The sequence below is a fragment of the Sinorhizobium sp. RAC02 genome (assembly GCF_001713395.1).
GTDB lineage: Bacteria > Pseudomonadota > Alphaproteobacteria > Rhizobiales > Rhizobiaceae > Shinella.
This window is the reverse complement of sequence record NZ_CP016452.1, coordinates 1,370,930-1,427,372: the sequence shown is the minus strand read 5'-3', so window position 1 is coordinate 1,427,372 and position 56,443 is coordinate 1,370,930. Positions and strand designations below refer to the sequence as shown.

Here is a 56,443-nt window from a genome sequence, read left to right as displayed (position 1 = left end):
CGTGCCGCCGAGCAGGCCCTGGATAACGCCGTCATAGTCGGCAGCCGGGAAGAACGAGACCTTCTCGAAGCCGAGTTCGGCCTTCAGGTGATCGCCGAGGCACTGGTAGTTGCGCAGGCGGTCGGCTTCGTTTTCGCCGCCGATGATTCCGACGCGGAATTCCTTGAGGTCTTCAGCCTGGACGTGGCCGGCGAGCGCGATGAGCGCGACGGCGCCGAGAAGTACTTTCTTCAGCATGGTCTCTCTCCTGTTTGACCGGCTTTGCCGGACTGGAAGTTGTCTGACCCTTTACGCGGGTCGTTCGATCCCGGCGGGGCTCAGAGCCCGGCCAGTGCCAGCGGTGTCGGGCTGGCGGATTCCTTGATATTGTCCTGACGGGCCGGGTTGCGGATCGCCGTGGAGGTGAGGCTCTCGTCGATCTCCGCGCCATCGGCGCCTGTGCCGTAGATCGTGCGCACCGCTTCGCTGTCGAGCTCGCGTGCCGACCCGTCGAACACGACGCGACCGTGCGCCATGCCGATGATGCGTTCGCAATAGGCGCGTGCCGTGTCGAGCGTGTGAAGGTTGGTGATCACAGTGATGCCTTCGCGCTCGTTGATGTCGCGCAGCGCGTCCATCACGATCTTGGCGTTCAGCGGGTCGAGCGAGGCGATCGGCTCGTCGGCGAGCAGCATCTTCGGGTTCTGCATCAAGGCACGGGCAATCGCCACGCGCTGCTGCTGGCCGCCGGACAGCGTGCCGGCCGGCTGGAGCGCCGTCTGCTCGATGCCGAGGCGCTCGAGGGCGGCAATCGCCATGATGCGCTCTTCGCGGGTGAAGAGATTGAGGATGCTGAGCGTCGTCGAACGGTGGTTGAGGCGGCCGAGCAGCACGTTGGTCAAGACGTCGAGGCGCGGCACAAGGTTGAACTGCTGGAAGATCATCGCACAGTCGCGCTGCCAGTTGCGCAGTGCCGAACCGCGCAACGACGAAACCAAGACGTCGTTGAAATGGATCGAGCCTTCACTCGGATCGGCAAGACGGTTGATCATGCGCAGCATGGTGGACTTGCCGGCACCCGAGCGGCCGATGACGCCGACCATCTGGCCCTGCGGGATGTCGAAGGTCACAGCGTCGACCGCAACGCGCTCGCCAAAACGGCGGGTGACATTCTTCAGTCGGAACATGGCGGATCCCTCTTAATTTCCAGTAACGAGCCCATGGTGGGGCGATGTCGTTTTCGGGATTGGCTGTAAACGCTGTTGATGAAGCGGCGATGTCAGTTTCATGTCGGAAAAATTACAGTCCACAGGCCTGAATTTCCGGCATTGCACATGCCCGCTCAACCGTCGTGACGGGCAAGAAAGGCTTCTGCGTCAAGTTTGCGAAAGTCGTCCAAAGCGGCACGCAACCGGGCATGATCCCAGTCCCACCAGGCGAGTTTTTCCATGCGTTCGGCGATGCTTCGCGGGAAGCGTTCGCGGATGACTTTCGCTGCCACGCCGCCGACGATCATGTAGGGTTCGACGTCTTTTGTGACGACCGCGCCGGACCCTATGACAGCCCCGTTGCCGATTGTGACACCCGGCAAAATCGTCGAGCCATGGCCGATCCACACGTCATGGCCGACGGTGACGCGATGCTCGCGCCGCCAGGCAAAGAAATCCGGTTCCTGCTCCGCATCGGGCCAGTAATCGTTGGCCCGATAGGTGAAGTGGTGCAGCGTCGCGCGCCACATCGGGTGGTTGGTGGCGTTGAGGCGGACCGACGAGGCGATATTGGCGAACTTGCCGATCGTTGCGCACCAGACCGAGCCGCCATCCATGATGTAGGAATAGTCGCCGATCTCGGCTTCGCTGATGCGGCAGTTCTCGGCGATTTCGGTGTAGCGGCCGAGCACCGTATCGGAGACGACGGCTGTCGGGTGGATCAGCGGTGTTTCGGACAGCTTGGTCATGCGGCGGCCTTTCGCGGCGAAAAGGCAGAGACGTCGACGATGCGGTCGGCGACCTTTTCGCGCACGTCCTCGTCGTGGAAGATGCCGAGCAGCGCGACGCCGGCCGCCTTCTTCTCCTCGATCATGCCGACGACGACGGCGCGGTTCTTCGCATCGAGCGAGGCGGTCGGCTCATCGAGCAGCAGGATGCGGTGATCGGTGATGAAGCCGCGGGCAATATTGACGCGTTGCTGTTCGCCGCCGGAGAAGGTGGCGGGCGGCAGCTGCCACAGTTCGCGCGGCAGGTTGAGACGGGCCAGCATGGCCTCTGCCGTCGCCTTCGCCTCGGCTGCATCGACGCCACGGGCGGTGAGTGGTTCGGCCACGACATCGACGGCTGCAACGCGCGGCACGGTGCGCAGGAACTGGCTGACGTAACCGAGCGTCGCCCGGCGAACCGACAGGATCGTGCGTGGATCGGCGGTCGCGAGATCGAGCAGCTTACCATCGTGATCGACCAGGATCTGGCCGTTATCGACGGCGTAGTTGCCGTAGACCATCTTGAGCAGCGAACTCTTGCCGATACCGGACGGTCCGCCCAGCACGACGCATTCGCCTGACTTCACGGAGAAGGTGACATTCGACATGACAGGCAGTCGGATGCCGTCGCGAAGATGCATGGTAAAGCTCTTCGCCACTTCGGAGACAACGAGGGGTGTGGGCATGTCACTTTTCCTTTTGACGCATGGTCTCGTCCGAAAACCGGATTCCACTTTTCGGGACCATGCTTTCAGACCTGAAGGATCGAGGAGACGAGGAGCTGGGTATAGGCTTCGCGCGGATCGTCGAGCACGCGGTCGGTCAGGCCCTGCTCGATGACGAGACCGTCCTTCATCACCATCATGCGATGCGAGAGGAGACGCGCCACGGCGAGATCGTGCGTGACGATGATCGCCGAGAGACCGAGGTCCTGGACGAGGCCGCGCAGCAGGTCGAGCAGGCGTGCCTGCACCGAAACATCGAGGCCGCCCGTCGGCTCGTCCATGAAGATGAGGCGCGGCGATGTGACGAGATTGCGGGCGATCTGCAGGCGCTGCCGCATGCCGCCGGAAAAGTCGCGCGGCTGGTCATCGATGCGATCGACGCTGATCTCGACGCGGCCGAGCCAGGATCCGGCCGTCTCACGGATGTTGCCGTAGTGCCGCTCGCCGACGGCCATCAGCCGCTCGCCGACATTGGCGCCGGCCGACACGGCCATGCGCAGGCCATCCGCCGGGTTCTGGTGCACGAAGCCCCAGTCGGTGCGCATCAGGAAACGGCGCTCCGCCTCGCTCATGCGGGAGAGATCGCGCATCTGGCCGTCGCGCATGCGGTATTCGACGGCGCCGGAGCTCGGCATCAACCGCGTTGCGAGGCAATTCAGCAGCGTCGTCTTGCCGGAGCCGGATTCGCCGACGATCGCCAGCACTTCACCGGGCCAGAGGTCGAAGGAGACGTTCTTACAGCCGATGCGCGCGCCGTAGAATTTCGAGATGTCGCGGACTTTGAGAAGCGGCATGTCGGTCATTCGGCAGCCTCCTTGTTATAGGCGAGAGGACCGCGGTGGCCGTGGGCGCAGCGGTCTTCGCAGTGGTCGGTATCCGAGCAGACGAACATCCGCCCGCCCCTGTCGTCGAGCACCACCTCGTCGAGATAGACATTCTCCGCGCCGCACAGCGCGCAGGGCTTGTCGAAGGTCTGGATCTCGAAGGGATGGTCCTCGAAATCGAGGCTGACGACTTCGGTATAGGGCGGCACGGCATAGATGCGCTTTTCGCGACCCGCGCCAAAAAGCTGGAGCGCCTCCGAGCGGTGCATCTTCGGATTGTCGAATTTCGGGGTCGGCGACGGGTCCATGACGTAGCGTCCCTCGACCTTCACCGGATAGGCATAGGTCGTGGCAATATGGCCGTTCTTGGCGATGTCTTCGTACAGCTTGACATGCATCAGGCCATACTCTTCCAGCGCATGCATCTTGCGCGTCTCGGTCTCGCGCGGCTCGAGGAAGCGAAGCGGTTCCGGGATCGGCACCTGGTAGACCAGCGTCTGCCCGGCCGTCAGCTTTTCTTCCGGAATGCGGTGGCGCGTCTGGATGATCGTCGCCTCGCGGGTCTTCGTCGTCACCGCGACATTGGCCACCTTCTGGAAGAAGGCGCGGATGGAGACGGCGTTCGTCGTGTCGTCGGCGCCCTGGTCGATGACTTTCAGCACATCGTCCGGTCCGAGGATCGCCGCCGTCACCTGCACGCCACCGGTACCCCAACCATAGGGCATGGGCATTTCGCGCGACGCGAAGGGCACCTGATAGCCCGGAATGGCGATCGCCTTCAGGATCGCCCGGCGGATCATGCGTTTTGTCTGTTCGTCGAGATAGGCGAAATTGTAGGTCGCCAGGTCGGTCGTATTCATTCTGCGGCCTCCGGAAGATCGATGTTCTGCGCGGCCTCGTATTCCCGCCGCATGCGGCGTACGAGATCGAGTTCGGCCTGGAAATCCACGTAGTGCGGCAGTTTCAGGTGCTCGACGAAGCCGGTTGCCTGGACGTTGTCCGAATGGGAAATGACGAACTCCTCATCCTGCGCAGGCGCCACGATGTCCTCGCCGAACTCTTCCGCGCGCAGAGCCCGGTCGACCAGCGACATCGCCATGGCCTTGCGCTCGCTCTGGCCGAAAACGAGGCCATAGCCGCGGGTGAACTGCGGCGGGTTTTTCGCCGAGCCCTTGAACTGCGCGATCATCTGGCACTCGGTCACCTGGACGCGGCCGAGCGAGACGGAAAAGCCGAGTTCCGGCATATCCAGCTCCACCTCGACCTCGCCGATGCGCACTTCGCCGACGAAGGGATGGGTGCGGGCGTAGCCGCGCTGGGTGGAATAACCGAGCGCCAGCAGGAAACCCTCGTCGCCGCGGGCGAGCGCTTGCAGACGCAGGTCACGGGCCATCGGGAACTCCAGCGGCTCGCGTGTGATGTCGCCGGCGACATGGCCGTCCGGCAGAGTGCCATCATCCTCGACCAGGCCTTCATCGGCCAGGATGTCGGAGACGCGCATGACCGGCTCGCCGGGCTCTTCCCGCTCCAGGCCCGCTTCGACAGCCTCGTCACCCAGAAGCGACGGGTCGAGAAGGCGGTGGGTATAGTCGAAGGTGGGGCCGAGAAGCTGGCCGCCCGGCAGGTCCTTGTAGGTCGCCGAGACGCGGCGCTCGATCAGCATGGCGCCCGTCTCGACCGGCTTGGAATAGCCGAAGCGCGGCAATGTCGTGCGATAGGCACGCAGGATGAAGATCGCCTCGATCATGTCGCCGCGCGACTGCCGGATGGCGAGCGCAGCCAGCGCACGATCGTAAAGCGAGGCTTCCGCCATCACGCGGTCGACGGCGAGGCCAAGCTGGGCGACGATCTGCTCGATGCCGATTGCCGGCAGCGAGCGGTCACCGCGGCGGCGGTCGGCGAGAAGGCGATGGGCGTTGGAGATGGCGGCTTCGCCACCCTTGACGGCAACGTACATGGTTCAGGCCTCCCCTGCGGCGGATTTGACGCGAAGAACGGTGGTGCGCGGCAGGCAGAGGATGCCGTCACCGGCAACGAGGATCAGGTCCACGCCACGCGGAAAACCCTGCCGGTTTTCCGACCAGAAATGCGGGAACATGTCCGGCAGGCCGAGCGGCGCGATCTCTTCTTCCGTGCGGATGCCCGGGCCGGTCAACACCAGCGGCCGACCACCCTCGAAGGCCTCGATCTCGACGACGAGCGTCGTCGAACGATCCGGATATTCCTGCGTGCCCTGGGCGAACAGGCAGAGATTGGGCAGCATCGCGCCCTTTTCCACGAAGGCGAAACGGGCGTCCTGCCGCTCTTCCGTCACGGTCGCGCCGGCATTGAAGGCGAGCCAGCCGGGCAGTGCCGACTTGGCAAGCACCGGCGTCAGCCAGACCGACGTGTCGTGATCGCAGAGCGTGAGTGCCACGGCACCAGCGGTAGCGTTGAGCGGTGCGGGCGGCGTCACGGCCGCGGCAACGCGGCCGATCGTGCCGGGACGGGCCATGCAATCCATCAGCGTGCGGAAGACGGCCTGCGCCTCGAACACCGGCTTCTGAAAACCACCGGCAAAGGCGAGCGTATCGAGTGACATCAGTCCTCTCCCCGAACCATGGTGAAGAAATCGACGCGGGTGGCCGCCGTCTGGCGGGCCTTTTCGGCGTCCTCTTTGGCAACGCGGGCAGCAATGGCGTCGAGCAGCGTCTCGACCTCGGCCTTGCGGGCCGGCTGCTGGAACAACGCGTCGAAGGTCGCCGCAAGGCGCGCCTTTGCGCCATCGGTGCCAAGCGCCTGGCCGTGACCGACCGTGCCGTCGTCGAGGCGGATGCTGGCGCGGCTCACCGTCGCCTCACCGAGGTTGAACGGCGCACCGCCGCCACCGATACGGCCACGTACCATGACGAGGCCGGTTTCCGGTCCGCGCACCGGCTGGACGACCGGCTTTTCGCCGAGCGCATCCCAGGCTGCCTGCAACTCTGTCCGGCTTGCCTTCGCAAGCAGGCCCATCGCCCTCTGCCGCTCGCCGCCCGCGCTCTTGGCGGCGGCCTCGGCAGATTTCTGTAGTGATGCCATTGTCATTTCTCCAAATGTCTATTAATCTAGACAACCGAACATCTAAGTCTTGTCTTAACGGGGGCGCGTGACAAGGGTATGACAGGCACAAAATGGTAGAGCGGCAATCGGGCGTCGCCCTCTGGCGGCAGATCGCGGACCGCATGCGGCTGGCGATCAACAACGGGGATTTCGACGAAACTAACATGATGCCGCCGGAAGTGGTGCTGGCGAGCCGCTTCGGCGTGAACCGGCACACGGTGCGCAGTGCGCTTGCAGCACTGGCGGAAGAAGGCATCGTTCGACCGATCCAGGGTATCGGCACGCGCATCGAGCGGCGCGACCGCCTGCGCTTCCCGATCTCGCGGCGCACCCGCTTTTCGCAGGGACTCGGCAATCAGACACGCGATATCGAAGGTAGATTGCTGGAGGCGATCACGGAGGTCGCACCCGCTGTCGTCGCGGAAGCGTTGGGATTGCCGGCAGGCACGCTGTGCGTGCGAATGGAAACCGTCAACAGCGCCGACAAACGGCCGATCTCGCGCGGGACGCATTATTTCCCGGCCGACCGCTTCGCCGAGATTGGCGGGATCTACGAGCGGACACGCTCCGTCACCGCTGCCTTCCGCGAACTCGGTGTGCCGGATTACGTGCGTCGTTCAACGGAAATATCCGCCATCCATGCGGAGGGCGACGACATGCGGCACCTGAAACTCTCGCCTGGCGCGATCATCCTGGTGGCGACGGCCGTCAATACGGACCTCGACGGCACGCCGATCCAGTTCTCCCGCACGCGCTTTGCCGCCGACCGGGTCAAGCTCACGGTGGAGCCGGAGCCCGATGCTACTTCCGGCAGCAAAGGATGAAGCGGCGGTAGAGCAGCGTGCGCAGCCTGTTGCGCAGGTTAGCCGTACGGCGTTGTGCCGCCGCAATCGGCGCGTGGGAGCCGATCGTCATATCCCGAAAACCGACCGCTTCGAGCAGTGGCAAAACGCGTTCGACGCGCAGGCCGTCACCAAACGGCAGACGCTCCATGATGCTGGAGTGCCGGTCGCTCATCGCGCCGTCATAGAACGGATCGACACCAGCGAACCTGTCGATGATGGCAATGGCGCGGCTCGCCAGACGGCCGACGCGGGTAGGCGCTGCCCAGTCGCCATCGAAGAACAGCAACATGCCGCCGGGTTTCAGCATGCGGTACCATTCGGCAAAGGCCTGTTCCGGCGTGGTCAAAGTCCAGACAAGATGGCGGCAGACGATCGCGTCATAGCTCTCGTCCGGCTCCATCGGGTTTTCCGCATCGGCAAGCAGGAAGCGAAGGTTTTTCGCGCCGGCATGTTTTTCCCGCGCAACCGCCAGCATCGCCTCGGAAAAATCGAGCGCCGTCACCTCATGGCCGAGCGAGAGCAGCAGGCGCGTCACCTCGCCAGTGCCGCAGGCAAGCTCCAGCACGCGACGCGGCTCCGGGCCGAGCCGTTCACGGATTGCCGCAGCCCAGGCGTCGAATTCCGGCCCTTGCGGAATGCGGTGGCCGAACGCGAAGTCGAAGGTCTCCGAGCGGCGAGACCAGTAGTCCCGGATGTCTTCCTTGAGATTGCTGTTGGAAAGCGCGCCGTGCATCACTTCCCCTCGCCCGCATCCACGCGGGCAAAAAGGTCGTCGAAGCGCGGCCGGGCGCGGGCCGGTACCTCGACCGTGCGGATCGCATCGGTCAACTCCGCCTCGCCGACCTTCACGAGCATGACCATGCCCATGCCGAAATGCGGCGAGCACTTGATGCCGTAAAAGCCCGGCTGGTCGAAGGTGACCTCGATCTCCTCATTGATCTTGCCCTTGAAGCCGGCATAGCCCTCCGGAACCATGCCGTCGATGCTCGCGGCATTGTGGCTCTTGTGGGTGGCGATGAACTTGATGCTGTCGCCCGGCTTGATCGCCAGGAAATCCGGCTCGAACACCATCGAGCCCTTTTCGCCACGGTTGCGCATCTCGACCTTGAACGTCTCGGCAGCGGCCGGAAGGGAATGGAAAAGAACGGCCATCACGGCCGCGGCGAGAAGGAGCCGGATTTTCATCTTGCCTCTGCAACGAGCTTGAGTTTGGCCGGTCGCGGATTGGGCCGGCGGTAACGGATGAAGCAGCCACCAGCGCTGTCGCGCTCGATATCGACGGTGACGCGGAACACGTCGTGCAGACGCTGCGGCTCCAGCACCTTGGCGGGGGCGCCGAGGGCCACGATGCGTCCTGCCTGCATCACGGCGATGCGGTCACAGAACATGGCGGCATGGTTGAGGTCGTGAAGCGCTGCGACCACGGTCAGGTCCTGTTCACGCACGAGCTGGAGCAGGCCGATCTGGTGGCCGATGTCGAGATGGTTGGTCGGCTCGTCGAGCAGAAGGATCGGCGATTGCTGGGCAAGCGCGCGGGCAATATGCAGCCGCTGGCGCTCGCCGCCGGACAGCGTGTGCCAGAGACGGTTGGCGAAATGCGCCATGTCCACCTCCTCCAGCGCCCGGTCGACGACGGCATCATCCGCCTTCGACCAGGGTGTTAGCGCGCCCAGATGGGGCGTGCGGCCGAGTTCGACGGCCTGGCGCGCCGTGATGCGTTCCGTCGTTTCCGCTTGCTGCTCGACGAAGGCAATGCGCCGCGCGATCGCCTGCCGCCCGTGCGCCAAAAGCAGTTTGCCGTCCAGCGTCACCTCGCCCCGCTGCGGTTTGCGGATGCCGGCGATGAGCGCCATCAAACTGGTCTTGCCCGACCCGTTCGGGCCGATGATTCCGAGGAATTCGCCGGGGCGCACGTCGAGTGAGACATCCGACAGGATTTTTGTGCCACCCGCCGACCAGGAAAGTCCGTTTGCAACCAGTGTCATAGCGCCGATCTCCTCTGACTTAAGATGAGCGCAAAGGCTGGTGCGCCGAACAACGCCGTGATGACGCCGATAGGCAGCACCTGGCCGGGGATGATGACGCGCGACAGCACGTCGGCGGCGATCATGAAAATGGCGCCGATCAGCGCCGAGGCCGGCAGCAGCAAGCCGTGGCGCACGCCGACGACCATGCGGGCGGCATGGGGAATGACGAGACCGACGAAGCCGATCGAGCCGACGATCGAGACCATGACGGCCGTCATCAACGCGGAAATGGCAATCAGCACGACGTAAACACGGCGCACCGGAATGCCGAGGGAGGCGGCCGATTCGGTTCCGAAGGTGAAGGCGTCCAGCGCGCGGGCATGCCACAGGCAGACGAGCAGGCCGGCAAGCGCGACCGGCAGCGCCAGCCAGACATCCGGCCAGCGCACGCCGGAAAGATTGCCAAGCAGCCAGAACATGATGCCGCGCGCCTGCTCGGCATTGGCCGCTTTGGTGACGATGAAGGAGGTGAGCGCGTTGAAGAGCTGTGAGCCAGCGACGCCTGCCAGAATGATCGCGCTGGTGCCGCGCCCGGCGCGCACGGCCAGAACGCTGACCAGAGCGAAGGCGACAAGCGCGCCGATGAAAGCGCCGATCGGCAGCGTCAGCATGCCGGCACCGATGCCGAGGATCGCGACGGCGACGGCGCCGGTCGAGGCACCAGCCGAAATGCCGAGAATATAAGGATCGGCAAGCGCATTGCGCAGCAGCGATTGCAGGATCACGCCGGAAAGCGCCAATGCCGAGCCGCAGCAGGCGGCGACCACGGCGCGGCTCAGTCGGTAGTTCCAGATGATGCCCTCGTCGATCGGCTCCAGCGCATAACCCGCCTGCCAAAGACGGTTCGCCACGGTCTTCCCCACGACATCGAGCGGGATTGCCGTCTCGCCAACCGCCGCGCCCACACCGAGTGCGGCAAGCAGGAGCACGAGCGCCGCGAAAGCGGCGCCCGTCCGGAGCAAGAGGGGGCGATCTGCCATCACTTGGCGAGGCCAGCCTTTTCGACCGCGTCGGCGAGCACTTCGATGCCCTCGATGGTGCGGATCGTCGGGTTCATCGCCTGGGCGTCCATGTCGACCACATAGCCGTTCTTGACCGCCGGCATCAGGCTGGCGACCGGATCTTCCTTCAAGAACTTGTGCTTGACGGCAACGTCATCGGCCGGGAAGCGGCGGCGTTCCATCTTGCCGGCGACGATGATGGTCGGATCGGCCTTGGCAACGGTTTCCCAGCCAACCGTCGGCCATTCCTCGTCGCTCTCGATAACGTTCTTGATGCCAAGCGCAGACAGGATGTAGCCCGGCGCGCCGTTGCGGCCGGCGACATAGGGGTCGATGTCGAGTTCGGCGCTGGAGAACCAGAAGACGGCGGACAGCTTGCCATCGGCAGAGGCGATCTTCTTGCGGGCCGCGGCCTCGCGGGCCTTGAGCTCGGCGATCACCTTCTCACCCTGATCCTGTACATTGAAAATCTGCGACAGTTCGCTGATTTCCTTGTAGATAAGGTCCATGGTGAAGACCGTCTTGCGCACACCGTCGCCGCCGCCGGTATTGTCCTTGCCGATGCAATCGGCCGGCGAGGTGTAGACGGGGATCTTCAATTCCTCGAACTGTTCCGGCGTCGCGACGATGCCTTCCGGGCCGACATGCCACTGGAACTGCGCCGTCACGAGGTCCGGCTTCTTGGCGACGACGCTCTCGAAGCTCGGATCATTGTCGGCAAGGCGCTCGACCTTGGCATTGGCCTCCTCGTAACCGGTCAGAACCGGGCCGATCCAGACCGCGGTGCCGACCATGCGGTCGCCGACGCCGAGCAGGTAGAGGATTTCGGTCGAGCTCTGGCCGAGCGAGACCGCACGCTCCGGCGCCTTCTCGAAGGTGACCGGGCGGCCGCAATTCTCGAACGTCAGCGGATACTGGGTTTCGGCGGCGTGGACCGCACCCGAGGAGAGAACAAAAGCTGCCGTGCCGGCAACGAACGAAAGCAGAGGGGCGGCACGTGAGGCCGCGGCAAAGATGGTCATGGGTTTCTCCCGGATGAAGGACTGCGCAAAAGGCGCGGAGGGACACGACGGCAGGCAGAAGCCTAGCCGACGCACCAACAGGAGCGGATCGATTGCGGTCGGGAGAAAACGAGTAGATATCTGCCAGGGGTGGCAGCGAAAATCGTCATGGCGTCTCCGTTCCGGGCATCCCCGCCCGTGACTTGGATTGTTGCTATGACGGCAGGTCTCCTGGCTCACGGATATCTGCTGCCTGTCTGCCTTCCCGCGGAAAACCGCAGTGGCATGACGCATAAACGCGTCCGAGGACAGGCGGCAATCCGCCTACAGTTGCGGGGGCAGCCACGGAATGGGTCCCTGTTGGGTCGTCCGCACCGTGTTCCCTATTAATCCCCTGGGAGTCATCCGTCAGGGAACCGTCGGCCCATCCTTAGTCCGCGCCACTCGGCAGCGTCAAGGCGCGATAGCCGTCAGGTCTCGAAATCCCCGAAGACATCCTGCAGGCGGGTCAGCGTATCGACGCGTTCACTCACCGCCTCGCCCATCACGACGATGATGTTGCTGAGCATGAGGTCCATGACGGCCGTCATGGTGGCGGCACCATCCCACAGCGGCCCGTGCGAGCCGGGTACGACGAGGCAGATATCGGAGACCTCCGGCCCCCAGGGGCAGAATTCATCGGTGAGCAGCACGACCTTGACGCCGGCGCGCCGCGCTTCCAGCGCCAGCGGCCGCGCCTTGGCGGCGAAGCGACGCACGTCGTGCAGGAAGAGCAGCCGCCCCTCGACGGAACCGTCGAGCACTTCGGCATAGGTGCCGTTGACGCCATCGACGAACTGGACGCGCGAGCGGGTATAAGAAAGCTGGCTGGCAAAATACTGGGCGATGCCGCGCACATTCTGGTAGGCCGCGACATAGACCTCGCTGGCACCGATGAGCGCGTCGATCGTCTGCTGCCATTCCGGCGCGGTGGTGATTTCGTAGATCTGCCCAAGATTGTCGATCTGCTGCTGGATGAGGCCGGCGAGCAGCTTGCCCTCCTTGCGGTCCTGTTCCAGCCGGTCGACCTGGCCCTTGACCTGCCAGGCCGGGTTGGAACTGCCATGCCGCAGTTCGCCCTTCAACTCATCAAGGCCATCAAAACCCATGCGGCGCAGATAGCGGCCGACGGTCATCGGCGAAAGTTCGAGGCGCTGGGCGATGGAACGCGCCGTCTCGAAAGGCAGATCGGCGATATTGCGCTCGATATAGTTGGCGATCAGCTTGTCGGACTTGGACCGCCGGAGGTCATCGGACTGTACGAGCTTCACAATGCGTTTCGACACGTCGCCCCTCCTCGAAGCCCGCCCATCCGGAGACAGGCGGGCCAGCGCTGTCACTGCGCGGTCTTCACCTTCGTCCAGACCCGGTCCAGCTGGCGCAGCGCGGGACCGAGATCCTCGAAGATCTGGAGACGCGCCATCGTTTCCGCTGGCGGATTGATCTCCTTGCTATTCTTGATCTTTTCCGGGGTCAATTGCCGCGCCGGAACGTTGGCCGTGCCGTTGGTCTGTTGCGAGACATTCAGCGCAACGATCTCCGGACGCGTATAGAACTGCAGGAATTTGATGGCATTTTCCTTGTTCGGCGCGCTCTTCAGCACGCAGGCATCCTCCTGGTACATGGTCGCGCCCTCTTCCGGGATCACGTAGCCGAGGTCCTTCTCGTTACCGAAGACATCGACCATGGCACCGACGAAGAAATGGCCGGCCGCCACGTCGCCAGACTGCACCATCGGCCGCGTGTCATAGGTAAAGGCCGCGACGTCCGGTTTCATGGCGATGATCGTGTCCGCCGCCTGCTGCAATTCGGCCGGGTCGGTGGAGTTGATCTTGTGGCCGTTCAGCATGAGGCCGACCGCGAGCACTTCGCGCATGTCGTCGAGCAGCGTGAACTTCAGTCCCTTGGCCTTGACCGTCTCGATCAAATCCTTCCAGCCGGTGATGTCCTTGCCGAGGATCGTGCGGTTGTAGAAGATGCCGACCGAGCCCCAGGCATAGGGCAGGCAATATTCGCCCTTCGGGTCGCTTTTCGCGCGCAGGAAGGCGGGATCGATGTTCTTGAAGCCTTCATAGGTGTTGATGTCGGTCTTCTCGAGCAGGTCGAGCTTGGCCATGATGTCTTGCATGTGCACGGACGGGAAGACGACGTCATAGCCCGTGGCGCCGCCCTGGATTTTCGCCAGCATTTCCTCGTTGGAGGAATAGGTCGAGAGGTTGACCTTGATCTGGGTCTCCTCCTCGAACTTCTTCAGAACCTCCGGATTGATGTATTCGCCCCAGTTGTAGACGTTGAGTTCGGCGGCACCTGCCATGCCCGCACTTGCCACGAGGGCGGCAAGCGAGAAGGCGGTATTGCGCGCCAATGCGCGAACACCGGATGCGCCGGCACGATCAAATTTTGTCATCGATAGTCTCCTCTGATGGTTTGGCCCGTCGAGGCCCCGGCGCTTTCCTTTGCGCCGTCTGTTCCCGTCCCGGCTTCTGTCGGCCGTTGACTTGGATGCGTAAATGGTATCCAGATATCCAAATCGCACAAGCGTTATTTTTATAACATAATGGGGAACGACGATGCGAGATTCCATAGTCCGCCTGGAGAAGGCGGCGAAGGCCTTTGCCACGCCCGAAGGCCAGACCGTCACGGCGCTGGACGCGATCGACCTCGATGTCGCGCGCAACGAATTCCTGACGCTGCTCGGACCATCCGGCTGCGGTAAGACCACGCTGCTCCAGGCGATCAGCGGCTTCGTCGAGCTTGATGCCGGCCGTATCCTGATCGACGGCGAAGACATCACCGACCGGCCGCCGTATCGTCGGCCGGTCAATACGGTCTTCCAGAACTACGCGCTGTTCCCGCACATGACGGTCGGCGAAAACACCGCCTATGCGCTGGAAGTGGCCGGTGTGGCGAAGGCAGAACGTACCAAACGCGTCGCCGACGCCCTGCGCATGGTCGGCCTCGAGGGCATGGAGGGCCGCAAGCCGCGCCAGCTTTCCGGCGGCCAGCAGCAGCGCGTGGCGCTCGCCCGCGCCATCATTGCCCGCCCGAAACTGCTGCTGCTCGACGAGCCGCTATCCGCGCTGGACAAGAACCTGCGGCAGGCCATGCAGATCGAGTTGAAGACGCTTCAGCACGAACTCGGCATCTCCTTCATCTTCGTCACGCATGACCAGCAGGAGGCGCTGACCATGTCGGACCGTGTGGCCGTGCTGTCCGGCGGCCGTATCCAGCAGCTCGACACGCCACGCGCCATCTACGACCAGCCGAAGAACAGCTTTGTTGCCACCTTCGTCGGGGCCAGCAACCTCTTCGAGGGCGAAGCGATCGGCAGACAGCTGCTAACGGCGGACGGTCTTTCCATCACGCATGCCAAGGCGGAGACAATGGGCACCGCAACCGCGCTCATCCGCCCGGAACAGTTCTTTATCGCCCAGTCGGGCGATGCCTCGCCGAGCCTAGACGTCGATCTCGAACAGATCGTCTTCGTCGGCTCCACCTTCGAGCTGTTCGGCCGCACCGCCACGGGCCGACGCGTCATCGCGGAAATTCCGGCGACCCGCCGTAACCTTGTGGGTGAAATCGAACAGTCGCGCCGCGCGCGTCTCGCCTATGATCCGGCAGCGGTGCATCTCATTCCGGCGGAGGCGGCCTGACATGTCGTCGATTGCGCTTCGCCGCCGCGCCCAGCTCGGCCTGCTGCTCGGGCCGGTCTCGCTGTTCCTCGCGGTCTTCTTCCTAGGCCCGCTCGCCATCATGATCGTGACGAGCTTTCTGGCGCCCGGCCTTTACGGCGGGGTGGAATGGACCTGGTATCCGCACAATTACGGCCGCATCCTGGGCTTCGCCGACCCGATGTTCGAGGATTTCGACCCGGTCTACATCGCCATCTTCCTGCGCTCGCTGAAGATCGCGGCGCTGACCGTCGTTGCGACACTGTTCGTCTGCTACCCGGCCGCCTTCTGCATCAGCCGGCTTTCCGAACGCTGGAAGAATTTTTGCCTGTTCCTGATCACGCTGCCCTTCTTCACCAGCCTCATCGTGCGCCTGTTCATCTGGGTGCTGATCCTGCGCCAGACCGGTCTCGTGAATTCCGTACTGTTGAACACCGGCGTCATCGCCCGGCCATTGGAGCTGATCTATACGGACGGCGCGATCATCCTCGGCATGGTCTATATCTTCATTCCGTTCATGTTCATGCCGGTCTATGCCAGCGTCGAAAAGCTCGACTGGACGCTGGTGCGCGCGTCGCTCGATCTCGGCGCCGGGCCGATCCGCACCTTTCTGCGCATCATCCTGCCCCTGACAGCGCCCGGTATTGCCGGCGGAGCGGTGATCGTCTTCATCCCGGCGCTCGGCAATTTCGTCGTGCCGGCCATCCTTGGTGGGGCGAAGGTGATGATGCTCGGCAACCTCATCGAGCAGCAGTTCCTCGCCGCCCGCAACTGGCCGTTCGGCTCAGCCCTCGCCATGATGGTGATGGCCGTCATGCTGGTCCTGCTCTTCGTCTATGTCATCGTGTCCGGCCGCCGCGGCATCGATGCCGCGACCGGTCGCTGAGGGAGAGCCGTCCATGAAAATCCTCGCCTCCCTCGCCCGCGGCAGCCTCATCGGCTACACCGCGCTCTTCTTTGCCTTCATCTACATCCCGCTGGTGCTGATCGCGGTCTATTCGTTCAATTCCAACCCGATCAACATGATGACCTGGACCGGTTTCACCACCGACTGGTACGCCCAGGTCCTCGGGTTCAAGACGGCGATTTCGGAAAGCGCGCTTTATATCGAATCGACCGACCAGCTCTTGCAGGCCGTCTGGAACAGCCTGATGATCGCCGCCTCCACGACGACCATCGCAACAGTACTCGGCACGGCGATCGCCATCGCTCTCTACCGCTTCGACTTTTTCGGCCGCCGCTTCTACCGCGTCATCATGTTCATGCCGATGCTGATGCCGGATATCGTGCTTGGCATTGCGCTCCTCATCTTCTTCGTCAATGCGGGTGTGAACCTCGGCCTCACCACAATCATCATCGGTCAGTGCACCTTCCTGATCTCCTATGTCTTCATCGTCGTCTCAGCCCGGCTTGCCGGCATGGACCGCACGCTGGAGCACGCCTCGGCCGATCTCGGCGCCAACGAATGGACGACCTTCCGCAGGGTGGTCTTCCCGCAGCTCCTGCCTGGTATCGTCGGCGGCGCACTGCTCGCCTTCATCATCTCGATGGACGACCTGGTCATCACCTACTTCATCGCCGGCGTCGATGTGACGACCCTGCCGATGTTCATCTTCGCCATGCTCCGGCGCGGCATCAAGCCGGAGATCAACGCCATCGCGGTGATGATGCTGACCTTCTCCTTCGTTATCGCCTCGCTCGGCCTCTACCTTCGCTCCCGGCAGAAATGACCATGACCCAGACAGCAAAACCCCGCGCCCGCGCCCTCGGCCTGCCCTTCACCGGCCGCACCGGCCCTCTCAATGCCATCACCGATGTCGAGGGCATCGCCGTCGGCTTCCGCACAATCCAGGAAGAGACGCCGCGACCCGGCCGCAAGCTGCCGGTGCGCACCGGCATCACCGCTATCCTGCCACATAACGAAAGTGAGACGCCTGTCCCGGTCTATGCCGGCGTGCACCGCTTCAACGGCAATGGCGAGATGACCGGCACCCACTGGATCGAGGACGGCGGCACGTTTCTGGGTCCGGTGATGATCACCAACACCCACGGCGTCGGCATCACCCATCATGCGACGACCCGCTGGATGCTGGAGCGCTATGCCTCGACCTACGAGGTTGGCGATTTCCTCTGGCTGATGCCGGTCATCGCGGAGACCTATGACGGCGTGCTGAACGACATCAACGGCCTGCCCGTGACGGAAGCGGACGTGCGCGGAGCCCTTGAAAACCTCTCGCGCGGCGCGGTTTCAGAGGGAAATTGCGGCGGCGGCACAAGTATGATCACCTATGGCTTCAAGGGTGGTACCGGCACTGCATCGCGCGTCGTCACGTGCGGCGGCAAGGACTACACGATCGGTACGCTGGTTCAGGCCAACCACGGCCAGCGCGACTGGTTGACGATCTGCGGCGTGCCTGTCGGAAAACATCTCCAGGACAACACGCCGCAAAGCCAGCTCAAGGAGCGCGGCTCGATCATCGTCGTCATCGCCACGGATCTGCCGATGGCGCCGCACCAGTTGAAGCGCCTCGCCCGCCGCGCCGCCATCGGCATCGGCCGCAACGGCACGCCCGGCGGCAACAATTCCGGCGATATCTTCCTTGCCTTCTCGACCGCCAATCCCCAGCCCATGGCGCACAAGGCCCCGGCCATGCTCGGCCTCGAGATCATCAACGACGAACATCTCGATCCGATTTATGTGGCGGCGGTGGATAGCGTGGAAGAGGCGGTGGTCAATGCCATGCTGGCGGCGGAAGATAGCGGCGGTACGCCACATGATCGCTTCCGCATCGATGCGATCAAACATGACCAGCTTATAGCCGTCATGCAGCAGTACGGCCGGCATCCCTAAGGGGCCGGCCGATGCTCAGTCGTCGTCCATTCAGTAGGCCGTGCCATCCGGCGTGACGCGCTGGCTATCGCCACCCGAGCCGGATTGCGCGGTCGAATCTCGGTCTGCCGGTACGGCTTCACTCCCGCCCGGAACCGTATTGTCGATCGTATCCTGCGTCGGCGTCCCACCTGCGGTGGAGGATGTCTGCGACGCATCGACCGGATCTGTGGGGTCAACCCGTTCGCCCCAGATCTCGACTCCGCCCCAGACGAGAAGCGCAAGCGCGAGGCTGATGCCGAGCACCTTCAGCACCGGCCGGCCAAGGCCGCCCTGACGACTCTCCTTTGCGGCATAGTGCTTGCGGGCGGGATCATGGGTGCGGGTCAACGGATCGCCGCGTTCATCTTGCTGATGGGTCATGGCTGGCACTCCCTGATATCGTATCAGGGAAGCAACTTGCGGTGAGCGCGAAAGTTCCGCGCCCTACCCGCCCGCCGGCCCGTCCAGGCCGAGCGCTTCTATCAGGCGGCGCTGGCGCAGCAGCAAATGGGTGAGCGCGGCAACGTCGCCATCGGCCGGCTGGTGCGTCATCCCCTCGTCCACCGCTTCCACGATGGCCTCGAGCGTATCGGCAATCTCGCGGGAAATGTCATGTAGTTCCGCAAAACGCGGATCGACGGCCGCCGCCGCCAACACTGCGGTCGTGACACGTCCGATGCCGGGCGGCACCTTCGCGCCCGCATCGACATAATTTTCCGGCAGATCACCCTTCAGATTGGTCACACGACGATAGCGGATGGCATCGATGATCTGGTCGACGGCCTGGCAGGCACCCGCCACCCGCGACGGATGATCCGTGTCGGCCGCCGCATGCGGCAGCAATTCCAGCTTGCCCGGATGCCGCTCAGCGAGCTTGAGATAGGGCTGCATGGGGCCGTTCAAGGCGCCGCTCGTCGCGTTCTTGAAAAGGTCGGCGTCGATGGCGGCGTGGCGCACCTGCCCCGAGGCGATCGCCCGGTCGAGCGCGCTCACATCGACCACCTCACCGCGATCGTAATTCACCACGATCGCGCCCCGGTTCATTGCCGATAGCACCGCCTCGCCAACGATGCCCGCATTGGCATGGATGTGGGTCGCCACATCGAACCGGCCGAGCCCGACATGGACGGAGAGCACGTCGGCGCCCTGGGCGGCGTCCACCGGTGTCTCAGCATAGTCAAAACCCTCGGCTTCGATCCATTGCCGGTGTTTTGCACGGGCATAGATCACGACGTCCATGCCGAAGGCACGGCCGAGTTTTGCCACTTCGCGGCCGATATTGCCATAACCGAGCACCGCCATGCGGCGGCCTTCGAGCTTGGCGGTCGGGTAGGACTTGAGGTCGCGGCCGGTATCGAAATCACCCGCTGCAACGCGCTGGTGCAGAAGGTCGACCGGCAAATCGGGCATGACCTTCATGATCGCCTTCATCACCATCTGCGCCGTCGCGCGGCTGTTGATGCCAGGCGTGTTCATCAGCGGCGCGGCACCGCCCTCACCATCGCCACCACCCCAGGAGGCTGAGCCCATATTGCCCGTGCCCGCGCCGATGCGCACGCCGCCGAGCGGGAAGATCGCCTGTTTGGGGATGAACGTGGCGGCGGCAATCAGCGCGTCGTACCGGCCATCGGCCGTCTGCGCGATGATCTCGACCTCTGCACTGAGATCGGGAGTGTAGAAGAAATGGATGCCCGGCGGGAGCGTTTCGCGCTGATAGCCGCCGTCATGGAAGACGCCGCCCCGCGCCTCGATATGGGCCTTCACCTCGCTGGGATCGGGCAGGCCCTCTGCATCGAACCGCAGTCCGACGAGATCAGCGATCAGGATTCGATAGGCACGCTGCGGCTCATCCAGCCGAGCGCTGTCGTTCGACGCCGCTTGTTGATCCTGCATGGTACCCCTCCCTGCTCGCCCCTCATTTTCGTAGGCGAGTTTTCCGGGCCGGGCAAGCGGCGGCGGTCCCGTGCAAAAGCGACACGGCACGTCAAAACCATCGTATTGCCCGTCCGCAGCACGCCCTCCATAAAGAAGCGCTGAAGAGGATTGCCCATGACATCTCGTGCCTTCACCGTCATCGAAAACGAATGGATCACGCTTGCCGACGGTACGCGGCTTGCGGCCCGCATCTGGATGCCGGAGCACGCCGAACAAGACCCCGTGCCTGCCGTCTTCGAGTTCCTGCCCTACCGAAAGGGAGACGGAACCAGCCCGCGCGATGAATCGACCTATCCGGTCTTCGCGGCCGCCGGCATTGCCGGCGTGCGTGTCGATATCCGCGGCTCGGGTGAATCCGATGGCGTCATCGATGGGGAATACACGCCGCTCGAACTTGCCAATGCCTGTGAACTCGTCGCCTGGATCGCGGCGCAGCCGTGGTCGAACGGTTCCGTGGGCATGATGGGTATCTCCTGGGGCGGCTTCAACTGCCTGCAGGTCGCGGCCCTCAAGCCGCCGGCGCTGAAGGCCGTCATCTCCATCGCCTCCACCGTCGACCGCTACAACGACGACATTCACTACAAGAACGGCACGCACCTATCCGCCCAACTCTCCTGGGCCGCGACCATGCTCGCCTACCAGTCCCGCTCGCCCGATCCGGACATCGTCGGCGACCGCTGGAAGAACATGTGGCTGGAGCGATTGGAAAACGAGCCCTTCTTCCTGGAGGAATGGCTGCAACACCAGCGTCGCGACGCATTCTGGAAACACGGTTCGATCTGCGAGGATTTTTCCGGCTTTCCCGTGCCGGCTCTCGTGATCGCCGGCTGGGCGGATGGTTATCGCAGCACACCGCTGAAGGCGGTTGAGGGGCTGGGCGACAAGGCCAAGGCACTGATCGGACCCTGGGTTCACAAATATCCGCATTTTGCCTGGCCGAAGCCGCGCATGGATTTTCATGGCGAGGCCATCGCCTGGTGGAACCGGTGGCTGGGGGGTGAAGAGAACGGTGCTGAAAGCACCCCGCAAATCCGCGCCTATATCCAGGACGCCGCCCGTCCCGCGCTCCGCCGCGAGGTCGATCCCGGCTTCTGGATTGCCAAGGATACTTGGCAGACGCCGCAGATGGCGACCTTCTACGTGGAGCAGTATGGCACGCTCACGCCCGGAATGCCGATTGCCGGGGCTTCCGGTCATGACCGTTATCTGAAATCACCGCTCGATACCGGCATCATGGCCGGTGAATGGTTCACGCTGAAGCCGGATGCAGAGATGGCGCTCGACCAGCGCCTCGACGATGCCGGCTCGCTCATCATCGAGACGCCGCCGCTCACCGAGCCCCAGGACTTCCTTGGCCAGCCGGTGTTGGAACTCGATGTTTCCACTGAGGCCGAGATCGGCAATCTCTGCGCCCGCCTCGTCGACGTGCATCCGGACGGCACCGCGACGCGCGTCACCTTCGGTGTCGTGAACCTTGCGCACCGCGACGGCAATGCCGAGCCGAAAGCCATGCCGAGGGGCGAGAAGACCCGAATCCGCCTCGTGCTCGACGCCATGGGTTACCGTTTCCGAGCTGGCCATCGCATCCGCCTGTCGCTCTCGACCGCCTATTGGCCGATGGTGCTGCCGCCGCCGACGGATGCCGACGTGACGATCGACCTCGCGTCGCTCGGCCTGGCTTTGCCGAAACTCGGCGCACATAAGGTCATCGCTATCCCCGAGCCGGCCAATCCAGATCCGCTGCCGAAATATACCGAGCTTGCGCCCGGCGAAACGGCACGCGGCGTCGAACGCGACCTGACGAATGGCCTCACCGAATATTCGATCTACGAGGATACCGGCCTCTTCGAACATCCGGGCACGGGGCTTGCCACGCGGCAGGTGCGCGACGAACTCTGGTCGATCGGGCAAGACGACCCGCTGTCGATGACCGGCACCTCCATCTGGACCTGCGACATGCAGCGCCCCGGCTGGTTCGTGCGAACGGTTTCGACGGCAACCATCGCCTGCACAGCGACGGACTGGCTGATCTCGGCCTCCGTCCGTGCCTTCGAGGGTGAGGCGCAGATTTTCGAGAAGACATTCGAGAAGGCAATCCCACGCGATTTCATGTGAGGGGCTGCTCCCTCTCAGTGCAAATCGGTGGTCTTTGCTGGAATCGTCCTCAATGGAAGTCGCGGGATTTGACGCGGATGGTTTCCACTTGTCCTGCGCCCTCCGGTCCCGAGGCCCCGCGCCGGCCGATCGTGGCAAAATCCGCGGAAAGATCGGTGAGGTGCTGCACGACGAGGTGCACCACCTCGCCTTCCCGCTGGATATAGCCTTTGACGCCAATCATCGGCGCGCCCATCACAATGGGGCGATAGGTGAGAAAGACCTTCCGCCAGACGACAAGATTGGCGATGCCCGTTTCGTCCTCGATCGTCACGAAGATGACGCCCTTGGCCGAGCCCGGCTGCTGGCGGATAAGCACGATGCCGGCCGTTTCGACTTTCCGGCGGTCGCGCAGTCGCGTGGCCTCTGCACAGGTGACGATACGGCGACGCGCGAGGCTTTCACGCAGAAAGCTGACCGGATGGGCCCGGAGCGTCAGACCGACATGCCCATAATCCTCCACGACTTCGCCCCCCGTCGCCATGGGGCGGAGCGTCACAGCGGGTTCGCTGATTTCCGGAACGGTTGCCGCCTCGCGCTCGGCAGCGGCGGTAAAGAGCGGCAACGGCTCGTCCCGCAGGCCTCGGATCGCCCAGAGCGCCTCGCGGCGGGAAAGGCCGAGCGACGGCAGGAAAGCATCCGCCTCGGCAAGCCGCACCAGCGCATCGGCGAAAAGGCCTGAACGACGCCAAAAATCGTCGACGGAAGCGAAAGGCTCCTCCTCGCGGGCAGCGATGAACCTGGCCGCCGCCTTGTTGTCGAGCCCTTTCACCAGCCGCAGCCCAAGGCGGACGGCGAACCGTCCCGCCTCTTCCGTCGGTTCCAGCGTGCAGTCCCAACGGCTTTTGTGGATGCAGACAGGCCGCACCTCCACCCCATGCTCGCGCGCATCGCGCACGATCTGTGCCGGGGCATAAAACCCCATCGGCTGCGAATTGAGCAAGGCCGCGCAGAAGACATCCGGATGATGGCATTTCACCCAGGCGGAGGCATAGGCGATGATGGCGAAGCTATAGGCGTGGCTTTCCGGGAAGCCGTAGGAGCCGAAACCTTCGAGCTGGCGGCACATGCGTTCGGCGAAGTCGCGCGGGTGGTTGTGACTGACCATGCCCTCGACGAGTTCCTTCCGGAACTTATTGACCCCACCCGTTTGCTTGAAGGTCGCCATGGCGCGGCGCAGTTCGTCCGCCCGGCCGGGCGTGAAGCCGGCGCAGTCGATCGCCACCTGCATCGCTTGCTCCTGGAACAAGGGCACGCCGAGTGTTCTTTCCAGAACCTTTTTGAAGGCTGGGCTGGGATAATCAACCTTCTCCAATCCCTGCCGCCGCCGAAGATAAGGATGTACCATATCCCCCTGTATCGGCCCCGGCCGCACGATGGCCACCTGGATGACGATGTCATAAAACTCCTTCGGCCGAAGGCGCGGCAGCATGGACATCTGTGCCCGGCTCTCGATCTGGAACGTGCCGACCGTATCGGCTTTCGAGATCATCTCGTAGGTTGCCTCGTCTCCTGCCGGGATGGTGGCGAGCGTATAGCTCTCTCCCTTGTGCTCCGTCAGAAAATCGAAGGCGCGGCGCATACAGGTGAGCATGCCGAGCGCCAGCACATCGACCTTCATGAAGTTCAGATATTCGATGTCGTCCTTGTCCCACTCGATCACCTGCCGGTCATCCATGGCCGCAGGCTCGATAGGCACCAGGTCATCCAGCCGGTCACGCGTCAGCACGAAGCCGCCGGGATGCTGCGAGAGATGGCGCGGTGTATTGATCAATTGCCGGGCCAGCTCGAAAAGCAGCCGGATACGGCGATCGTCCACGTTGAGCCCCACCGATTGCGCATGGGTTTGCGGAACATCGTTGGACCAGCCCCAGACCTGCGATGACAGCGCCTTCAGCACATCCTCCGGCATGCCGAGTGCACGCCCCACATCCCGCATGGCTGCCCGCGAGCGGTAGCGGATGACCGTAGCGCAAAGGGCTGCCTGTTGCTTGCCGTAGGTTTCATAGATCCACTGGATCACCTCTTCCCGGCGCTCGTGCTCGAAATCCACATCGATATCAGGCGGCTCGCCACGTTGTTCCGAGACGAAACGTTCGAAGAGGAGGCCGTTCACCGTTGGCTTAATGGAGGTGATGCCGAGAACGAAACAGACGGCGCTGTTGGCCGCCGACCCCCTGCCCTGGCAGAGGATGTCGATGGAGCGGGCGTAACGCACGATCGAATTCACCGTGAGGAAGTAGGGGGCATATTTCATCTTCGCGATGAGCGTCAATTCATGATTGAGCTTCCTGCGGACCATTTCCGGTATGCCGTCGGGATACCAACAAGCCGCCCCCTCCCACGTATATTTCTCCAGCGTTTCCTGCGGCGTGAGGTCCGGATGCGTCTTCTCTTCCGGGTACTGATATTCCAGTTCGGACAGCGAAAACCGGCAACGCTCCGCAATCTCCAGCGTGCGGGCGAGCGCTTCCGGGTAGCGCGCGAAAAGCCGGTGCATTTCCGCTGGCGGCTTCAGGTAACGATCGGCGTGGCGTTCGCGCAAAAAACCGGCATTGTCGATGACGACGGTGTGGCGGATGCAGGTGACGATGTCCTGCAACATGCGGCGGCCGGGCTCGTGGTAGAGCACGTCGTTGGTGACGACGGTGGGGACGCGGTGTTGGATGGCGAGGTTGGAGAGGTCGAAGAGCCGCATCTGGTCGTTGGGCCGGCGGCGAAGCGTGAGGGCGAGATAACAGCGATCGCGAAAGGTTTCGCGCAGGCGGCGCAGATGAAAGGCTGCAGTCTCGTCCGCGTCGTCCGGTACCAGCACGGCGAGCAGGCCTTCGTTCCATTCCACGACATCCGCCCAGTCGAGATGGCACTTTCCTTTGCCGGCCTTCTTCTTGCCGACGGTGAGCAGGCGGCAGAGGCGGGCATAGGCGGCACGGTCGGTCGGGTAGACGAGCAGCGACATGCCGTCGACAAGATCCAGGCGGCAGCCGACCACCAGACGTACCTGTGCCACATCCGGCGGAAGCTCCCTCGCCGCCTTGAAGGCCTGGACGACACCGGCAAGGCTGTTGCGGTCGATGACGGCCACAGCCTCGATGCCGAGGGCGCTGGCCTGGGCGAACAGCTCCGCACAGCTACTCGCACCCCGCAAGAAGGAGAAGTGGGACGTGACCTGAAGCTCGGCATAACGCGGTTTCATGCAAAAACCCCATGCAGGAACCAGCGGCCCACGCCGTTCGCCACCTGCTGTTCATCACCTGAGCGGAAGAGCCAGAAGCGTTCGCCAGAAGCATCCTCGACCTGAAAATAGTCCCGCACGGCGGCAAGCTCGGCATCGCGCTTCCACCATTCGCCAAAAATGCGTTCGGGGCCGTCGGCGCGCTTCACCAGCCGCCGCACGCCGCGCCAGGTGAAGGCGCCCGGCGGGTGGTCCGGCAGAAGCGCCATGACCTCGATCGGCTCGGGCCGGGCGAGCAGGCGCGACGGGCGCGGCCAGCGGCCCTGCCAGGTCGCGCCGTCATCCGGGGCAAGCGGGGCGATACGACGGACGGAGCGTTCGGGCACATCGCTCTCGACGGGGGCCATGCGGTAAAGCCTGCGCGCGCCGATGCGGTTGGCGATCACGTCGACAAGGCCGGCAATGTCCGCCTGTTCCTCCTTGATCAGTGAAGAGACCGCCTGTTGCAGGACGAGCGGTTCGGCAAGCGTGGCGGTCAGGTCCATGATCTCGATGCCGAAACCCGGATCGATCGTCTCGATGCGGTCCGAGAGGAGCCGGGTGAGCCGCTTTTCATCCCGAACGGGCTGCGCCGTGCCGACGCGGATCGCCTGGAGCGAATTGTCGACGCGGTGGAAGAGGAGATCGAGCCTTCGGGCACCGAGACCGCGTTTTTCCAGCGCCAGGCAGAGGTCGTGGACGAGGCTTGTCGTGTAGCGCGCGATGGTTTCGGGCGCCCCTATGGGTTCGCCGAAGACTTTTCGCACGCTGGCAAGCTCGGGATCACGGAGCGGATCGACGGGTTCGGAGATGGTGCCTTGCAGTTGGTCGAGCCGGCGGCCGAGGAGCGGGCCGAAACGCAGGACGAGCGGCGCGCGTGGCACGGCGAGCACGTCGCCGATCGTGGCAAAGCCCAGCACATGCAGGCCTGTCACGATATCCGGCGGGATCCTGAGCCCGGGGATTGGCAGCGGCGTTACCATGTTGCTCGTCGCGCCGGGCGCAATGATGCAGACGGGATCGGCGCGGAAACGGGCGGCGGCGTGGGCCGCGCCCCAGCTATCGGCGATGGCGGCGCGGGCGGCGATGCCGGAGGCGCCGAGCCGGTTGACGAGGCCGGTCAGCATGCGTTCTTCGCCGCCGTGCAGATGGTCGGCGCCGGTCGTGTCGATGACCAGGCCATCCGACGGGTCGGGTGCGACGATGGGCGCGTAATGCTGCAAGGCCCAGAGCGCCAGGCGATTGAGCGCCGCCGCATCCGCCGTGGGGTCGGTCGGCATGGTCATAACGTCGGGCAAGAGCGCATGGGCCTTGGTAAGCGGCATGCCGACGCGCAGGCCCGCCTGCTCGGCAGGCCGGCTCACCGCCGTGACGATGCGGCGCGCGCCGTCACGACCGACAAGCACAAGGCGCGCATCAAGCGGAGGCGCCGAAGCGCCCAAGGTGCGTCTCAGGCGATCGATCGGCCAGCCGGGAAGAAAAAGCGATACGACCCTCGGCATCGGAGGCCTCCACGTCAAAATCTGCTACCGCGCCAGCCCGACAGCGCACAAGTTGCAAATGCCACTGCGCCCGGCCGATGCCGGGCACGGGAAGGGCGACGGACGGGCGGACGGCAACCCGCCAGCGCGTTACCGCGGCGGATGGTTGGGCAAAGGCATCCGCCTCCGCCCGGTGGCGCGAACGTCGCAGCGCAATGGCGAGCGTACTGCCGGCTTCGGCAGACAGTTGCAGGCGGCGCGAGGCGGTCATCGACAGCCGCGCCACTTCCGCTACCACCGCGCCGAGCCCGCCATGGCGCAGCCCCTCCTCGAAACAGAGGAGCAGGCTCTTCTCGTCGCCCGCCTCCACATAGATCACCCGGCCCGGCGCAAGCCCCGCCTGCGCCAGAGCCGGCGCGAAGAGGTCTGGCCGTGTCAGGCACCACAGCACCTGCCCCTTGGTGCGCGCCGCAATCCCTGCGGCAAAGAGCATGGCGGCAGCACCCTCGACCGCGTCGTTGCCGCCGCCGCATACCTCGTGCAGGCTCGCAAGCGCCAGCCCACCGCCCGGCAAGCGGTCGTCGATTTCCGGCACGCCGAAGGGCAGCACCGCCCGGTCGCGCGCCGTACGGCCATCGAACTGCCGGATGCGGTCGCGCAGGTCGGCGACAACGGCACGGGCGGCGAAGGCGGACATCGGCGTGGCAGCTCCCGGATTGAAAAGAGTTATGTTCTCTATTTGTTCCATTGAGTGCATGAGAGTCAATCGCCAAACCGCCTTGTAGCGATCACAGTTTGAATCACCTGTGGAACCAACTGGCGCGAAGGAAGTTCTTCCTCCGCCATTCCATCAAATTCAGGAGACATGTTCATGGCTGACGAAAAGAGCACCGGCAAACGCACGCTCGGCGTCGTTGAAGGTCGCGACAGCATTTCGGAAGATGCCCGCGCCGCGGCGGCGGAAGCAACTGTCAACGAGCAGATCGAAGCGCTGAAGGCCGAAATCAGCCGGCTGAAGGAATCCGCCGGGCTTATCGCCGAAGGTACTGGCCAGCTTGCGGTTGCCAAGGCGGAATCGCTGCGCGACGAAGTGCGCACCACCATCCAGACCAATCCGCTCGCGGCGCTGGCCGGTGCCGCCTTCATCGGTTACCTTTTCGGCCTGCGCCACCGGTAACGAAACAAGGGAGCAATTGCTCCCCCATCGTTCCATGAAAAAGCCCGGCAATGCCGGGCTTTTTCGTTTGTTCAGAACCAGCGTTGACGACGTGGCGGTTCGCTTTCCAGGGAACCCAGCAGATAGCCGATGACGACACCGGCAATGCCGGCCGTCAGCACGACGGTGGAAAGGGCCGCGGGGTGCTCGCGTGCTGCCTGGGCGACTGCGGCACCTTCGTTGCGAACATACTTCGTTGCCGAACGGACGGCGGGCCGTGCAGCCTCGACGGCATTGCCGGCACGATCACGGATCGTCTCGTAGGCCTCGGTGCCCCGCTCCCCAAGATCCTTCTGAAGCGCGGCGATTTCTGCGCGAAGAGCGGAAATCTGGGATTGAACGTCAGTGCTTGCCATTGCGGTCTCCTTGTCTGCAATGGAAACCGAACGGCTGGCGAGCGGCTTGGTTCCAATCGGCCAGCGCAATTCCAGCAAAAGTGTGAAGCGGCCTTGCGGCAGGAATTGCGCGTCAGCTTGCTTGGCGGCGACCGTCTCGACGGATTTGCGAAGGCGTGTCGCCAAAGGCCGCGCGGAAACGGCGGGTGAAGTGCGACAGGCTCTCGAAGCCGGTTTCGAGCGCGATCTCAATCAACGGCTTGTTGGTGCGCACCACCATGTTGAGCGCCGCCGCCATGCGAATCTTCATGTAGATCGCGCTCGGTGAGGCGCCCATGTCGCTTTCGAACAGTCGTTCGAGCTGGCGGCGGGAGACGTTGGTCATGGTGGCGATGCTGTCGATCGACAGCAGGTCTTCCGTGTGCTGCTCCATCATCATGATGGCGAGGTGCACGCGGCGGTCACGCGCCTCGAGGCCAAGCGGATTGCGCGGCTGGAGATCGGTCGCATCGCGGCGGTGGCGGATCTGCAGGATTTCCAGCGCGTTACGCTCCGCCGCCTCGCCGACATGGTGACGGACCAGCGTTGCCGCGAGATCGGCGACGCTGCTGCCGCCGGCACAGGTTGCGACCTTGCCGTCGAAGCGGAAGATCTGCTCGGACGTTGCCTCGATATCCGGGAAGCGGCCGCGGAATTCACGATGATGCAGCCAGCTCACACAGGCCGTGTGTCCCTTGAGCAGCCCGGCTTCAGCGAGAATGAAACTGCCGGTGCATAGACCAATCAGCCCGACGCCCGCATTGGCCGCTTTGCGCAGATAGGCCTGCGCGTAACTATCGATCGGTTCGTCGACCTTGAGCAGGCCGCCGACCACGGCGATATAGTCGAAACAGGAGGGATCAGCGAAGGGGGCTGTTGGCGCGACCTGGATGCCGCTCGACGACGAGATGAAGTTGCGGGTGCTGCTCAAAACATCCCAGTCGCAGTTGACGCGGCGGGAGCGATCTTCGCTGTCGCTGGCGAGCCGCAGCGTGTCCACGAACAGCGCGAAGGCAGAGAGCGTAAAGCTCTTCGAGAGGATGAAACCGACACGCAACGCCTTCGGCGCTGCCGTTGCACTCATCTCCTTCCCCGTCCGAACATCAACCGCCATCCAGATCTCCCAGACCGTTCCGCCGGACATTATCGCCGCGGGCCAACACCGTTGAGAGGAGTCCTATCAGATTTTACGGGCTCGCTCCATTCCCTGGCCGATGTTTGTCTCTTCATTCGCGCCGGCGCGCGCCACGCACAGTCAATGACACGGCATAAAGCGACGTGGTGGCGGTGATGAAAAGGCGGTGGCCGTTCCGTCCGCCGAAACAGACATTGGAAACGGTCTCCGGCACGAGGATTTTTCCAAGGCGGCGGCCATCCGGCGCGATGCAATGCACGCCGTCGCCCGCCGAAGACCAGAGATTGCCGTTCTCATCGACCCGCATCCCATCCGCGCAGCCCGGCGCAATGGTGTGAAAGACCTCACCACCGGTGAGCTTCCAATCCGCCTCGACATCGAAGGCACGGATATGACGCGGGTCAGCGCTGTGGATACGCCCGGTATCGGCGACATAAAGACGTTTTTCGTCCGGACTGAAGGCAAGGCCGTTCGGGCACTGGAAATCCGTGAGCACAGCGTGGACCGCGCCGGAAAGCGGATCGACGCGATAGACGTTGCACGGCAGCTCCTGTTCCGAGCGGGTGCCCTCGTAGTCGGAAACGATGCCGTAATGCGGATCGGTGAACCAGATCGCACCGTCCGAGGCAATGATCACGTCGTTCGGCGAATTCAGTGGCCTGCCTTCGTACCGATCCGCAATCACGGTGATGGAGCCGTCATATTCGGTGCGGGTGACGCGGCGTGTGCCGTGCTCGCAGGTCACGAGCCTGCCTTCCCGGTCGCGGGTATTGCCGTTGGAAAAGTTTGACGGCTCGCGGAAGGTCGTCAGGCTCGACGTCGGGTGCCAGCGCAGCATGCGGTTGTTGGGAATGTCGGAAAACAGCAGGCAATCGTGATCGCCGAACCAGACGGGGCCTTCGGCCCAGTCGAAACCACTGGCAAGCTTCTTGAGGGGAGCATTTCCCAATACGAAACTGGAAAAAACCTTCTCCTCGGCCTCGAAAAACGACATCAGCCTCACTCCCTCCGCGTTGCACTGCGGCAGGATAGCCATCGCGCCGCCCCGGGCAAGCGCAACAAAGCGTCAGCGCGCAAACTTCCGTGCGCCGGCAACGCAGAGCACGATGGCGAGCGTCGTGATCACCATCAGGGGGCTGACCTTTTCATGCAGCAGGCCGGCGGCGAGCAGCAGGCCGAAGAAAGGCTGAAGCAACTGCAACTGGCCCACGGCCGCGATGCCGCCAAGTGCTAGTCCACGATACCAGAAGACAAAGCCGATCAGCATGCTGAAGACGGAGACATAAGCGAGCCCCATCCAGGCACCGCCGCCGATACCGGCCCAGGTCTCGGGCAAGGAGAAAAGCGCGATGATCGCCATCAACGGCAGCGAAAGGATGAGCGCCCAGGAAATGACCTGCCATCCGCCGAGCGTGCGCGAGAGTTTTGCCCCCTCTGCATAACCGAGGCCGCAGGCGATGACCGCCGCGACCATCAGCAGATCCCCGACAAGCGAGACCTCTGCACCGGCGCTCAAGGCAAAACCCACCACCGTGGCGCTGCCTATGATGGAAAACAGCCAGAACAGCGGTTTTGGGCGCTCCCCGCCCCTGAGCACGCCGAAGATCGCGGTTGCAAGCGGCAGAAGGCCGATGAAAACGATGGAATGGGCGGACGTGATGTATTGCAGCGCGATCGCCGTCAGCAACGGAAAACCGACGACGACGCCGAGCGCTACGATCAGCAGTGACAGGAGATTGTCGCGCGATGGCTTTTTCTGGCGCAGCGCAAAGAGCAGAGCAGCACCGAGCAAAGCGGCGATGACGGCGCGCGCGGAGGTCAGGAAAAGCGGTGAGAAGTCCGATACCGCGACGCGCGTCGCCGGAAGCGAACCGCTGAAGATGATGACCCCGGCAAGCCCACTGCCCCAACCGTCCATGGATGTTTTCATAGTACCTCGCATTCCACAGGACGATACAGGCGCAGGGGCTAGAAAAGACAGAAACAAAGCAATACAATTTGGAAGAAGTGTACCGGTTCATAGGGCAACACAGTGGAAGTAAGCATGACTCAAAACCCCACCGGAAGCCGGATTGCGGATGTCATGTCGGCGATCCGCAAACGCATTGCCAGCCGTGCGCTTGCACCCGGTGACCGTCTTCCCTCGATCCGCCGCTTTGCCGCCTCGACGGGCGTCTCGCCTTCCACCGTCGTGGAGGCCTATGACCGGCTGGCGGCGGAGGGCTTGATCCGCGCGCAGCGGGGATCCGGCTTTTACGTCGCCGGCGTCGGCCTGCCGCCGCTGAAACTGGCGGAGGCGGAAACGCCGAAGGCGCGTGCGGTCGATCCGTTCTGGGTGTCGCGGCAATCGTTGGATGCCGATGCCGCAGTGCTCAAGCCCGGCTGTGGCTGGCTGCCGGCGGACTGGATGCCGGACGCGGCACTGCGCCGGGCCATTCGCAGTCTGGCCCGCAGCGACAGCGACCTGCTCTCCTACTACGGCAGCACGCAGGGTTCGCTTGCGCTGCGCCGCCTACTGCTCGGCCGACTGGCGGAGGAAGGCATCGAGGCTGGCCGGGATCATCTGATGCTGACCAGCACCGGCACCCAGGCGCTGGACCTGATCTGCCGCTTCCTGCTGCGCCCCGGCGACAAGGTGCTCATCGACGACCCCTGTTACTTCAACTTTCAAGCCCTTCTGAAAGCACATCAGGTCGAGGTGGTCGGCGTTCCCTACACGCCGTTTGGGCCAGATATCGCAAGGTTTGAGGCCATACTCGCCACCGAACGGCCACGGCTCTACATCACCAATTCCGCGATCCACAATCCGACGGGTGCTACCCTTTCGCCCCAGACGGCATATCGCGTGCTGAATGCGGCTGCAGGCAGCGAGATGATCATCGTCGAGGACGATATCTTTGCCGATTTCGAGCCCGAGCCCTCCACGCGACTGGCCGCGCTCGATGGATTCGACCGCGTCATCCGCATCGGCAGCTTCTCCAAAACGCTCTCTGCCTCCGCGCGCTGCGGCTACATCGCCGCGCGGCCGGACTGGATCGAAGGGCTGGTGGATTTGCAGATCGCCACCAATTTCGGAGGCCCGAGCCCGATGTCCAGTGAGATCATCGCCCAGATGCTGGCCGGCGGTGGTTATCGCAAGCATATGGAAGAGCTACGCCGGAAGCTGGTCCGCACCCGGCGCGAAACAGCGGACCGGCTCGCCCGGCTCGGCATAGAGCCATGGCTCACGCCGCGCGGCGGCTTCTACCTCTGGTGCCGGCTGCCGGAGGGACTGGATTCCGGTGACGTCGCGCAGGCCGCCGTGGCCGAGGGCGTCGTGCTCGCACCCGGCAACGTCTTCAGCGTGTCGCAGACGGCGGCCGGCTTCATGCGCTTCAACGTCGCGCACATGCTGGAGCCGCGCGTGTACCAGGTGCTCGGCGCGGTGCTGAAACGCGCTATCTAGCGGCGCTTGGCGAGCATGGAGCGCGACAGCACGACGACGAGGCCGATGATCACCGTCGCCACGATGAACAGGAAGGCGGCGGCGGCAATGGCGGGGCTGATATTCTCGCGGATACTGGAGAACATCTGCCGCGCCAATGTGCGCTGGTTGGGACCGGCGACGAAGAGGGTGAGCACCACCTCATCCAGCGACGTGGCGAAGGCAAGCACGGCGCCGGACAGCACGCCCGGCATGGCGAGCGGCAAAGTCACACGCCGAAACACCGTCGTCGGCGATGCGCCGAGGCTTTGCGCTGCCAGTTCCACCCGCTCGTCTATGCCGGCAAGCGCGCCGCTGACGCTGACGATCACGAAGGGCACGGCGACGACCGTGTGGGCGATGATGACGCCGAGATAGCTGTTCGTCAGGCCGAAGCCCGCCAGCAGCACCTGCATGCCGACGCCGAGCACCACGGCGGGCACCACCATCGGCAGCAGGAAGAGCGTGCGGATCGAGCCGCGGAAGAACAGCAGCCGGTTGCGCAGGCCAAGCGATGCCGCCGTGCCGAGAATGGTGGCAAGCAATGTCGTGCCCGTGCCGATGATCAGGCTGTTGACGATCGCACGGCGCCAGGCATCGGCGAAGAACAGCTCTTCGAACCAGCGCAGCGACCAGGAGGGGATCGGATAGGTGAGGATGACGCTCGACGTGAAGGCAAGCGGCAGGATGGCAATCAGCGGCGCGATGAGGAAGAGAACCGTCAGCGTGGCAAAGGTGGCCTTGGCGATTTTCATCGGCATGATCAGCGCCTCCCCGGTTCGTCGCTGGAGAGACGCGCATAGACGCTGTAGAGCACGAGTGTCGCGACAAGCAGCACCATGCCGAGCGCACCGGCCATGCCCCAGTTCGCCGAACCCGTCGCGTAGAAGGCGATGATCGAGGAGATCATCTGGTCGCCCGGCCCGCCGATCAGCGCCGGCGTGATGTAGTAGCCGATGGCCGAGATGAAGACGAGCAGGCAGCCGGAGGCGACGCCGCGCAGGCTGAGCGGCAGGAGCACGCGCACGAACGCTCGCAGCGGTGGCGCGCCGAGCGAGGCGGCGGCAGGCATGAGGTTTTTCGGGATGGTGATCAGAACCGAATAGATCGGTAGCACCATGAAGGGCAGGAGCACATGGGTCATGGCGATGATGACGCCGGTGCGGTTGAAGATCAGTGCCAGCGGCGCGTCGATCAGGCCGATGCCGCGCAGCAGGTCGTTAATGAGGCCCTGCTCCTGCAACAGGATGAACCAGGCGGCGGTGCGCACGAGAAGCGATGTCCACAGCGGCAGCAGCACGGCGGCCAGCATCAGGTCGCGCTTCCAGCCCTCGAGTGACGCGGCGATGATAGCATAGGGAAAGCCGATGCAGGCGCAGAAGAAGGTGACAAGTGCTGCAATCCAGAAGGTGCGCACAAGGATCACGCGGTTGACGGACTGGTCGGCCGGCAGGTGCTCGATATTACCGGCGGTATTGCGGCCGAGGTCGACGGCGGCGAGCAGGTTGCGGTCTGTGTAGGGAGAAAGCGCATCGGCGATGGCGATCCAGAATTCCGGTTTTTCCCAGCGCTTGTCGATCGAGACGAGATCGGCGGGCGGGTTGGCCGCGTCGGCCAGCGCGCTCGTGGTCTTGCCCATCAGCGTGCGGAAGCCGGAGCGGGCACTGTTCAGGCGCCGCACCATGTCGCCGAGCGCCTGGTCATCGTCGACGGCCTTCAGGTCCTCCATCAGCGCGGCCTGCATGGGCGCGGTTGGCGGCGATTTTCGATCCCAGTCGCCGATGACCTCGGCGCTGCGTGGCAGGAGGCGCAACACGGCCGGATCCGATATCGCCTGCGACATCATGCTGAACAGCGGCCAGACGAAAAAGCCGATGAGGAAGACGAGCAGCGGCGCCAGAAGAAGCAGCGACCGTCCGGTGCGTGACGAGCCCCCGCTCATGGCGCAATGACCCGGCAATCGCCGGCCGCAAAGGCCGCATAGACCTTGGTGCCCGGCGGAAACTCGCGCGACCGACGGCCGAGCTTGGCGATGAGCGGATGCGCCGCATTCTGCAACTGCACACGAAGATGATCGCCCTGGTAGACGCTGTCCGTCACTTCCGTTTCGAGACTGTTGCGGGCGTCGCCGGCGATCTCGGTGAGATCGACCCGCTCGGGACGGATGGAAAGATAGACGGTCTGGCCCGGTGCCACGGTGCCGGAAACAGCCGAAACGATCTGGGCGCCGGAACTCAGCCGCACATTGGCTTCAGCACCCTGCACCGCCTCGACGACACCCTCGACCAGATTGGTCTCGCCGATGAATTCGGCGACGAAGCGCGTCGTCGGTTCGTCATAGACCTGCCGCGGCGTACCGATCTGCTCGATCTTGCCCTTGTTGAAGACCGCGACGCGGTCCGACATGGTCAGCGCTTCGGACTGATCGTGCGTGACGAAAACGATGGTGAGGCCGAGGCGGCGATGCAGGTCGCGGATGTCGAGTTGCATCTGCTCGCGCAACTGCTTGTCGAGCGCGCCAAGCGGCTCATCCATCAGCACGACGCGCGGCTCGAAGACCAACGCCCGGGCAAGCGCCACGCGCTGCTGCTGGCCGCCGGAGAGCTGGGAGGGCCGGCGATCGACAAGCGCGGACATCTGCACCATGTCGAGCGCCCGCTTCACCCGTTCGCCGGTCTCCGCCTTGCCGAACCCCCGCATCTGCAAGGGAAAGGCGATGTTGTCGCCAACGGACATGTGGGGGAACAGCGCATAACTCTGGAAGACCACGCCCATGTCGCGCTTGTGGGTCGGCACAGTGTTGATCGCCGTTCCATCAAGCAGGATGCTGCCGGAGGTCGGCTGCTCAAAGCCGGCGAGCATCATCAGCAACGTCGTCTTGCCGGAACCGGACGGGCCGAGAAGGCTGACGAACTCGCCTTTCGCAATGCCGAGGTCGAGGTTCTCGACCACGCAGAGCAGGCCGTAGAATTTGGTGATGCGGTCAAATCGAATGAATTCGGCCAAGGAAGACTCCATCGCTAGAGGCGAAGAATACATCATGCGGGAGCCCCGCAAGGACGCATCCAGCCGGGCAGGAAGGGCGCCCGTTTCGAGCGCCCTCCATCGCGGATGTGCTTACTGGGCCAGCCAGGCGTTGAAGCGCTGCGTCAGCGATTCCGCATTGTCGATCCAGAAGTCGACATTGAGGGCGATCGAGTCCGTCATGTTCGCGGGATCGGTCGGCAGGTCCTTGGCGAATTCCGCCGGCACCTTGGCGGCCGCTTCCTTGTTCGGCAGGCCGTAGGCGACGAATTCCGGCAGCTTTGCCTGGTTGTCCGGCAGGCTCGCAAACGCGATGAAGTCCTGCGCGGCGTCCTTGTTCTCCGCGTCCTTCAGCACGACCCAGCTATCGACGGCGTAGATGCTGCCGGGGAAGACGACCTTGAAGTTCTTGCCTTCCGTACGGTTGATGCCGGTGATGCGGCCATTATAGGCCGAGGCCATCGCGACTTCGCCAGACGCAAGGAACTGCAGCGGCTGGGCGCCGGATTCCCACCAGACGATGTTCGCCTTCAACTCATCGAGCTTCTTGAAGGCACGTTCGACGCCTTCGTCCGTGCCGAGCACGTCATAGAGCTCGTCCTTCGAGACCCCATCGGCGAGCAGCGCGAATTCAAGCGTGTATTTCGGGCCCTTGCGCAGCGAGCGCTTGCCCGGGAATTTTTCGACATTCCAGAAGTCCGCCCAGGAGGCCGGGCCTTCCTTCAGCTTGTCGCCGTCATAGGCAATCGCCGTGGACCAGACGATGGCGCCAACGCCGCAGTCATTGACCGCGCTGTCGAGGAACTTGTCCTTGCCGCCCAACTTGTCCCAGTCGATCTTCTCGTAGAGGCCGTCGGCACAGCCGAGCGCCAGTTCTTCGGCTTCCACCTGAACGGCATCCCAGTTCGGCGCGCCGGCCTTGACCTTCGACTGAATGACGCCGATGCCGCCGTCCCAGGCCTCGTCCAGCACAGGCTTGCCGGTCTTTTCCGCGAACGGCTTGAAATAGATGTTGCGCTGCGCATCCTGATAATTGCCGCCCCAGGAGACGACGGTCAGGTCGCGCGCCAAGGCCGGCAGGGCAAGGCTTGCGGACAGCACGACGGCGGCGGCCGTCAGAATCCCGGATTTCACGATGGTTTTCATGGCACTCCCCTTTTCTCTTTTATGAAGGAACCGGCAGGCCGGCTCCGATGACGAACTTGTGTGACTGCGCCGCCCTCGCCTTTGGCGTATCAGCGGTGTTGCAGCCTCTCCGGTCGCTGCGCCCTTTCCCCGGGGCACGTATCGGCCGATTGATGCATTCCGGTCTGCGTCGGTCAACGGATTTCGTTGCCGTCTTGACCGTTGTCAGACGTGCTGCCCTCCGTTGATGTGGATTTCCGCACCGTTGATGTAGGACGATGGTTCGGTGCATAGGAAATAGATGGTTTCCGCAACTTCGCGCGGTTCGCCCAGCCTCTCCATCGGCACTTCCGCCGCCACCAGTTCATCCGTTCCCGGTGAAAGGATTGACGTTTCGATCTCACCTGGTGCGATGGCATTCGCTCTCACACCACGGCGGCCGAATTCATGGGCCATTTCCCGCGTCAGCGAGGCGAGCGCCGCCTTGGAGGCCGCATAGGCGACGCCCGCGAAGGGATGCACGCGGGAGCCTGCAATCGAGGTCACGTTGACGATCGATCCCTGCGCGGCCTCCAGCTCCGGCATCAGCGCGCGGGCGATCAGCGCGGTCGAGATGAGATTGACATTGAGCACCTGCGTCCAGACATCCGCCTCGGTCTCCAGCACGCCAAGGCGCGAGCGGCCCGGTCCCTTCGGCGAGATGCCGGCATTGTTGACCAGAGCGTGTAGGCGGCCGTTCGGCAGGCGTTCACGCACGGTCGCGGCGAGACGCTCGATCTGGCTCAGATCGGCAAGATCGGCCTGGATATGGCTTTCGCGGGCGGACGGCCAGGCGCATTCCTCGGAAAAGGCTTGACGCGAAACGGTGAGAATGCGCCAGCCCTTCGACTGGAAGAGCTTTACCGTCGCATGGCCGATGCCGCGGCTCGCTCCCGTCAGCAACATGTAGCGGCGTTCTTCGGTCATGGACGCATTCTCCATTGATGCTTGATGCATCGTAATAGGCGGTTCGCGAAATGCAAGCCTCGTGTTCGCACGGTCATCACGCGCGCCGGGCGGGTCGTTCCACACCGTGCACGATGCGCTCGAGGATCGGCTTGCCGCCCAGCAAAATGTCGTCGACGATCGCTATCGAAGCGGCGGCAGGATCGTGCCGTTTCAGCGCCTCGATGACAGGGTAGTGATGATCGATCATCGCCCGCCCGCCTTCGATGTAGGCATCCGAAATATGCGGTCCCATCTGCAACCAGAGCCGTCGAAGAATGTTGTTCAGCACCGGAAGCCCGGCAATCTGCGGCAGCATGAAGTGAAAGGCCTGGTTGAGCTGCGTGCCTTTCAGGCGATCACCAGCGTCGATTGCCTGCTCATTTTCCCGTAAAATGCCCTCCAAAGCATGAATATCGGCACTGGTAGCGACTTGCGCGGCCGTCTCCGCGGCCAGCCCCTCCAGCCGGATGCGGATCGCCCGGATTTCCCGGTAACGGCTTTCGGCCATGCCGGGAATGCGAATGTCGCGTGGCGAGCGGAAGGTGATTGCCTCATCGTTGGCAAGGCGCAGGATGGCGTCACGGATCGGCGTGACGCTGGTGCCGAACTGTTCGGCGAGATCGCGGATCTTCAGCCGGTCGCCCGGCTGGAAACGTCCCTGCATCAGCGCATCGCACAGTGCGGCGTAGACGACGCTGTTGAGGTTCTCATGTTCCAGTGTCGTAAATTCAGCCATGGAACTCATCCGCAAAATAAAATAATAAGATACTTGATGCATCTTTTATGACGTGTTTCAAGTATGAGCCTCTGCCGGACGTTATCTTTCTCTACCGGTCGGCACCATACTCCCGCCGTAAGCACCTTCGACAGCGGGACGGGACAGGCAAGAAAAGTGCGGACCACCGCATCAACGGAGCAAACATGACGGAGCCATCGCCCGCCGCGAAGAAACCTGATTCCATGTCGGCGACATGGAGCGTGACGTCGCTCGACGATGCAAAGCTGGCGGTCGAGGATGTTTACGGCCTTTCCGGCGCCGTCAAACGGCTTTCGAGCGAGCGGGACGAAACCTTCCTGTTCACCCGCGTTGACGGTACGGATTTCGTTCTCAAGATCGCCAATCCCGCCGAGGACCCGGCCGCACTGGAATTCCAGGACGGCGCGCTGCTGCATCTTGCAGCGGCAGCCCCCACAGTGCCCGTGCCACGGCTGGTGCGCACGAGGGATGGCGAACAAAGCCGGACGCTCGCAACCGCCGACGGCCCGCGCATCATGCGCCTGCTGACCTTCCTGCCGGGAGAACTGCAATATCGCACGCCCACGACCGAAGCCCAGAGCCGCAATGTGGGCCGCGCGTTGGCGGAACTCGGCCTTGGGCTAGAGGCCTACAACGGCCGCCCACCCGCCGGAAAGCTGATGTGGGACATCTCCCATATGCTCGACCTTGCTGTTGTCATCGACGATGTCGCACCGGAACGCCGGTCGCAGGCGGCGGGCGTCATTGCGGAGTTCGAGCAGGCACTGCCGGCCATCGCTGCGCTCAAGCGGCAGCAGATCATCCACAACGATTTCAATCCGCATAATATCCTGCTCGACCCGGCATCACCCACCCACGTCGTCGGCATCATCGATTTCGGTGACATGGTGCATGCACCGCTGATCAACGATCTCGCCGTCGGGCTGTCCTATCATCTCGCGACGGACAACTGGCAAGCGCGCACCCGCGCCCTTCTCGAAGGGTTCCTCTCTGCACGCCCACTCGAGCCTGGCGAGATCGAACTTCTGCCGCTTCTGTGCCGCTGCCGGCTGGCAATGTCCATCATCATCGCCGAATGGCGTTCCGCGCGGTTTCCGGAGAACCGCGACTATATCATGCGCAACCACGCCACCGCCTGGCGGGGCCTGCAAAACATATCCGATCTGACACCCGCCGGGCTGAAACGGCTCGTGCCCAACCTTTCCGAGGCCTGACCATGTCGATGGTGAATGCATTTTCGCAGGAAGATTTCGAGCGGCTGAACGAGGCCGAACGGGCGTTGATCGCCCGACGGGAAAAGGTGCTCGGCCCCGCCTACCGCCTGTTTTATGAAAAGCCGCTGCACCTGGTGCGCGGCGAAGGCGTCTTCCTCTATGACGCCTCGGGTGAAAAATATCTTGATGCCTATAACAACGTCGCCTCGCTCGGCCATTGCCATCCGCGCGTCGTGGAGGCAATCACCAAGCAGACGGCGGTGCTCAACACCCATACGCGCTACCTGCACGAAGGCATCATCGACTATGCCGAGGCGTTGACGGCGACGTTCCCCGAAACGCTCAGCCAGGCCATGTTTACCTGCACGGGCAGCGAGGCAAACGACCTTGCGGTGCGCATCGCCCGCTATGTCACGGGTGGCACCGGCATCATTGCGACGGATCTCGCTTATCATGGCCTGACGAGCGCGGTTGCCGAGTTCTCGCCGTCGCTTGGCGAATCGGTGACGCTCGGGCCACATGTGCGCACCGTGCCCGCACCGGACAGCTATCGCCATTCGCCGGAAGAGGTGATGGAAAAGTTCGGCCGCGACGTGCGCGCCGCCATCGCGGATCTCCAGCGCCACGGCATCAAGCCGGCCATGCTGATCACCGACACGATTTTTTCCAGCGACGGCATTTTCGCCGGCCCGAAGGGTTTTCTGAAGCCGGCTGTCGATGCGATCCACGCGGCGGGCGGCCTCTTCGTCGCCGACGAGGTCCAGCCCGGCTTCGGCCGCACCGGTGAGGCCATGTGGGGTTTCGAGCGCCACGGCGTTTCACCCGACATGGTGACGATCGGCAAGCCGATGGGCAACGGCTACCCGATGGCGGGCATCGTGCTCAGGCCCGAGGTGATTGCCGAATTCGGCCCGCGGGCGCGCTATTTCAACACGTTCGGCGGCAATCCGATTGCTGCCGCGGCCGGCAAGGCCGTGCTCGACACGATCCAGATTGAAGGCCTGCAGCAGAACGCGCTGGAGGTTGGCCGCTATCTGGTGGACGGCCTCAAAAGCCTTGCCGACCGTTATCATGCCATCGGTGACGTGCGCGGCTCCGGCCTATTCATCGGTGTCGAGATCGTCGCCGATCCGGCTGCCAAGAGCCCCGACGCCGCCCTGACCACCCGCATCGTCAACGGCCTGCGCGAGCGCCGCATCCTCATCAGCGCTTCCGGGCCGCGGGCCAACGTCCTCAAGATTCGCCCGCCGCTCGTCTTCTCCCGCGAGAATGCCGACATGCTGGTGGATGCACTGGGCGACGTGCTGAAAGCCCTGTGACGGCAAGGGGCTGCGCGTAACCAAGCGGCCTCAGGCCTTTAAAGCGAAGCGCCAACCTTTAGCCCCTCGTAGACCGCCTCTTCGGCGGTGCGGGGGGCGAGGCTATCGCCGATGATGTGGACTTCCGGCACCAGGCCCCGCAGCATTTCCCCGAGTTCGTCCACCGGCTCATGGCCAAGACAGAGCACCAGCGTGTCCACCTCCTCGAACAGGATCGGCAGCTCGCTCACTGTGTGCTGCATGTAGACCGTGCCCCCATAGCAACCGTAGAGGCGGGCATAGGGCGTGATGCGCACGCCGATGCGATGCAGTTCGGCGGCGATGTTGTCGCGCACGTAGAGCGGCAGGAGTTCGGCTGCATGGGTGCCGTTGACCGCGAGCTCGACGCTGCACCCCTCGCCGGTCAGCAGTTCGGCAATGCCGGGACCGATCCAGTCGCAGCGCCAATCCGCGACGACGACGCGGCTGCCGGTTTTTACCTCGCGGCGCAACACCTGCCACGCATCGACGATCTGGACGCTGCCATCCTGCTCGATATCGGGTCGGTAGGGTTTCGCGCCGGTGGCGAGGATCACCGCATCCGGCTTTTCCGCCTCCACCAGCACGCGATCCACACGCGTGCCGCGCACCACGCGGACATTGGCCCGCTCCACCTCGTGGGCGAGATTGGTGACGATGCCGCCGAACTCGGCGCGTCTAGGGAGCTGCTGGGCAAGCAGCGCCTGGCCGCCGAGTTGCGGTGCGCCTTCGTAGAGCGTCACATGATGCCCGCGACTGCCGGCAACCGCCGCAGCCTTGAGGCCCGCCGGCCCGCCGCCGATCACCATGACGGATTTCGGCCGTGCGGCCGGCGTAAGTGTGCCGAATTCCAGCTCTCGCCCGGTTTCGGGATGCTGTATGCAGGAAATCGGCACGCCGCGGTGAAAGTGGCCGATACAGGCCTGGTTGCAGGCGATACAGGCGCGGATATCGTCGGCATGTCCCGCCTCGGCTTTGCCCGGCATGGCCGGATCGCAGATCATCGCCCGCGTCATCCCGCAAACATCCGCCGAACCGCCGGCAAGGACCGCTTCGGCCTCCTGCGGCTGGTTTATGCGACCCGTGACGAAGACGGGAACGGTAAGGGCCTGGCGAAACCGCGCGGCATCGCCGGCAAGATAGGCATGGCGATAGGCCATGGGCGGCACGATGTGCACGGCCCCGCCGAGTGAGGCGGAGGTACCGGCCGTCAGGCTGACATAATCCAGCAGCGGCTCGAGCCGGCGACAGATGGCGAGCGCCTCGTCGCCCGTCAGCCCCTGTTCGTCGCGCTCGCTGGTGCTGATGCGCATGCCGATGACGAAATCCTCCGACGTCTCGGCACGCATCGCCGAGAGCGCGTCGACCGCAAAGCGCAGCCGGTTTTCCAGATCGCCGCCATAGGCATCGCTGCGGCGGTTGACCCGGGGATTGAAGAATTGGGCGGGCAGGTAGCCGTGGCTTGCGACGAACTCGACGCCATCGATGCCAGCCGCATGCATGCGGCGCGCGGCGGCGGCATAGCCGGCAACGATTTCGTCGATCATGCGCTGGTCGAGCTGCCGCGGCATCACGCGAAAACGCTCGTTCGGCGAGACGGACGGCGCGTAGGCAACGGTCAAAAGCCCGTCGCCGCCCTCCATGATCTCGCGCCCGGGATGAAAGAGCTGCGAGAACAGCGCACATCCCTCGGCGTGACAGACCTCCGCAAGCCGTCGATAGCCCTCGATACAGTCGTCGCTGACCGCCATGAGCATGTGCGAGGTATAGCGTGCCGTCTCATGCACGCCGGCCACCTGGCTGACGATCAGACCCGCCCCGCCCAGCGCTCGCGCTGCGTGATAGGCAATCAGCGCATCGTTGACCAGTCCGTCGGTTGGCAGCGTCGTATCGTGACCGGACGACATGATGCGATTCTTCAGTCGCACGCCACGGATCTGCAGCGGCTGAAACAGATGGGGGAATGCGTCTGCCGTCATGGAACCCGGCCTCCTCCTACCGTAACTACGAAAGCTTGATGATGCATATTTTATCCTGAGTAAAAAATATATATGACATTTTTACTTTGGGCAAAATTTGTTGTCATTCACACTGGGTTGTGCATGCCTGTGCCGGAAATCTACGCAGCGAAGGAAAGCCCGGAGCCGTGCCACCAGAGAAAGACGGAATGCAGCCATGGCCTCTGACGACCATCTCGGCATCAACCTGCCGGCCGATCCTGCCGGTGAGGAGGCCGTTCTCGGCGAACGCATTCGCGACCTGCGCAAGCGGCGCAAGATGACGCTGGCGCAACTGGCGGACAGCGCCGGCCTTTCAACCGGCTATATCAGCCAGATCGAGCGCAACCTCGCCTATCCGTCTATCCCCGCGCTGGTGGGGATTGCCCGCAGTCTCGGCGTGACCGTTCAATGGTTCTTCGCCGGCGCCTCGCGCGTGCCCCAGGAGGAGCATGGCTATGTGGTCCGGCGCGGCAACCGGCTGAAGATCCAGTACGAACAAGGCATCATTGACGAGTTGCTGACGCCGAAAATGAGCCTGCAGGTAGAGCTGATCTACACAAACCTGCCGCCCGGCAGCGAGAGCGCGGAAAGCTATAGCCACACCGGCGACGGCGTCGGCTTCGTGTTGTCCGGGGAGCTGGAAATCTGGGTCGGGGAGCGGCGCTTCCATCTCCACGAGGGCGACAGCTGCTCATACTCGGCCGGCGAGCCGCATCGCTATCGCAATCCGGGGCAACGGGATGCCGTGGTACTATGGGCGATCAGCCCACCGAATTTTTAACCGGCACGGAAGAGGCGGCCTTGCAAAGGCCGCCCGCGGGTCAGCCGACGCGCTTTTCCAGCTCTTCCTCGTCGATGATGGCAGCCGCGCCCGGTACGGCAACGAACTGCTCCAGCGTCATCGTGTCGAGGATCGAGGCAATGGCGTCGCGCACATCCGTCATGGCGCGACGGACCTGACAGGTTTCCGGATCGGCGCAATCTTCGCAGGCCTCAAAAGCCGTGCGGCTGGCGCAGCGAATGGGCGCAAGCGGCCCGTCGAGCACGCGGATGGCATGGCCGATGCGAATTTCGGAGGCCGGATGGGACAGCGAGTAGCCGCCGCCCGGACCCTTCTTCGAACGCAGCATGCCGGCATTGCGCAGTTCGAGCAGGATCGTGTCGAGGAACTTCTTCGGAATATTGTTGCGCAGCGCGATTTCCGCCACGAACGCGGTTTCGCCCGGCCCCAGACGCGCCAAGTCCACCAGCGCCTTTAGTCCGTATTTTCCTTTTTTCGTCAGCATGTCGGTCTGCTTTCCATCAGCACTGGGGCATCGTCCGGATACGCCCGGGAGCGCGGACGCGTGCATCCCGCGTCCCAGGGGTTCCATCCGTCGATCTTGGGGAAGATCGACGGTTCACCCTTGCCGGGTGATTCTGGCTCATTCTTGGCACCGAAGTGCGAAAAACATATAAAAACGGTATAATTTATTTGTGCCGGGTGCAGCAAGGGAATTGGCGTCTTTTGTCAAGCTCTTATGCAGGTTTCGTCGACGACGTGCCCAATCTGCATCGGTTTTGCGGGCGAATTGTTCCTTCCGCGCTTTTCGGCGCTCCCAAGCTATCTTTGACACCACGCGAAATGCAGGGCGGCCGTTTTCGGCACTGCTCCCGGAAAACGCAAAAGCAATCGCCGATGCGCGGTGAAATTGAGGTAAAAATTTCTCTACTAAATTTATTGATTATATAGCCTTGAGAAACCGGCCCGCACCAACCTCGGGCAACGGCTACTTGAGGAGAGGACCATGACCATCAACCGCAGAACCCTGCTTGCCGCGACCGCCGCCCTTGCCATGGCCGCGTCGTTCGGCACTGCCTTTGCCGAAGAGGTGACGCTCAACATCGGCTACCAGCCGATTGTCGAGCCCTCGCGCGTACCGCAGGCCGACGGCACCTACGAGAAGGTGACGGGCGCCAAGATCAACTGGCAGAAATTCGACGGCGGCGCCGACGTGATTGCCGCGATCGCCTCCGGCTCGCTCGATATCGGCTATGTCGGCTCCTCGCCGCTTGCCGCGGCGTCGAGCCGCGAACTGCCGATCGAGACGATCTTCGTCGTCGGCCTGATCAGCGAGGCGGAAGCGCTTGCGGTCAAGACCATCGACAAGCCGGAAGACCTCGCCGGCAAAAAGATCGCGACGCCCTTTGTTTCCACAGCACACTACAGCCTGCTGACGGCGCTGAAACACTGGAAGGTCGATCCGAAGTCCGTCGAGATCCTCAACCTGCGTCCGCCGGAAATCGCGGCGGCGTGGGAACGTGGCGATATCGATGGCGCCTATGTCTGGGATCCGGTCCTGGCGCAGTTGAAGAAGAGCGGCAAGGTTCTGGCCACGTCTGCGGACGTCGCCGACTGGGGCGGCCCGACCTTCGACGCGTGGATCGTCAGCAAGAAGTTCGCCGAAGAGCATCCGGACGTCGTGACGGCCTTCGTGAAGGTGACGGGTGATGCAACCGCCGCCTACCGCGCCAACCCAGACGCCTGGAACGCGACGTCACCGGAAGCTGAAAAGATCGCCCGCCTGACGGGCGCCAAGCAGGACGAGGTTCCGGCCCTTCTCAAAGGCTACATCTTCCCGACGCTCGAAGAGCAGGCCGGTGAGGCATTGCTTGGCGGCGGTACGGTGAAGGCGGTTTCCGATACCTCTGCCTTCCTGCTGGAGCAGGGCAAGATCCCGGCGGCACTCTCCGACTACAAGCCCTACGTCTCGACCCGCTGGGTGACCGACGCGGCGAAGCTCGCCTACTGATCCGGCAACAATCCTGCGGCGGAGATGGCCCGGTCGCGCGAAAGCGCCGCCGGGCCATCGCCAGATAAAACGCCACCCCATTTCCGGAGGCCCCATGAGCGTCCTGACATTCCGCAACGTTTCGCTGCGCTACCCGCCAAGGGCTGGCCGCGGCGGCACCGGCCCACAGCTTGTGCTCGATACGATCGACCTGCAAATCGCCTCGAACGAGTTGGTTGCCGTCATCGGCCGTTCCGGCTCCGGCAAGACGAGCCTGCTCAATCTCGCCGCCGGTTTTCTGGATCCCTCCTCGGGCACGATCACCGTCGACGGCGAGCCCATTCGCGGCCCCGGCGCTGACAGGGCCGTCGTCTTCCAGGACGATGCGCTTTATCCCTGGCTCGATGCCCGCGACAACATCGCCTTTCCCTTCAAGCTGAAGGGCATTCCGCTTGCCGAACGTCGCGCGCGTGCCGACGCGCTTCTCGACCGCGTCGGCCTTGCGGATGCCGGCGACCGGCGCATCTGGGAACTGTCCGGTGGCATGCGCCAGCGTGTCGGCATCGCCCGGGCGCTCGCCGCCGAGCCGCGCTTCCTCTTGCTCGACGAACCGCTTGGCGCGCTCGATGCGCTGACCCGCACACGCATGCAGGAGTTCCTGTTGCGCATCAAGGCCGAGAGCGGTGCCGGGGCTCTGCTCATAACGCACAGCATCGAGGAGGCGCTGTTGCTCGGCACGCGCGTCGTCGTGCTCTCGCCCAATCCCGGTCGCCTGACGGCGGAGATCGAAGCCGGCTTCAACGCGGAGGTGCTGAACGGTGCCTCGGTGGCCGCCGTGAAGGCCTCACCGCTCTTCAAGCGCATGCATGCGGGGCTCACCGGCCTCATCCATTCCACCAGTGACGAGGAGATTGCCGCATGACGCTCTCCGCAGAAATCGATTCCCTGCCGCAACAGATCGTGGCTGATGATACCACCCGTCCGCGCCCAGCGCGTCCCCTGCCCGTTGCCGTCATTTCGGCGATCACTGTAGTCCTGATCATCGGGGCATGGGGGCTTGCCTCGGCCTATGCGCTGGTCTCGCCGGTCTTCCTGCCTTCGCCGCGAGAGGTCGTGCTTGCCCTCTACAATCTCATCGTGAAGGGTTTCGTCGATGCGACGCTCGCAGAACATGTCGGCGCCAGCCTCACCCGCATTTTTGGCGCGCTGATCGCATCGATCATCATCGGCATCCCCGCCGGGATTGCGATCGGCACCAGCCGGGTTGGCCGCGGTGTTCTCGATCCGATCGTCGAGTTCCTGCGACCGCTGCCGCCGCTTGCCTATCTGCCACTCATCATCATCTGGGTGGGCATCGGCGAGGCTTCGAAGATCACTGTGATTGCGCTGTCCATGCTGCCATCGATCATCCTGTCGACCTCCGCCGGCGTTCGCGCGGTCTCCAAGGATCATGTCAATGCAGCACGTTCGCTTGGCGCGAGCAAACGACAGGTTCTGGCGGAAGTCGTCTTGCCAAGCTCCGTGCCGTCGATCCTCACCGGCATCCGCATCGCGCTTGGTGCAGGCTGGACGACACTGGTGGCGGCGGAACTGGTTGCAGCGACGAGCGGTATGGGCTTCATGATCCAGTCAGCCGCACAGTTCCTCGTCACCGACATCGTGATTGCCGGCATCATCGTCATCGCGCTGATCGCCATTCTGCTGGAATACATCGCCCGGCTCATCGAGCGGCGCCTGGTACCCTGGGCTTCGCACCGCTGAGACCATGCAGGCGCTCAGTTGAGCGCCAGTCCCAGGCTTGCGACGGCCGCCGTAAACAGGCGGCCGTCTTGTTTTACGGGGAAGATCGAGCGCCCCGCCCTTGTCTTCAGGAGCTCGAGGAAATCGTAGCCCGCTGTCCAGCGGCCAAAACCGCTGGCGACGTTGATATGACCGGCATCGCCGATATCGACGAGATCGCTGCCCCACGCGCGCGCGGTCTGGCGAAGGCGGTCGACCGGCATATAGGGGTCGTTCAGACTGCCGACCACGAGCGATGGAAACGGCAGGCGTACCTGCGGCATGGCACCGAACCTGATGATACAGGGATGCATCGTTTCGGTCGTATCGAGATCGCAGGGGGCGACGAGCAGCGCACCGCGAATCCGCGACGCCAGCCGGCTCTGCGCAAAATGCGCCGCCAGCACGCAGCCGAGGCTGTGGCCGACAAGCCAGACGTCGTTGCCGACCATCTCGACCTGCTGCTCCACTTGCTGAAGCCAGCTCTGCCGATCGGGGCAGGCCCAGTCAAATTGCTCGACCACTCGGCTTTCGGGATTGTCACGCGCCCAGTGGCGCTGCCAGTGCCCTTCGGGCGAGCCGTTGAGGCCGGGCAAGATGAGCGTGTCGATGGGAATATCGATTGACGGCATGAGGCAGCCTTCCTTCGCAAATCATATTGCTTGCGATGATGCGCGCCGAGCGCCGTAAAGGTAAGAAAGCCACTCCTATAGCTGGCAAAAACCATAGAATTTCTTTGCACGCAGCGCGACAGCTGACGCGAAGGACACCCGCATCCCAAGCTTATGTGCGCTTAGGAGTGGCTAGGCCCGCAGTTGCGCTTGCGCCACTCCAGATACCACTGCGTGAAGGCAGCGATGCCCTCTTCCAGCGTCACGCGCGGGACAAAACCCGTGAGATGATGCAGGAGCTCGGTGGAGGCGAAGGTGCGCGGCACATCGCCTTGCTGCATCGGCATGTAGTTGCGTTTCGCTGGACGTCCCAGTGCCTTCTCGATCGTCTCGATGAAGGCCATAAGCTCAACCGGGCGCCCGCCGCCGATGTTGACGACGCGGAAAGGCGCATGCGCCGAGAGCGTATCGATGACGCCCGGCGCCGTCGCACGGTTGCTTTCCGATGGCACGACGCCGACAAGGCGGACGATGGCTTCGACGAGGTCGTCGATATAGGTGAAGTCACGGCTCATATTGCCCTGGCCGTAAACGTCGATCGGGCGATCGTTGAGGATGGCGTCGGTGAACTTGATCGGCGCCATGTCCGGGCGTCCCCAGGGGCCGTAGACCGTGAAGAACCGGAAGGCCGTCGTCGGCACCTTGTAGAGATGGGCATAGGAGTGCGCCATCAGCTCCATGGATTTCTTGGAAGCGGCATAGAGCGTCATCGGTTCGTCGGCGCGGTCGGATTCGGCGAACGGGATTTTCTCGTTTGCACCGTAGATCGACGAGGTCGAGGCGAGCAGCAGATGTTGCGGCTGGAACGCCTTTGCGAGCTCCAGCACATTCCATGAGCCGACGAGATTGGAGTCCACATAGGTACCGGGATTTTCGAGGCTATAGCGCACGCCGGCTTGTGCGGCGAGATGGAGTATCACGTCGGGCTTCTGGAATGCGGCCGCTGCGTCGAGCGCTGCCCTGTCTTCCAGCCTGCCGCTGACCTGCCGGAACGCTGCATAGGGTTCCAGGATCGCAAGGCGCTGTTCCTTGAGCGTCACGTCGTAGTACGGCGTCATGGCGTCGAAGCCGACGACGGAATGGCCGTCGTCGAGCAGTCGTTTTGCCAGATGGAAACCAATGAAGCCGGCCGTGCCCGTGACGAGAAAATGCGTCATTCCGCTGCCTCGGAGACCGGCACGACCATGGCGGACGTGCCGCGGCCGATGCTGGCATAGGCAAAGCCGTGTCGCTTGATCTCATCCGGCGTATAGACATTGCGCAGATCGACCAGCAGGGGCTTGGCCATGATGGACTTCAGCCGCTGAAAATCCAGCGCGCGGAACTGGTTCCATTCCGTGACGATCACCACAGCCTCCGCACCTTCGGCAATATCGTAAGGCGAGGTGCCGTAGGTCACATTGTCGAGGATGGCCTTGGAGGCCTCCATACCTTCCGGATCATAGGCAAAGATCCGGGCGCCGCCGTCCTGCAGGGCCTGGATGATCGAGATTGACGGCGCATCGCGCATGTCGTCGGTCTCGGGCTTGAAGGTGAGGCCGAGAATGGCGATCTTCTTGCCGCGCACGTCGCCGTTCAGCGCATTGATCACCTTGCGGGCCATGGCTCGCTTGCGTGTATCGTTGATGGCGATCGTGGTCTCGATTAGGCGCATTGGGCTGTCATTGTCCTGTGCGGTCTTGACGAGCGCCAGCGTATCCTTCGGGAAGCAGGAGCCGCCGTAGCCGGGACCGGCATGAAGGAATTTCGAGCCGATGCGGCCATCAAGGCCGATGCCACGCGAAATCTGCTGCACGTCGGCGCCGACCTTTTCGCAGAGGTCGGCGATTTCGTTGATGAAGGTGATCTTCATCGCAAGAAACGCATTGGCAGCGTATTTGATCAGCTCGGACGTGCGGCGGGTGGTGAAGAGCAGCGGCAACTGGTTGAGATAGAGCGGCCGGTAGACCTCCGTCATCACCTCGCGCGCGCGTTCATCCTCGATGCCGACGACGATGCGGTCCGGACGCTTGAAGTCGCTGATCGCGGCGCCCTCGCGCAGGAATTCCGGATTGGAAACGACGGCAATGTCCGCATCGGGGCGGGTCTCGCGCATGATGCGCTCCACCTCGTCACCCGTGCCGACGGGCACCGTCGATTTCGTGACGACGACCGTAAAACCCTTGACCGACTGGGCGATTTCGCGGGCAGCGGCATAGACATAGGAAAGGTCGGCGTGACCGTCACCGCGGCGCGACGGCGTGCCGACGGCGATGAAGACGACATCGGCCTCGCTCACCGGCCCGGCGAACTCCGTGGTGAAGGAAAGGCGGCCGGCCTTGACGTTTTCGGCGACCAGCGCATCGAGGCCAGGCTCGAAGATCGGTATTTCGCCGCGGTTCAGCGCCTCGATCTTGTTCTCTGCCTTGTCGATGCAGACGACGGTGTGGCCGAAATCGGCAAAACAGGCGCCAGACACCAGCCCTACATAGCCGGAACCAATCATGGCGATCTTCATGGTGCAATGTCTCCAAGCGGGTCCGCCGTGGCGGACACTCTAATCTGTCTGTTGCTGCGCAATTCGGTGCATCAAACCGGTTCGCACGTTCTATGGAAGTGCTCTAGCACGCTATTTGTCACAAATAGAATACGGTGCGGCATCGACCGCAACCCGCAGCTACCACGACTTCCAGGCGAGCAGCAGGCCCGCATCCTGTGCTTCGAAGGTCCCGCAGGCTGCCTCGACCTCGGAAAACGGCGCCCTTCTGGGCAATTCACCTGCGACGAAGGAGGCATCCGCAAGCGTCAGCGCACCACCACGCGCGATAACGGTAAACAGCAATGGCCCCGTCGACCACCAGGCGGGCGCCTCCGGCATCGCTGCGATAACCGAAGGCAAAACGGCATTGAGCTTCGTCAGAACCGGGTGATGGGCGGGCGCGGCGACGAACGAATTGGCTAGCAGAAGGCTGCCGCGGCCGGTCTTGCGCGGAATGTCCTCCGCCATGGCAATCAGGCCGGTCATCGGCAAGAGATCGTGGAAACTGATGTCCATGCGGGCCGGATACCAGTCGCAATCGAGATAGATGCCGCCCTCCTGCTCCACCAGCAGATAGCGCGCGACATCGACGGCGCCGGGATAGTCTTCGCGTAAAAGCATCGTCTGGAAGGCTTTGTTCTCGTAGACGCCGGCCTCCGCCAGGTCCGTTTCCCGCCAGAGAAAATAGCCGTAGCCATGCGCCTTGGCGTGGTGTTCCCAGGCTTTCGTCGATGGCGGCAAGTCCGCGCTTCCGATCCAGATCTGGTGGATGATCGGCGGCACCACGGCCCGGTTGGCCTCGGCAATCGCCCGCTTCTCGGCCAGGGTGAACCGTCCGTGGACGGCCAGAATGTCCGGGTCCGGGACGAGGTGGTACTGGTAACCGATGCGCTTGACGGGGTCCTGTTCGGCCTTGGCAAGCTTCAGCAGGGCGGAGTGCAGCCGACGTGGCAAGCCGAGCGCTGTATCCGGCCCCAGCGCCGCCTTCTCCGGATCGGCGGCAACGGCCTCCAGCACTTTGCGGGCGGCATCGAACGCGCCAGCGTCCCGGTGTAGCGCAGCTTTTTCGAGTTCCGCGTTCAATCGTAGCTTGGCTGACATCAATTTGTCCTAAGGGAAGGCGCCCGCGCGCTGGAGTGAACTGTCATATTCCGTCTGCGCCCGAGTGAGAACAACCCCAACCTGCCTTTAAAGTAAGGCGTGGACAGAAAAAAATGTGCACGCTAGTCTCACGGTGGGGAATACAACCAAATGCCGCGTGGATGCATATCCGTCAGGCGAGAAAGTACATATGAACGTGAATGCGACGCGCCGGCCGAGGGACCTGCTGCGGATTGAAAACCTACACGTCTCCTTTTCGTTGATGGGCGCAAGGATCACCGCCGTCAGGGGCGCGAATCTCAGGGTGTTGCCGGGCAAGGTGACGGCCCTGGTGGGGGAGTCCGGCTCAGGCAAGTCCGTCATCAGCCAGACCGCGATGGGACTTCAGACCACGACCGCGCGGGTCTCGGGAAAAATCCTGTTCGACGATCCGCTCTCGGGCGAAGGCCCGATCGATATTCTGCCGCTGCCGCATGACGGACGGAAGATTCGCTCGATCCGCGGCGGACGCATGGGCATGATCTTCCAGGAGCCGATGACGTCCTTTTCGCCGTTGCACACGATCGGCGACCAGATCAGCGAGACGCTGCGCATCCACACGGGCCTGACCGGCGCGGAAATGCGCGAACGCTGCGAGGACATGCTGTCCCGCGTCGGATTCAACAATCCGAAAAAAGTCTACGACATGTATTCCTTCGAGCTGTCGGGCGGCATGCGCCAGCGCGCGATGATCGCGATGGCACTGGTCTGCGGCCCTGCCCTCCTCATTGCCGACGAGCCGACCACGGCGCTCGACGTGACGATCCAGGCGCAGATCCTGAAGCTCCTGAAAGACCTGCAGTTGCAGATGGACATGGCCGTGCTGCTCGTCACACACGACCTCGGCGTCGTCGCCAACATCGCCGACGAGGTGGTAGTGATCTATCAGGGCGAGATCATGGAGGCCGGGCCGGTCGAGACGATCTTCCGGCAGCCCGCCCATCCCTATCTCAAGGGCCTGATGGCGGCGATCCCGCATTTCGGCATGCAGCGCGGCGACCGCCTGAAGCCGCTCCGGGAAATCGAGGTCAACCAGGACAACCTGCTCAGCAAGAAATACCAGGCACGCACGGGTCCGGAAACGATCCTCTCGGTACGCAATCTCAGCAAGACGTTCGAGATCCGCAAAGACAACTGGCAGATGCCCGGCCGGCAGAAGGAAAAGAACCGGCCAGCCGTCGATGACGTCAGCTTCGACATCAAGCGCGGCGAATGCCTCGGCCTTGTCGGCGAAAGCGGCTGCGGCAAGACCACCGTCAGCAAGATCCTGATGCGCGCCATCGAGCCGGATGCCGGTTCCGTCCTCTTCGACGACGGCAAGGGGCCGATCGACGTCCTGAAGGCCAAAGGCGCGGAACTGCAAAGCCTGCGCACCCGGATGCAGATGGTCTTCCAGGACCCGCTGTCCTCGCTCTCGCCACGCATGACGATCGGCGACATCCTGCGCGAACCGCTCGATATCCACGACCACGGCGACACCGCCAAGCGCAAGATGGCCATAAAGGCACTGATCCGCGCGATCGGCCTCGACGAAGCATCGCTGCAACGCTATCCGCACAGCTTTTCCGGTGGCCAACGCCAGCGCATCGGCATAGCGCGCGCGCTTGCCCTCGGCCCGAGCCTCATCATCTGCGACGAACCGGTTTCCGCGCTCGACGTTTCGGTGCAGGCACAGATCCTCAACCTTCTCAAAGACTTGCAGAAGGATCTTGGACTTACCTACCTCTTCATCTCGCACAATCTCGCCGTCGTCGACTACATGGCCGACCGGGTTGCCGTGATGTGGGCCGGCAGGATTGTCGAGATCGCGCCACGCGAGGTCATCATGACCGCGCCGGTGCATCCCTATACAAGGGCGCTGCTCGATGCGGTCGCCTTCCCGGACCTCGACCGGCCGCTGAACTTCGAAACGGCCGGCAAGACCAGCGCCGTCTCGCGCGCCAGCTGGGCACAAGCCTTTCGCGATGACGACGGCGGCGAAGGCATGGCGCCGGCCGATCTCGGCGGCGGCCATTTCGTGCTTGCCCGCAGGAATGCCGATGTGCGGGAGTTGACGCCATGATCACGCGCCGCACCGCGCTCGGCCTTCTCGCGACAGCTTTCGTTCCGGGCCTTGCCCGCACGGCCTTTGCGGAATCCGATTACCTGAAACCCAAGGTGGAGGCGGGAGAACTGCCCTCTGTTGCCGAACGGTTGCCGAAGACACCGCGTATCATAAACAACGCGGCCCTTGGTGGCGCGCCCGGCGTCCAGGGTGGTACCGCACGCATGTTGATCGGTGGGCAACGCGACGTCCGCCTGATGCCGATCAACAGTTATTCGCGCCTCGTCGGCTACGACCGGGACTTGAAGCTCCAGGCGGATATCCTGGAATCCTTCACCGTGGAGGAGGCGCGTATCTTCACCTTCCGCCTGCGTGAAGGGCACAAATGGTCGAGCGGCGCCCCCTTCACCGTCGAAGATTTTCGCTACTGCTGGGAAGAGGTCATTCTCAACCGGGAACTCCTCAAGGGGGGGCCGCCGGTGGATCTGCTCGTCGAGGGCAAGCCGCCGACTTTCGAGGTGGTCGATCCGCTGACGGTGCGCTACAGCTGGGAAAGGCCGATCCCGGACTTCCTGCCAAAACTCGCTGCCCCCATCCCCTTGGTGTTGGCACTGCCATCCGCCTACATGCGGCAGTTCCACAAGAAATTTCAGGCCGCCGACGTTCTGAAAAAGCATATCCACAAGCAGCGCGTCGACGATTGGCGCGGCCTGCATATCAAGATGTCGCGGCAGAACCGGCCGGAAAATCCGGATCTGCCGACGCTTGAAGCCTGGCGCCCGCGCACGGCCCCGCCGGCTGAGCAGTTCATCTTCGATCGCAACCCCTTTTTCCACCGGGTGGACGAGAATGGGGTGCAACTGCCCTATATCGACCGCGTGGTGATGAATGTCTCCTCGCCGGACCTCATTTCCGCCAAGACGGCGACCGGGGAAAGCGACCTTCAGACTGCCAATCTCGATTTTGCCGACTACACGCTCCTCAAGGAAGCCGAAACGACCTATCCGCTGAATGTGCTGCTCTGGAAGCGCACGCTCGGCTCGCGCGTCGCGCTGATCCCGAACCTCAACTGCGGCGACGAAGGCTGGCGGAAGGTTTTGCGGGACGTGCGGGTGCGCCGGGCCATGTCGCTCGCCATCAACCGCACGGAAATCAACAAGGCCGTTTTTTACGGACTTGGCCAGGAGAGCGCCAACACGGTGCTGCCGGAAAGTTCGCTCTTCAAGCTGGACTATGCCAAGGCCTGGGCATCATATGACCCGGACCAGGCCAATCGCCTGCTCGACGAGGCGGGCCTCGACAAACGCGACGACGAAGGCCTGCGCCAGCTGCCGGACGGCCGCTCTGCCCATGTCGTCGTGGAAAGCGCCGGCGAAAGCACGCTGGAGACAGACGTGCTGGAGCTGATCACCGACCATTTCCGCACCGTCGGCCTGGGACTTTTCGTGCGCACATCGCAGCGCGACATCTTCCGCAGCCGCGCGATCGGCGGCGAGGTCGTGATGTCCGTGTGGTACGGGCTCGATAACGGCGTGCCGACTCCCGAAATGTCGCCCTCCGAACTCGCGCCGACCTCCGACGATCAGTACCAGTGGCCGGTCTGGGGCATGTATTTCGCGACCGTCAAAACCAAGGGCGAACCGCCGGATATGCCGGAAGTGCAATACCTCGTCGAGAAATACGATGCCTGGCAGATGACGACGACCGACGACGAGCGGGCGACGATCTGGCATGAGATGCTGGCGCACCATGCCGACCAGGTCTTCACCATCGGCACCGTCAACGGCATTTCCCAGCCGGTCGTGCGCGCTCGGCGGATGCGCAACGTGCCCGACAAGGCACTCTACGGCTTCAACCCGACCAGTTTCCTCGGCGTCTACATGCCGGATACGTTCTGGTACGAAGGGGGCGCGTGATGGTTCGCTACATTCTCGGGCGCATCGCCGTCATGGTGCCGACATTGATTCTCATCTCGATGCTGGTCTTCACCATCATCGAGCTTCCGCCCGGCGACTATTTCGAAAGCTATATCTCGGAGCTGCGCGCCATGGGCGAAGCAACCGA

At 63.5% G+C, this 56,443-nt stretch carries 53 protein-coding genes, 1 pseudogene and 1 riboswitch (2 of these 55 cut by a window edge); of the genes and pseudogenes, 17 read left to right on the top strand and 37 right to left on the bottom strand.

The window, feature by feature from the left end:
* From phnD to phnG, 9 genes are all read right to left on the bottom strand, one after another.
* A protein-coding gene (gene phnD / locus BSY16_RS27635) for a phosphonate ABC transporter substrate-binding protein (RefSeq protein ID WP_069062973.1) crosses the window boundary here: on the bottom strand, window positions 1-237 show its beginning. The gene continues 669 nt to the left of window position 1, outside the view; 237 of the gene's 906 nt are visible here — the first part of the coding sequence; the start codon lies at window positions 235-237; its stop codon lies beyond the left edge, outside the window.
* A gap of 80 nt (window positions 238-317) precedes the next feature.
* Window positions 318-1,166: a phosphonate ABC transporter ATP-binding protein gene (gene phnC, locus BSY16_RS27630; protein ID WP_069062972.1), complete on the bottom strand. Its 849-nt coding sequence runs from the start codon at window positions 1,164-1,166 to the stop codon at window positions 318-320.
* A gap of 155 nt (window positions 1,167-1,321) precedes the next feature.
* Window positions 1,322-1,936 (bottom strand): DapH/DapD/GlmU-related protein, encoded by a 615-nt coding sequence (locus BSY16_RS27625; RefSeq protein ID WP_069062971.1) that lies wholly within the window; start codon window positions 1,934-1,936, stop codon window positions 1,322-1,324.
* Window positions 1,933-2,640, bottom strand: coding sequence for a phosphonate C-P lyase system protein PhnL (gene phnL, locus BSY16_RS27620; RefSeq protein ID WP_069062970.1), 708 nt, complete (start codon window positions 2,638-2,640; stop codon window positions 1,933-1,935). The genes BSY16_RS27625 and phnL overlap by 4 nt, the downstream gene beginning before the upstream one ends.
* Window positions 2,641-2,705: 65 nt before the next feature.
* Window positions 2,706-3,482, bottom strand: coding sequence for a phosphonate C-P lyase system protein PhnK (gene phnK / locus BSY16_RS27615; RefSeq protein WP_069062969.1), 777 nt, complete (start codon window positions 3,480-3,482; stop codon window positions 2,706-2,708).
* Window positions 3,479-4,363 carry an alpha-D-ribose 1-methylphosphonate 5-phosphate C-P-lyase PhnJ gene (locus BSY16_RS27610; protein WP_069062968.1) on the bottom strand — a complete coding sequence of 295 codons (885 nt, stop codon included), beginning with the start codon at window positions 4,361-4,363 and terminating at the stop codon, window positions 3,479-3,481. The genes phnK and BSY16_RS27610 overlap by 4 nt, the downstream gene beginning before the upstream one ends.
* Complete coding sequence (locus BSY16_RS27605) at window positions 4,360-5,460, bottom strand: carbon-phosphorus lyase complex subunit (protein ID WP_069062967.1); 1,101 nt, start codon at window positions 5,458-5,460, stop codon at window positions 4,360-4,362. Before BSY16_RS27605 ends, BSY16_RS27610 begins: the two co-directional genes overlap by 4 nt.
* A 3-nt stretch (window positions 5,461-5,463) precedes the next feature.
* A complete protein-coding gene (phnH, locus tag BSY16_RS27600; protein WP_069062966.1) occupies window positions 5,464-6,084 on the bottom strand; it encodes a phosphonate C-P lyase system protein PhnH in 621 nt (206 codons plus the stop codon).
* A complete protein-coding gene (gene phnG, locus BSY16_RS27595) occupies window positions 6,084-6,497 on the bottom strand; it encodes a phosphonate C-P lyase system protein PhnG (protein WP_502696034.1) in 414 nt (137 codons plus the stop codon). Before phnG ends, phnH begins: the two co-directional genes overlap by 1 nt.
* Before the next feature lie 158 nt (window positions 6,498-6,655).
* On the opposite strand from phnG, the gene phnF reads away from it, so the two are divergent.
* Window positions 6,656-7,408: a phosphonate metabolism transcriptional regulator PhnF gene (phnF, locus tag BSY16_RS27590; RefSeq protein ID WP_069062964.1), complete on the top strand. Its 753-nt coding sequence runs from the start codon at window positions 6,656-6,658 to the stop codon at window positions 7,406-7,408.
* Here phnF and BSY16_RS27585 read toward each other — a convergent pair.
* The 7 genes from BSY16_RS27585 to BSY16_RS27555 form a co-directional block, all read right to left on the bottom strand.
* Window positions 7,386-8,162 carry a class I SAM-dependent methyltransferase gene (locus tag BSY16_RS27585; RefSeq protein WP_069062963.1) on the bottom strand — a complete coding sequence of 259 codons (777 nt, stop codon included), beginning with the start codon at window positions 8,160-8,162 and terminating at the stop codon, window positions 7,386-7,388. The two genes, phnF and BSY16_RS27585, sit on opposite strands and share 23 nt — an antisense overlap.
* A complete protein-coding gene (locus tag BSY16_RS27580) occupies window positions 8,162-8,614 on the bottom strand; it encodes a pseudoazurin (RefSeq protein ID WP_069062962.1) in 453 nt (150 codons plus the stop codon). The genes BSY16_RS27585 and BSY16_RS27580 overlap by 1 nt, the downstream gene beginning before the upstream one ends.
* The gene (locus BSY16_RS27575) at window positions 8,611-9,414 is read right to left on the bottom strand and encodes an ABC transporter ATP-binding protein (RefSeq protein WP_069062961.1); all 804 of its coding nucleotides are present in this window, start codon (window positions 9,412-9,414) and stop codon (window positions 8,611-8,613) included. Before BSY16_RS27575 ends, BSY16_RS27580 begins: the two co-directional genes overlap by 4 nt.
* Window positions 9,411-10,436, bottom strand: a complete 1,026-nt coding sequence (locus BSY16_RS27570) for a FecCD family ABC transporter permease (RefSeq protein ID WP_069062960.1) — start codon at window positions 10,434-10,436, stop codon at window positions 9,411-9,413. The genes BSY16_RS27575 and BSY16_RS27570 overlap by 4 nt, the downstream gene beginning before the upstream one ends.
* Window positions 10,436-11,443, bottom strand: coding sequence for an ABC transporter substrate-binding protein (locus BSY16_RS27565; protein ID WP_069063743.1), 1,008 nt, complete (start codon window positions 11,441-11,443; stop codon window positions 10,436-10,438). The genes BSY16_RS27570 and BSY16_RS27565 overlap by 1 nt, the downstream gene beginning before the upstream one ends.
* 219 nt (window positions 11,444-11,662) lie before the next feature.
* A riboswitch (cobalamin riboswitch) is annotated at window positions 11,663-11,894 on the bottom strand.
* Between the two features lie 34 nt (window positions 11,895-11,928).
* Window positions 11,929-12,783 carry a MurR/RpiR family transcriptional regulator gene (locus tag BSY16_RS27560; protein WP_069062959.1) on the bottom strand — a complete coding sequence of 285 codons (855 nt, stop codon included), beginning with the start codon at window positions 12,781-12,783 and terminating at the stop codon, window positions 11,929-11,931.
* 50 nt (window positions 12,784-12,833) lie between these two features.
* Entirely contained in the window at window positions 12,834-13,811 is a 978-nt protein-coding gene (locus tag BSY16_RS27555; RefSeq protein ID WP_286157359.1) for a polyamine ABC transporter substrate-binding protein, read from the bottom strand.
* A 256-nt stretch (window positions 13,812-14,067) separates the two neighbouring features.
* Between BSY16_RS27555 and BSY16_RS27550 the strand changes: the two genes are divergently transcribed.
* From BSY16_RS27550 to BSY16_RS27535, 4 genes are read left to right on the top strand one after another with little or no spacing between them, the layout of a single operon-like run.
* The gene (locus tag BSY16_RS27550; RefSeq protein WP_069062957.1) at window positions 14,068-15,150 is read left to right on the top strand and encodes an ABC transporter ATP-binding protein; all 1,083 of its coding nucleotides are present in this window, start codon (window positions 14,068-14,070) and stop codon (window positions 15,148-15,150) included.
* Between the two features lies 1 nt (window position 15,151).
* Window positions 15,152-16,054 carry an ABC transporter permease gene (locus BSY16_RS27545; RefSeq protein ID WP_069062956.1) on the top strand — a complete coding sequence of 301 codons (903 nt, stop codon included), beginning with the start codon at window positions 15,152-15,154 and terminating at the stop codon, window positions 16,052-16,054.
* A gap of 13 nt (window positions 16,055-16,067) precedes the next feature.
* Complete coding sequence (locus BSY16_RS27540; protein ID WP_069062955.1) at window positions 16,068-16,898, top strand: ABC transporter permease; 831 nt, start codon at window positions 16,068-16,070, stop codon at window positions 16,896-16,898.
* The gene (locus BSY16_RS27535) at window positions 16,895-18,019 is read left to right on the top strand and encodes a DmpA family aminopeptidase (protein ID WP_069062954.1); all 1,125 of its coding nucleotides are present in this window, start codon (window positions 16,895-16,897) and stop codon (window positions 18,017-18,019) included. Before BSY16_RS27540 ends, BSY16_RS27535 begins: the two co-directional genes overlap by 4 nt.
* A gap of 30 nt (window positions 18,020-18,049) precedes the next feature.
* Here BSY16_RS27535 and BSY16_RS27530 read toward each other — a convergent pair whose 3' ends face one another.
* A complete protein-coding gene (locus tag BSY16_RS27530) occupies window positions 18,050-18,421 on the bottom strand; it encodes a hypothetical protein (protein ID WP_069062953.1) in 372 nt (123 codons plus the stop codon).
* A 63-nt stretch (window positions 18,422-18,484) separates the two neighbouring features.
* Window positions 18,485-19,897, bottom strand: a pseudogene (locus BSY16_RS27525) (NAD(P)-dependent oxidoreductase); the annotation flags it as partial.
* 192 nt (window positions 19,898-20,089) lie between these two features.
* On the opposite strand from BSY16_RS27525, the gene BSY16_RS27520 reads away from it, so the two are divergent.
* Entirely contained in the window at window positions 20,090-22,090 is a 2,001-nt protein-coding gene (locus BSY16_RS27520) for a CocE/NonD family hydrolase (protein WP_069062952.1), read from the top strand.
* 49 nt (window positions 22,091-22,139) lie between these two features.
* Here the strand turns inward: BSY16_RS27520 and BSY16_RS27515 are convergent, their stop codons facing one another.
* From BSY16_RS27515 to BSY16_RS27505, 3 genes are read right to left on the bottom strand one after another with little or no spacing between them, the layout of a single operon-like run.
* The gene (locus BSY16_RS27515; RefSeq protein WP_069062951.1) at window positions 22,140-25,325 is read right to left on the bottom strand and encodes an error-prone DNA polymerase; all 3,186 of its coding nucleotides are present in this window, start codon (window positions 25,323-25,325) and stop codon (window positions 22,140-22,142) included.
* Window positions 25,322-26,845, bottom strand: a complete 1,524-nt coding sequence (locus BSY16_RS27510) for a Y-family DNA polymerase (protein WP_069062950.1) — start codon at window positions 26,843-26,845, stop codon at window positions 25,322-25,324. Before BSY16_RS27510 ends, BSY16_RS27515 begins: the two co-directional genes overlap by 4 nt.
* Window positions 26,760-27,521: an ImuA family protein gene (locus BSY16_RS27505; protein ID WP_069062949.1), complete on the bottom strand. Its 762-nt coding sequence runs from the start codon at window positions 27,519-27,521 to the stop codon at window positions 26,760-26,762. The genes BSY16_RS27510 and BSY16_RS27505 overlap by 86 nt, the downstream gene beginning before the upstream one ends.
* A gap of 174 nt (window positions 27,522-27,695) precedes the next feature.
* Between BSY16_RS27505 and BSY16_RS27500 the strand changes: the two genes are divergently transcribed.
* On the top strand, window positions 27,696-28,001 hold the full coding sequence (locus tag BSY16_RS27500; protein WP_150130163.1) for a hypothetical protein: 306 nt from the start codon (window positions 27,696-27,698) through the stop codon (window positions 27,999-28,001).
* Window positions 28,002-28,072: 71 nt separating this feature from the next.
* Here BSY16_RS27500 and BSY16_RS27495 read toward each other — a convergent pair whose 3' ends face one another.
* The 4 genes from BSY16_RS27495 to BSY16_RS27480 form a co-directional block, all read right to left on the bottom strand.
* On the bottom strand, window positions 28,073-28,396 hold the full coding sequence (locus BSY16_RS27495; protein WP_069063742.1) for a hypothetical protein: 324 nt from the start codon (window positions 28,394-28,396) through the stop codon (window positions 28,073-28,075).
* A 112-nt stretch (window positions 28,397-28,508) separates the two neighbouring features.
* Entirely contained in the window at window positions 28,509-29,498 is a 990-nt protein-coding gene (locus BSY16_RS27490; RefSeq protein WP_069063741.1) for a GlxA family transcriptional regulator, read from the bottom strand.
* Between the two features lie 142 nt (window positions 29,499-29,640).
* Complete coding sequence (locus BSY16_RS27485; protein WP_069062947.1) at window positions 29,641-30,543, bottom strand: SMP-30/gluconolactonase/LRE family protein; 903 nt, start codon at window positions 30,541-30,543, stop codon at window positions 29,641-29,643.
* A gap of 72 nt (window positions 30,544-30,615) precedes the next feature.
* Window positions 30,616-31,479 (bottom strand): DMT family transporter, encoded by an 864-nt coding sequence (locus tag BSY16_RS27480; RefSeq protein ID WP_069062946.1) that lies wholly within the window; start codon window positions 31,477-31,479, stop codon window positions 30,616-30,618.
* Window positions 31,480-31,593: 114 nt separating this feature from the next.
* On the opposite strand from BSY16_RS27480, the gene BSY16_RS27475 reads away from it, so the two are divergent.
* Complete coding sequence (locus BSY16_RS27475; RefSeq protein WP_069062945.1) at window positions 31,594-32,994, top strand: aminotransferase-like domain-containing protein; 1,401 nt, start codon at window positions 31,594-31,596, stop codon at window positions 32,992-32,994.
* On the opposite strand, the gene BSY16_RS27470 is transcribed toward BSY16_RS27475, so the two are convergent.
* The 6 genes from BSY16_RS27470 to BSY16_RS27445 form a co-directional block, all read right to left on the bottom strand.
* A complete protein-coding gene (locus tag BSY16_RS27470) occupies window positions 32,991-33,773 on the bottom strand; it encodes an ABC transporter permease (protein WP_069062944.1) in 783 nt (260 codons plus the stop codon). The two genes, BSY16_RS27475 and BSY16_RS27470, sit on opposite strands and share 4 nt — an antisense overlap.
* 2 nt (window positions 33,774-33,775) lie before the next feature.
* Complete coding sequence (locus BSY16_RS27465; protein ID WP_069062943.1) at window positions 33,776-34,954, bottom strand: ABC transporter permease; 1,179 nt, start codon at window positions 34,952-34,954, stop codon at window positions 33,776-33,778.
* Window positions 34,951-36,030, bottom strand: coding sequence for an ABC transporter ATP-binding protein (locus BSY16_RS27460; RefSeq protein WP_083243146.1), 1,080 nt, complete (start codon window positions 36,028-36,030; stop codon window positions 34,951-34,953). Before BSY16_RS27460 ends, BSY16_RS27465 begins: the two co-directional genes overlap by 4 nt.
* Window positions 36,031-36,129: 99 nt before the next feature.
* Window positions 36,130-37,170, bottom strand: coding sequence for an ABC transporter substrate-binding protein (locus tag BSY16_RS27455; protein WP_444798625.1), 1,041 nt, complete (start codon window positions 37,168-37,170; stop codon window positions 36,130-36,132).
* A 216-nt stretch (window positions 37,171-37,386) separates the two neighbouring features.
* The gene (locus BSY16_RS27450; RefSeq protein WP_069062940.1) at window positions 37,387-38,127 is read right to left on the bottom strand and encodes an SDR family NAD(P)-dependent oxidoreductase; all 741 of its coding nucleotides are present in this window, start codon (window positions 38,125-38,127) and stop codon (window positions 37,387-37,389) included.
* A 76-nt stretch (window positions 38,128-38,203) separates the two neighbouring features.
* Complete coding sequence (locus BSY16_RS27445) at window positions 38,204-38,884, bottom strand: GntR family transcriptional regulator (protein WP_069062939.1); 681 nt, start codon at window positions 38,882-38,884, stop codon at window positions 38,204-38,206.
* 185 nt (window positions 38,885-39,069) lie between these two features.
* On the opposite strand from BSY16_RS27445, the gene BSY16_RS27440 reads away from it, so the two are divergent.
* Together BSY16_RS27440 and BSY16_RS27435 are read left to right on the top strand one after the other, a co-directional pair.
* On the top strand, window positions 39,070-40,119 hold the full coding sequence (locus BSY16_RS27440) for a phosphotransferase (protein ID WP_069062938.1): 1,050 nt from the start codon (window positions 39,070-39,072) through the stop codon (window positions 40,117-40,119).
* A gap of 2 nt (window positions 40,120-40,121) precedes the next feature.
* A complete protein-coding gene (locus BSY16_RS27435; RefSeq protein ID WP_069062937.1) occupies window positions 40,122-41,438 on the top strand; it encodes an aspartate aminotransferase family protein in 1,317 nt (438 codons plus the stop codon).
* Window positions 41,439-41,476: 38 nt separating this feature from the next.
* Here the strand turns inward: BSY16_RS27435 and BSY16_RS27430 are convergent, their stop codons facing one another.
* Window positions 41,477-43,435 (bottom strand): oxidoreductase, encoded by a 1,959-nt coding sequence (locus BSY16_RS27430; RefSeq protein WP_069062936.1) that lies wholly within the window; start codon window positions 43,433-43,435, stop codon window positions 41,477-41,479.
* A gap of 196 nt (window positions 43,436-43,631) precedes the next feature.
* On the opposite strand from BSY16_RS27430, the gene BSY16_RS27425 reads away from it, so the two are divergent.
* On the top strand, window positions 43,632-44,237 hold the full coding sequence (locus BSY16_RS27425) for a helix-turn-helix domain-containing protein (protein WP_083243145.1): 606 nt from the start codon (window positions 43,632-43,634) through the stop codon (window positions 44,235-44,237).
* A 40-nt stretch (window positions 44,238-44,277) separates the two neighbouring features.
* On the opposite strand, the gene BSY16_RS27420 is transcribed toward BSY16_RS27425, so the two are convergent.
* Complete coding sequence (locus BSY16_RS27420) at window positions 44,278-44,742, bottom strand: RrF2 family transcriptional regulator (protein ID WP_069062935.1); 465 nt, start codon at window positions 44,740-44,742, stop codon at window positions 44,278-44,280.
* Between the two features lie 501 nt (window positions 44,743-45,243).
* On the opposite strand from BSY16_RS27420, the gene tauA reads away from it, so the two are divergent.
* The 3 genes from tauA (at window position 45,244) to BSY16_RS27405 (ending at window position 47,988) form a co-directional block, all read left to right on the top strand.
* A complete protein-coding gene (gene tauA, locus BSY16_RS27415; RefSeq protein WP_069062934.1) occupies window positions 45,244-46,248 on the top strand; it encodes a taurine ABC transporter substrate-binding protein in 1,005 nt (334 codons plus the stop codon).
* Between the two features lie 94 nt (window positions 46,249-46,342).
* Window positions 46,343-47,149, top strand: a complete 807-nt coding sequence (locus BSY16_RS27410; protein ID WP_069062933.1) for a taurine ABC transporter ATP-binding protein — start codon at window positions 46,343-46,345, stop codon at window positions 47,147-47,149.
* Entirely contained in the window at window positions 47,146-47,988 is an 843-nt protein-coding gene (locus BSY16_RS27405) for an ABC transporter permease subunit (protein WP_083243144.1), read from the top strand. The genes BSY16_RS27410 and BSY16_RS27405 overlap by 4 nt, the downstream gene beginning before the upstream one ends.
* Window positions 47,989-48,002: 14 nt before the next feature.
* On the opposite strand, the gene BSY16_RS27400 is transcribed toward BSY16_RS27405, so the two are convergent.
* From BSY16_RS27400 to BSY16_RS27385, 4 genes are all read right to left on the bottom strand, one after another.
* Window positions 48,003-48,638: an RBBP9/YdeN family alpha/beta hydrolase gene (locus tag BSY16_RS27400; protein ID WP_069062932.1), complete on the bottom strand. Its 636-nt coding sequence runs from the start codon at window positions 48,636-48,638 to the stop codon at window positions 48,003-48,005.
* Between the two features lie 161 nt (window positions 48,639-48,799).
* Entirely contained in the window at window positions 48,800-49,834 is a 1,035-nt protein-coding gene (locus tag BSY16_RS27395; protein ID WP_069062931.1) for an NAD-dependent epimerase, read from the bottom strand.
* Window positions 49,831-51,174 (bottom strand): UDP-glucose dehydrogenase family protein, encoded by a 1,344-nt coding sequence (locus tag BSY16_RS27390; protein ID WP_069062930.1) that lies wholly within the window; start codon window positions 51,172-51,174, stop codon window positions 49,831-49,833. The genes BSY16_RS27395 and BSY16_RS27390 overlap by 4 nt, the downstream gene beginning before the upstream one ends.
* Before the next feature lie 159 nt (window positions 51,175-51,333).
* On the bottom strand, window positions 51,334-52,296 hold the full coding sequence (locus BSY16_RS27385; RefSeq protein ID WP_069062929.1) for a glycosyltransferase family 32 protein: 963 nt from the start codon (window positions 52,294-52,296) through the stop codon (window positions 51,334-51,336).
* 190 nt (window positions 52,297-52,486) lie between these two features.
* Here BSY16_RS27385 and BSY16_RS27380 point away from each other — a divergent pair, with 190 nt between their 5' ends.
* The 3 genes in view from BSY16_RS27380 to BSY16_RS27370 are tightly spaced (each overlapping or abutting the next) and all read left to right on the top strand, a layout consistent with a single transcriptional unit that may run on beyond the window.
* The gene (locus tag BSY16_RS27380) at window positions 52,487-54,397 is read left to right on the top strand and encodes a dipeptide ABC transporter ATP-binding protein (RefSeq protein WP_069062928.1); all 1,911 of its coding nucleotides are present in this window, start codon (window positions 52,487-52,489) and stop codon (window positions 54,395-54,397) included.
* Window positions 54,394-56,295, top strand: a complete 1,902-nt coding sequence (locus BSY16_RS27375) for an ABC transporter substrate-binding protein (protein WP_069062927.1) — start codon at window positions 54,394-54,396, stop codon at window positions 56,293-56,295. The genes BSY16_RS27380 and BSY16_RS27375 overlap by 4 nt, the downstream gene beginning before the upstream one ends.
* On the top strand, window positions 56,295-56,443 hold the 5' end (the start) of the coding sequence (locus BSY16_RS27370) for an ABC transporter permease (RefSeq protein ID WP_069062926.1). The gene runs 850 nt beyond the window's last position; the window shows 149 of its 999 coding nt (coding positions 1-149); the start codon lies at window positions 56,295-56,297; its stop codon lies off the right edge, out of view. The genes BSY16_RS27375 and BSY16_RS27370 overlap by 1 nt, the downstream gene beginning before the upstream one ends.

Coding starts and splice junctions, on each gene's coding strand:
- phnC (WP_069062972.1), bottom strand. CDS start 1,166: ATGTTCCGACTGAAGAATGTCACCCGCCGTTTTGGCGAGCGCGTTGCG.
- BSY16_RS27625 (WP_069062971.1), bottom strand. CDS start 1,936: ATGACCAAGCTGTCCGAAACACCGCTGATCCACCCGACAGCCGTCGTC.
- phnL (WP_069062970.1), bottom strand. CDS start 2,640: ATGCCCACACCCCTCGTTGTCTCCGAAGTGGCGAAGAGCTTTACCATG.
- phnK (WP_069062969.1), bottom strand. CDS start 3,482: ATGACCGACATGCCGCTTCTCAAAGTCCGCGACATCTCGAAATTCTAC.
- BSY16_RS27610 (WP_069062968.1), bottom strand. CDS start 4,363: ATGAATACGACCGACCTGGCGACCTACAATTTCGCCTATCTCGACGAA.
- BSY16_RS27605 (WP_069062967.1), bottom strand. CDS start 5,460: ATGTACGTTGCCGTCAAGGGTGGCGAAGCCGCCATCTCCAACGCCCAT.
- phnH (WP_069062966.1), bottom strand. CDS start 6,084: ATGTCACTCGATACGCTCGCCTTTGCCGGTGGTTTTCAGAAGCCGGTG.
- phnG (WP_502696034.1), bottom strand. CDS start 6,497: ATGGGCCTGCTTGCGAAGGCAAGCCGGACAGAGTTGCAGGCAGCCTGG.
- phnF (WP_069062964.1), top strand. CDS start 6,656: ATGGTAGAGCGGCAATCGGGCGTCGCCCTCTGGCGGCAGATCGCGGAC.
- BSY16_RS27585 (WP_069062963.1), bottom strand. CDS start 8,162: ATGCACGGCGCGCTTTCCAACAGCAATCTCAAGGAAGACATCCGGGAC.
- BSY16_RS27580 (WP_069062962.1), bottom strand. CDS start 8,614: ATGAAAATCCGGCTCCTTCTCGCCGCGGCCGTGATGGCCGTTCTTTTC.
- BSY16_RS27575 (WP_069062961.1), bottom strand. CDS start 9,414: ATGACACTGGTTGCAAACGGACTTTCCTGGTCGGCGGGTGGCACAAAA.
- BSY16_RS27570 (WP_069062960.1), bottom strand. CDS start 10,436: ATGGCAGATCGCCCCCTCTTGCTCCGGACGGGCGCCGCTTTCGCGGCG.
- BSY16_RS27555 (WP_286157359.1), bottom strand. CDS start 13,811: ATGGCAGGTGCCGCCGAACTCAACGTCTACAACTGGGGCGAATACATC.
- BSY16_RS27550 (WP_069062957.1), top strand. CDS start 14,068: ATGCGAGATTCCATAGTCCGCCTGGAGAAGGCGGCGAAGGCCTTTGCC.
- BSY16_RS27545 (WP_069062956.1), top strand. CDS start 15,152: ATGTCGTCGATTGCGCTTCGCCGCCGCGCCCAGCTCGGCCTGCTGCTC.
- BSY16_RS27540 (WP_069062955.1), top strand. CDS start 16,068: ATGAAAATCCTCGCCTCCCTCGCCCGCGGCAGCCTCATCGGCTACACC.
- BSY16_RS27535 (WP_069062954.1), top strand. CDS start 16,895: ATGACCATGACCCAGACAGCAAAACCCCGCGCCCGCGCCCTCGGCCTG.
- BSY16_RS27530 (WP_069062953.1), bottom strand. CDS start 18,421: ATGACCCATCAGCAAGATGAACGCGGCGATCCGTTGACCCGCACCCAT.
- BSY16_RS27520 (WP_069062952.1), top strand. CDS start 20,090: ATGACATCTCGTGCCTTCACCGTCATCGAAAACGAATGGATCACGCTT.
- BSY16_RS27515 (WP_069062951.1), bottom strand. CDS start 25,325: ATGAAACCGCGTTATGCCGAGCTTCAGGTCACGTCCCACTTCTCCTTC.
- BSY16_RS27510 (WP_069062950.1), bottom strand. CDS start 26,845: ATGCCGAGGGTCGTATCGCTTTTTCTTCCCGGCTGGCCGATCGATCGC.
- BSY16_RS27505 (WP_069062949.1), bottom strand. CDS start 27,521: ATGTCCGCCTTCGCCGCCCGTGCCGTTGTCGCCGACCTGCGCGACCGC.
- BSY16_RS27500 (WP_150130163.1), top strand. CDS start 27,696: ATGGCTGACGAAAAGAGCACCGGCAAACGCACGCTCGGCGTCGTTGAA.
- BSY16_RS27495 (WP_069063742.1), bottom strand. CDS start 28,396: ATGGCAAGCACTGACGTTCAATCCCAGATTTCCGCTCTTCGCGCAGAA.
- BSY16_RS27490 (WP_069063741.1), bottom strand. CDS start 29,498: ATGAGTGCAACGGCAGCGCCGAAGGCGTTGCGTGTCGGTTTCATCCTC.
- BSY16_RS27485 (WP_069062947.1), bottom strand. CDS start 30,543: ATGTCGTTTTTCGAGGCCGAGGAGAAGGTTTTTTCCAGTTTCGTATTG.
- BSY16_RS27480 (WP_069062946.1), bottom strand. CDS start 31,479: ATGAAAACATCCATGGACGGTTGGGGCAGTGGGCTTGCCGGGGTCATC.
- BSY16_RS27475 (WP_069062945.1), top strand. CDS start 31,594: ATGACTCAAAACCCCACCGGAAGCCGGATTGCGGATGTCATGTCGGCG.
- BSY16_RS27470 (WP_069062944.1), bottom strand. CDS start 33,773: ATGCCGATGAAAATCGCCAAGGCCACCTTTGCCACGCTGACGGTTCTC.
- BSY16_RS27465 (WP_069062943.1), bottom strand. CDS start 34,954: ATGAGCGGGGGCTCGTCACGCACCGGACGGTCGCTGCTTCTTCTGGCG.
- BSY16_RS27460 (WP_083243146.1), bottom strand. CDS start 36,030: ATGGAGTCTTCCTTGGCCGAATTCATTCGATTTGACCGCATCACCAAA.
- BSY16_RS27450 (WP_069062940.1), bottom strand. CDS start 38,127: ATGACCGAAGAACGCCGCTACATGTTGCTGACGGGAGCGAGCCGCGGC.
- BSY16_RS27445 (WP_069062939.1), bottom strand. CDS start 38,884: ATGGCTGAATTTACGACACTGGAACATGAGAACCTCAACAGCGTCGTC.
- BSY16_RS27440 (WP_069062938.1), top strand. CDS start 39,070: ATGACGGAGCCATCGCCCGCCGCGAAGAAACCTGATTCCATGTCGGCG.
- BSY16_RS27435 (WP_069062937.1), top strand. CDS start 40,122: ATGTCGATGGTGAATGCATTTTCGCAGGAAGATTTCGAGCGGCTGAAC.
- BSY16_RS27430 (WP_069062936.1), bottom strand. CDS start 43,435: ATGACGGCAGACGCATTCCCCCATCTGTTTCAGCCGCTGCAGATCCGT.
- BSY16_RS27425 (WP_083243145.1), top strand. CDS start 43,632: ATGGCCTCTGACGACCATCTCGGCATCAACCTGCCGGCCGATCCTGCC.
- BSY16_RS27420 (WP_069062935.1), bottom strand. CDS start 44,742: ATGCTGACGAAAAAAGGAAAATACGGACTAAAGGCGCTGGTGGACTTG.
- tauA (WP_069062934.1), top strand. CDS start 45,244: ATGACCATCAACCGCAGAACCCTGCTTGCCGCGACCGCCGCCCTTGCC.
- BSY16_RS27410 (WP_069062933.1), top strand. CDS start 46,343: ATGAGCGTCCTGACATTCCGCAACGTTTCGCTGCGCTACCCGCCAAGG.
- BSY16_RS27405 (WP_083243144.1), top strand. CDS start 47,146: ATGACGCTCTCCGCAGAAATCGATTCCCTGCCGCAACAGATCGTGGCT.
- BSY16_RS27400 (WP_069062932.1), bottom strand. CDS start 48,638: ATGCCGTCAATCGATATTCCCATCGACACGCTCATCTTGCCCGGCCTC.
- BSY16_RS27395 (WP_069062931.1), bottom strand. CDS start 49,834: ATGACGCATTTTCTCGTCACGGGCACGGCCGGCTTCATTGGTTTCCAT.
- BSY16_RS27390 (WP_069062930.1), bottom strand. CDS start 51,174: ATGAAGATCGCCATGATTGGTTCCGGCTATGTAGGGCTGGTGTCTGGC.
- BSY16_RS27385 (WP_069062929.1), bottom strand. CDS start 52,296: ATGTCAGCCAAGCTACGATTGAACGCGGAACTCGAAAAAGCTGCGCTA.
- BSY16_RS27380 (WP_069062928.1), top strand. CDS start 52,487: ATGAACGTGAATGCGACGCGCCGGCCGAGGGACCTGCTGCGGATTGAA.
- BSY16_RS27375 (WP_069062927.1), top strand. CDS start 54,394: ATGATCACGCGCCGCACCGCGCTCGGCCTTCTCGCGACAGCTTTCGTT.